This is a genomic window from Cohnella sp. GCM10027633 (genome assembly GCF_042675445.1).
Classification (GTDB): Bacteria; Bacillota; Bacilli; order Paenibacillales; family Paenibacillaceae; genus Cohnella.
The window spans coordinates 975,563-1,033,233 of the sequence record NZ_JBHTGV010000001.1 but is presented as its reverse complement, the minus strand read 5'-3'; the positions used below and the strand labels follow the sequence as shown (position 1 = coordinate 1,033,233).

The 57,671-nt window shown below is 60.0% G+C and carries 34 protein-coding genes (2 of these 34 running past the window's edge); 32 read left to right on the top strand and 2 right to left on the bottom strand.

All coding sequences use genetic code 11. From position 1 onward, the window contains the following. The 13 genes from ACFQZG_RS04515 to ACFQZG_RS04455 form a co-directional block, all read left to right on the top strand. A protein-coding gene (locus ACFQZG_RS04515) for an immunoglobulin-like domain-containing protein (protein WP_378150310.1) crosses the window boundary here: on the top strand, positions 1-460 show its 3' portion. It extends 8,045 nt beyond the left edge of the window; the window shows 460 of its 8,505 coding nt (coding positions 8,046-8,505); the start codon falls outside the window, past its left edge; its stop codon occupies positions 458-460. Positions 461-597: 137 nt separating this feature from the next. Next, a complete protein-coding gene (locus tag ACFQZG_RS04510) occupies positions 598-1,209 on the top strand; it encodes a GNAT family N-acetyltransferase (protein ID WP_378150309.1) in 612 nt (203 codons plus the stop codon). A gap of 84 nt (positions 1,210-1,293) precedes the next feature. Continuing rightward, positions 1,294-2,733 carry a spore germination protein gene (locus ACFQZG_RS04505; protein WP_378150308.1) on the top strand — a complete coding sequence of 480 codons (1,440 nt, stop codon included), beginning with the start codon at positions 1,294-1,296 and terminating at the stop codon, positions 2,731-2,733. Beyond that, positions 2,730-3,830 (top strand): GerAB/ArcD/ProY family transporter, encoded by a 1,101-nt coding sequence (locus ACFQZG_RS04500; RefSeq protein WP_378150307.1) that lies wholly within the window; start codon positions 2,730-2,732, stop codon positions 3,828-3,830. Before ACFQZG_RS04505 ends, ACFQZG_RS04500 begins: the two co-directional genes overlap by 4 nt. Further along, positions 3,827-4,924 (top strand): Ger(x)C family spore germination protein, encoded by a 1,098-nt coding sequence (locus ACFQZG_RS04495; RefSeq protein ID WP_378150305.1) that lies wholly within the window; start codon positions 3,827-3,829, stop codon positions 4,922-4,924. Before ACFQZG_RS04500 ends, ACFQZG_RS04495 begins: the two co-directional genes overlap by 4 nt. 142 nt (positions 4,925-5,066) lie before the next feature. Continuing rightward, the gene (locus ACFQZG_RS04490; protein WP_378150304.1) at positions 5,067-5,978 is read left to right on the top strand and encodes a helix-turn-helix domain-containing protein; all 912 of its coding nucleotides are present in this window, start codon (positions 5,067-5,069) and stop codon (positions 5,976-5,978) included. A gap of 103 nt (positions 5,979-6,081) precedes the next feature. Then, entirely contained in the window at positions 6,082-8,268 is a 2,187-nt protein-coding gene (locus tag ACFQZG_RS04485) for an alpha-amylase family protein (RefSeq protein ID WP_378150303.1), read from the top strand. A gap of 449 nt (positions 8,269-8,717) precedes the next feature. Beyond that, a complete protein-coding gene (locus tag ACFQZG_RS04480; RefSeq protein ID WP_378150302.1) occupies positions 8,718-10,478 on the top strand; it encodes an extracellular solute-binding protein in 1,761 nt (586 codons plus the stop codon). A gap of 73 nt (positions 10,479-10,551) precedes the next feature. Continuing rightward, positions 10,552-11,451 (top strand): ABC transporter permease, encoded by a 900-nt coding sequence (locus ACFQZG_RS04475; RefSeq protein ID WP_378150300.1) that lies wholly within the window; start codon positions 10,552-10,554, stop codon positions 11,449-11,451. Between the two features lie 12 nt (positions 11,452-11,463). Further along, on the top strand, positions 11,464-12,351 hold the full coding sequence (locus ACFQZG_RS04470) for a carbohydrate ABC transporter permease (protein WP_378150298.1): 888 nt from the start codon (positions 11,464-11,466) through the stop codon (positions 12,349-12,351). A gap of 58 nt (positions 12,352-12,409) precedes the next feature. Further along, a complete protein-coding gene (locus tag ACFQZG_RS04465; RefSeq protein WP_378150296.1) occupies positions 12,410-14,161 on the top strand; it encodes a sensor histidine kinase in 1,752 nt (583 codons plus the stop codon). Positions 14,162-14,176: 15 nt separating this feature from the next. Further along, positions 14,177-15,850, top strand: a complete 1,674-nt coding sequence (locus tag ACFQZG_RS04460) for a response regulator transcription factor (RefSeq protein ID WP_378150295.1) — start codon at positions 14,177-14,179, stop codon at positions 15,848-15,850. Positions 15,851-15,890: 40 nt separating this feature from the next. Then, on the top strand, positions 15,891-17,012 hold the full coding sequence (locus ACFQZG_RS04455; RefSeq protein WP_378150294.1) for a glycoside hydrolase family 172 protein: 1,122 nt from the start codon (positions 15,891-15,893) through the stop codon (positions 17,010-17,012). A 15-nt stretch (positions 17,013-17,027) separates the two neighbouring features. Here ACFQZG_RS04455 and ACFQZG_RS04450 read toward each other — a convergent pair whose 3' ends face one another. Further along, on the bottom strand, positions 17,028-18,377 hold the full coding sequence (locus ACFQZG_RS04450) for a family 4 glycosyl hydrolase (protein WP_378150293.1): 1,350 nt from the start codon (positions 18,375-18,377) through the stop codon (positions 17,028-17,030). Between the two features lie 136 nt (positions 18,378-18,513). Between ACFQZG_RS04450 and ACFQZG_RS04445 the strand changes: the two genes are divergently transcribed. From ACFQZG_RS04445 to ACFQZG_RS04360, 18 genes are all read left to right on the top strand, one after another. Next, the gene (locus tag ACFQZG_RS04445) at positions 18,514-19,368 is read left to right on the top strand and encodes an AraC family transcriptional regulator (protein ID WP_378150291.1); all 855 of its coding nucleotides are present in this window, start codon (positions 18,514-18,516) and stop codon (positions 19,366-19,368) included. 132 nt (positions 19,369-19,500) lie between these two features. Beyond that, complete coding sequence (locus tag ACFQZG_RS04440; RefSeq protein WP_378150290.1) at positions 19,501-23,733, top strand: fibronectin type III domain-containing protein; 4,233 nt, start codon at positions 19,501-19,503, stop codon at positions 23,731-23,733. A 276-nt stretch (positions 23,734-24,009) separates the two neighbouring features. Continuing rightward, positions 24,010-24,282, top strand: coding sequence for a hypothetical protein (locus ACFQZG_RS04435; protein WP_378150288.1), 273 nt, complete (start codon positions 24,010-24,012; stop codon positions 24,280-24,282). Positions 24,283-24,821: 539 nt separating this feature from the next. Continuing rightward, a complete protein-coding gene (locus ACFQZG_RS04430; protein WP_378150287.1) occupies positions 24,822-25,856 on the top strand; it encodes a LacI family DNA-binding transcriptional regulator in 1,035 nt (344 codons plus the stop codon). Positions 25,857-25,944: 88 nt separating this feature from the next. Next, positions 25,945-27,297 (top strand): ABC transporter substrate-binding protein, encoded by a 1,353-nt coding sequence (locus ACFQZG_RS04425; RefSeq protein WP_378150285.1) that lies wholly within the window; start codon positions 25,945-25,947, stop codon positions 27,295-27,297. An 85-nt stretch (positions 27,298-27,382) separates the two neighbouring features. After that, a complete protein-coding gene (locus ACFQZG_RS04420; protein ID WP_378150284.1) occupies positions 27,383-28,285 on the top strand; it encodes a carbohydrate ABC transporter permease in 903 nt (300 codons plus the stop codon). After that, positions 28,275-29,099, top strand: a complete 825-nt coding sequence (locus ACFQZG_RS04415; protein ID WP_378150283.1) for a carbohydrate ABC transporter permease — start codon at positions 28,275-28,277, stop codon at positions 29,097-29,099. Before ACFQZG_RS04420 ends, ACFQZG_RS04415 begins: the two co-directional genes overlap by 11 nt. 2 nt (positions 29,100-29,101) lie before the next feature. Beyond that, positions 29,102-32,569, top strand: a complete 3,468-nt coding sequence (locus ACFQZG_RS04410) for a glycoside hydrolase family 31 protein (protein ID WP_378150282.1) — start codon at positions 29,102-29,104, stop codon at positions 32,567-32,569. Between the two features lie 128 nt (positions 32,570-32,697). Further along, positions 32,698-35,970: a TIM-barrel domain-containing protein gene (locus ACFQZG_RS04405; protein ID WP_378150281.1), complete on the top strand. Its 3,273-nt coding sequence runs from the start codon at positions 32,698-32,700 to the stop codon at positions 35,968-35,970. 98 nt (positions 35,971-36,068) lie between these two features. After that, on the top strand, positions 36,069-39,911 hold the full coding sequence (locus ACFQZG_RS04400) for a TIM-barrel domain-containing protein (RefSeq protein WP_378150280.1): 3,843 nt from the start codon (positions 36,069-36,071) through the stop codon (positions 39,909-39,911). A gap of 173 nt (positions 39,912-40,084) precedes the next feature. Further along, positions 40,085-45,328 (top strand): glycosyl hydrolase, encoded by a 5,244-nt coding sequence (locus tag ACFQZG_RS04395; protein WP_378150278.1) that lies wholly within the window; start codon positions 40,085-40,087, stop codon positions 45,326-45,328. Next, positions 45,325-46,377 (top strand): S-layer homology domain-containing protein, encoded by a 1,053-nt coding sequence (locus ACFQZG_RS04390; RefSeq protein ID WP_378150276.1) that lies wholly within the window; start codon positions 45,325-45,327, stop codon positions 46,375-46,377. Before ACFQZG_RS04395 ends, ACFQZG_RS04390 begins: the two co-directional genes overlap by 4 nt. A 201-nt stretch (positions 46,378-46,578) precedes the next feature. Further along, positions 46,579-48,336 (top strand): sensor histidine kinase, encoded by a 1,758-nt coding sequence (locus ACFQZG_RS04385; protein ID WP_378150275.1) that lies wholly within the window; start codon positions 46,579-46,581, stop codon positions 48,334-48,336. Next, positions 48,329-49,843, top strand: coding sequence for a response regulator (locus tag ACFQZG_RS04380; protein ID WP_378150273.1), 1,515 nt, complete (start codon positions 48,329-48,331; stop codon positions 49,841-49,843). The genes ACFQZG_RS04385 and ACFQZG_RS04380 overlap by 8 nt, the downstream gene beginning before the upstream one ends. Positions 49,844-49,950: 107 nt before the next feature. Beyond that, on the top strand, positions 49,951-51,327 hold the full coding sequence (locus ACFQZG_RS04375) for an ABC transporter substrate-binding protein (protein WP_378150271.1): 1,377 nt from the start codon (positions 49,951-49,953) through the stop codon (positions 51,325-51,327). Positions 51,328-51,415: 88 nt separating this feature from the next. Then, positions 51,416-52,282, top strand: coding sequence for a carbohydrate ABC transporter permease (locus tag ACFQZG_RS04370; protein WP_378150269.1), 867 nt, complete (start codon positions 51,416-51,418; stop codon positions 52,280-52,282). Next, positions 52,279-53,106, top strand: coding sequence for a carbohydrate ABC transporter permease (locus ACFQZG_RS04365; RefSeq protein ID WP_378150267.1), 828 nt, complete (start codon positions 52,279-52,281; stop codon positions 53,104-53,106). Before ACFQZG_RS04370 ends, ACFQZG_RS04365 begins: the two co-directional genes overlap by 4 nt. Before the next feature lie 36 nt (positions 53,107-53,142). Next, the gene (locus tag ACFQZG_RS04360; protein WP_378150266.1) at positions 53,143-54,681 is read left to right on the top strand and encodes an alpha-L-rhamnosidase-related protein; all 1,539 of its coding nucleotides are present in this window, start codon (positions 53,143-53,145) and stop codon (positions 54,679-54,681) included. A 62-nt stretch (positions 54,682-54,743) separates the two neighbouring features. On the opposite strand, the gene ACFQZG_RS04355 is transcribed toward ACFQZG_RS04360, so the two are convergent. Next, positions 54,744-57,302: a bifunctional 2',3'-cyclic-nucleotide 2'-phosphodiesterase/3'-nucleotidase gene (locus ACFQZG_RS04355; RefSeq protein WP_378150264.1), complete on the bottom strand. Its 2,559-nt coding sequence runs from the start codon at positions 57,300-57,302 to the stop codon at positions 54,744-54,746. 190 nt (positions 57,303-57,492) lie between these two features. On the opposite strand from ACFQZG_RS04355, the gene ACFQZG_RS04350 reads away from it, so the two are divergent. Next, positions 57,493-57,671: the start of a GerAB/ArcD/ProY family transporter gene (locus ACFQZG_RS04350; protein WP_378150262.1), read on the top strand. It continues 922 nt past the right edge of the window; only the first 179 of its 1,101 coding nucleotides appear in the window; it begins with the start codon at positions 57,493-57,495; its stop codon lies off the right edge, out of view.

The following is a 57,671-nucleotide window of genomic DNA, read 5'->3' as shown; positions in this document are numbered from 1 at the left end:
GACCTTCGATCCCGGAACGCGAATCAGCAGAGCGGAATTCCTGGCTCAAATGATCAAGCTTCTGGAGTTGGATGCATCGTTCGACGGTAATTTCGCCGATCTAGAACCTGGTGCGGATTATTACAAGGAAATCGGAATCGGTCGCGCGCTAGGCATTATACTAGGAACGGGCGGCAATAAGTTCCAGCCGGAACTTCAGATTAGCAGGGAAGACGTGGCCGTTATCATCAAGCGCGCTCTTGATCGTTGGCAGAACAAGCTGCCGCAAGTATCGTCCAAGTCGATCGACGATTTCAAGGACGGCGCGAAGACGGCGCCTTATGCAAGAGAAGGCTTAACTTATTTGCTTAACGTCGGTTTGCTCCAAGGCAACGGCGGCAATACCTTGAATCCGAAGGGGAACCTGACCCGAGCGGAAGCAGCGGTTATCCTGTATCGCATTTATACGCAATCGCACTAACAGACAAGAAGCCGGGGAGCGCTCTCCCTGGCTTCTTCTTCTTTTAACACTATCAACACGCTCGCTTAATCAAGCCGCCCATGTCCTTTTCTATACTATAATAGCTGCTTCGCGCAGCGAACCAAGAGGATCGGGCGGTGAATCGATTGCTGAAAAAACGCGAATTGCATGAATGCCTTTTCCTGTACGACTTAATGATGGATCCCGCAGTCTTTCCTTACGTCCGCCACCAAATCCGCCAATATGAGGAGTACTTATTCGTAACCGAACAGATGATCGTCGAAGAAGAACGGGAAACCTGCATTTCCAGAACCATCATACACGAGTCGGGAGCTCCCATCGGAACGATCGATCTCTATGATATCGTCAATCGAACGGGATTCTTGGCGACCTGGATCGGAGCTCCTTATTTCGGACAAGGGTATAACCGACGAGCGAAGGAATCGTTCCTGACCGAACTCTTTCTCGAGCATCGAATCGAAACCGTATACTTGAAGGTCCGAATCCACAATATTCGATCGAAGAAGGCGATAGAGAAACTGCCGTATGCCGAGTTAGCCAACGATATCGTCCCGCAGCTCTATCAATCGATCAATCGGACGCATCGGATCTATGATCTGTATCGGGTGGAGCGGTTGGCTTTCCTCGAGAATGAAATGCTCGCCGGCATGGTCGGAGCCGATAATCGACTTTGCCGCCCGAAAGCCATCGAACAGATGACCATAGGGAGGGCTTTTTTCGTTCCGTAAACCGCCATCCGCCGCACATAATTCCGAGGCGCGATGGTCAACGTAAGGGAATCTGAGGAAATCGAGCGAAAAGGAGGAATCCGAATGAAAATCGACTCTTTCGCGGACGAGACCGAACAACGGCTCGAGCAGCTGTTCTCGGGGCAAAGCGATTATCGATCGAGAAGGTTGACCATCGGCGGCACGGCGTGCCGACTGATCTATATGGATACGTTAGTCGATTCGTCGCTCGTGCAGCAGTTCGTCCTGACTCCGTTGCTGGATCGCCCCTCCGAACCGGTGCGGGACGTCGTTACGGTGCTCGATTACGCCGAGACCGAAAGCTTGGAAGAAGCCGCGAAGGCGATCGTCGAGGGCTATACGGTACTTCTTCGCGACGGTGATCGATCTCTGTACTTGCTCGGCACCCAGCTGAAGAAGGAACGCGCGCTCACGATCCCGTTCAACGAGCGGGTCATCCGCGGGTCGAACGAAGCGTTCAACGAGAACCTGGACACGACCGTTAACTTGATGCGCAACTTGATCAATACTCCGGAATTCATCGTTCGCGAATATACGATCGGGCGCCGCTCGCAGACGAGGGTCGTACTTATGTACGTCAAGACGATCGCCGACGAGACGATGGCGGAGGAGCTCGGGAAGAGGATCGGCGGCATCGACATCGACTATCTCGAATCGCCGGGCTTCGTCGACGAGCTGATCCGGGAACGCAAGTTCAGTCTGTTCCCTCAGACGCTCGTCACGGAACGACCCGACCGCGCGAGAGCGTACGCCATGGAAGGGAAGTTCGTCGTCGCGGCGGACGGTTCTCCGGACATGGTCGTGCTGCCGGTATCGTTCTGGAGCTTCTTCCAGAGCCCGGAAGACTACCAAGTGAGCTGGTTCGTGGGGACGGTGTTCCGGCTGCTGCGCATCGCCTGCTTGTTCCTGACGATCGGGCTTCCCGCCTTGTACGTGTCGGTCAGCTCCTTCAATCCGCAACTGCTCCCGATCAACTTCGTCAATACGCTGCAGAGCTCGCTCAAGTACGTGGCGTTCCCGCCGTTCCTCGAGGCGTTGTCGATGATGCTTCTGCTGGAGGTGTTGCGGGAAGCGACGATCCGGCTGGCTAACCCGGTCGGGCAGACGATCGGCGTCGTCGGCGGCATCGTCATCGGGACGGTCGTCGTCCAATCCAACTTGGTCTCCAATACGATGGTCATCATCGCCGCGTTAACGGGGCTGGCTTCCTTCATCTTGCCTTCCTACGAGATGAGCAGCGCGATCCGACTGCTCAGCTATCCCGCTCTCTTCCTGTCTGCGCTGTTCGGATTATTGGGCCTGGTCGTCTTCTTCATGATGCTCTGCATTCATCTATGCCGGTTGGAGACGATGGGCGTACCTTACTTCAAGCCGCCTTTCACGCTCGACGAGACGAAGGATACGCTGTTCCGCGCGCCGGTCTGGAGCATGGCGAAGCGGACGGAAGCGACTGCGCCGAACAATCGAACGAGGCTGCGCGATCCGAGAGGATGGAAGCGATGAAAGAGGAAAAATCCATTACCGGCAGGCAGCTGTTCGCGCTCGTCTTCCTGGCGCAGCTCGGCACGGAAGTGTTGTCGCTGCCCCATGTGGAAGCCGACGTCGTCGGACATGACACGTGGATTATCGTCTTGTTGAGCGGGCTCGTCGCGCAAGCGGGCATCGTCTCCCTCTGGTGGCTCGGCAACCGCTATCCGACCCGTAACTTGTTCGCTTACGCCTCGCATATCGTCGGCAGGCCGATCGGATCGCTTATTAACCTCATGTACGGATGTTATTACGCCTTGTCCGGGTTGATGCTGGTGCTGTTGTACTCGGACATGCTGAAGCGTTGGATGTTCGTCCTGACGCCCAGGTGGCTCATCATTCTGATGCTGCTCGTCGTCTGCGGCTACGCGGCGACCTCTACGCTGAGGAAGATAGCTTACGTCTCCCAATCGCTCATGATGTTCTCCTTGATCGGCTTCTTGCTCATCGTGTTCAGCGGCATCTACGGCATCGAACCGAATCACTTGCTGCCGGTTTGGACGGTCGGTTGGCTGCCGGCGCTTCAAGGCATTTACGTCGCGTTCAGCGCCTTCGTCGGATACGATCTGTTGATGTACGCCTATCCATACGTGCGGGAGACCAGCAAGCGCAAGGTGCTGCTCGCGATGACGCTGGCGAACGCATGCACGATCGCGTTCTACGTCGCCGTATGCCTCGTCTGCACGATGATGTTCAGCGCGAACCAGCTGTATCTCATTCCGGAGCCGATCGTGTTCATCTTGAAAAACTACCGCGTCGACATTCTGCAAAGCTTCGATACTCTGTTCCTCATGTTCTACGTGTGCATCGTGCTGTCGACGATCTACGTCTACTTCTTCCTGGCGGCCAAAGCCTTCGTGCACGTTCGCGCTCGCGGGCTCGGCAAACAGCAAGCTTGGGTATGGGCGATCGTCGCCGTGACGTTCGTCGGCGGGTGCCTGCTGAAGAAGCGCGGCGATCTGCTGAAGTTCGCCGCGATTCAGGATGCCGTCTCCTTCTGTCTCGTCTTCGCGCTGCCGTTCGTCTTGCTCGCGATTTCCGGAATCCGGGGCACCGGGAGGAGCGACGCATGAAGAGAGCGATCGTCGCGGTTATTCTGTGCTTCGCGCTCGTCGGATGTTGGGATCAGCTGGAGCTTAAGAATTTGCATTTCGTCGATACGATCGGCATCGATTACGAAGGCGGCGGCAAGCAGTTGAAGGTCGGGTACGTCATCACCGCGCTCCGGGAAGCGAATCAAGGCGGCGGCAAGCCGTCAAGCGTGTACGTGGAGTCGACCGGCGATAATCTATATGAAGCCGCGGCGAGATCGAACAAGGCAATGCCGGGCATTCTGTCCGTGCTGGAGACGAGACTGTATCTGATCGGAACCCGGTTCGCCAAGGATCGTCCGATGCAATATTTGAACATGGCCAGCCAATTCATCACGAATCCGTTCTACGCGTACTTGGCGATGTACGACGGGGACGTGGCGAAGCTGCTGGCGACGAAGGGCTTCAAGGGGAAGACCGTCTCCGATTTCTTAATCGGCTTGCTCGAAGACGAGAAGGAACGCGGCAGAATACCGCCGAACAAGCTGCTTAACTATATTCTCGGAGGCAATGGGTACGTGAACGACTTCGCGCTGAACCGGTTCGAGTCCTATGAGGAAGGCGTGCGCTTGGCCGGTACGGCGTTGTTCAGGGACGGGACGTATACGGGCGTTAACCTGAACGACGAGGATACCCAGCTCGCGTACTTGCTGCGGGAAGGCGCCGGAGCGAATCAGCTGCTGGTCGGCCAGTGGAACGGCAAAGCTTACTCGGTTCTGCTGCAGCATGCGGCCCGCCGATATCGGATCCGGACGAATTCGCAAGGCATCGAAGAGATCCGCGTATCGTTGAAGCTGGACGTGAAGCTGATCGAAGACGGCGTCAAAGACCGGAAGTACGCGGCGGGCGACTACGCCGAGCTGGAGACCGCCATCGAACGCGATCTGACCTCGAAGTCCGAAGGCGTGATCAAGACGCTGCAGCGCGCGAATTGCGATTACTTGCAGCTCGGAGGCAAGGCGGCCGCCTATCATCCGGAGGCGACCAAGCGGATGAACTGGCGCGCGCTATATCCGGTCGTACGCATCAAGCCGGAAGTTCGGGCGACCATTCTGAACAGCGGCATTTTGGAGTAGCGGGCGTCATGTCAAGCAAGACGAATTCCCTTCGGTGGGTAACCGAAGGGAATTTTCATGCCGATATTCGATGATAAAAAGGGTTATTTTGCGCGAAAGCGAAGTTCATTGGGAGAAGAAGAGTAACAGAGGAGGCACTTTCATGCCCAAGCCCGATCTCGCCGCGCTTCAGCCTCACGAGACGCTCGAGCATCTCAGCGATTTTCTATTTCCTCCGTACATTACGTTGGCGCATATATTCAATGCTCCCGAAGGATGGGGCTTCGAAGGCCGGGTGCTCAAGCAGCACGCGGTCAACTTCGTCATCGACGGAGCGGGCGAGTTCATCGTCGGGAACGACGTCTATCGGCTCGGCAAAGGGGACGCGTTCTACTACGGCCCGATGGAGAGCCACGGACTTCGGACGATTCCGGGAGTCCCGTTCCTATCGATGACGGTCGTGTTCCACTTCGGAGACGCGAGTTTCCCAATGGATCGGCTGCTCGGAGATCTTCGGCATTGCGGCGGTTTCGCGGGGCATGCCGTCGAGAACTTCTTCGCCGAGCTCGTCGCCAAGTACCGGCTGCCCGGACCGGAGAACCGGTTCGTCTGCCAGAGCTTGCTGACGTCGATTCTTACGGAGATATCCCGCCGGAGCGAAGCCGACCGCAACGCCGCGGACGACGCGGCGCGCGGCAAGAACGTCGCGCGGCTCGTGCTCGCCAAGAACCATATCGAGAGCAATCTCGACCGGGAGCTCGATTCCCGCGAGCTCGAGCGCATCGCCGGCATGACGTGGAACTATCTCATCGCGCAATTCAAGCGGGCGTTCGGCATTACGCCGATGCAGTTCTTGATCTGGGCGCGCGTGACGAAGGCGAAGGAGCTGGCGCTCCAGACGCCGCTGTCGTTCGGCGAGATCGCGACGCTCGTCGGCTACGAGGACGTGCACGCGTTCGGCAAGATGTTCCGCAAGAAGACGGGCATGAGCCTCACCGAGTTTTGCGCTTCCGTCTACGAGAAGGAGCATCGCATTCTATGGCCGGGCAACGAGAATCCGGCGGAATCGCGATAATGGACACTTATTTGCAGACGCGGTCTACATACAGGTCCGGGCGGCCTTTCCTATAATGGGAGTTAACGACCGACGAACCTAGTAGAAGGGGCTGCAGGCGAAGATGAACATGCCGATCGATAGATTATTATGGATAGAGCGCGCGATAGACGGCAAGAAGCTGGCATGGAACGTAACGGAAGATCGGGCGACTCTGTCCGACGAAACGACGGGAACGACGATCTGGGAGGGCGGGCTGCTGCCCGCGTTCGAGCTATGCTTCCCCGACGGGCGGAGGGCGTTCATCAAGGCGGAAGCGACGCGGATCGATCCGTTGCCGGAAGGCATGAATCGGATCGCGCTGCGGTTCGGCGACGCCGGCGAAGGCGCGCTCGACTGCGAATGGGCGTCATGGGGGCTGCGGATCGCGAGCTTGAGCGCGGAATGGGCCGAGGACGCGTCCGTCGTCGCGTTGCATTTTGGAGCCCGTTTATTGACGGCAAGCCAGCTGGCGCGGACGCCGACGTTCGCTCCCGACTTCTGGCCGGATTGGTCCGCGGAAGGCTATTGCGTGCCTTGCGCCGGATCGAGTCCGACGAAGAGCTATTGGCGCTCTTGGGATATGGGCAACGCGCGCTTGCCGCTCGGCAGCTTCGGCGACGCGATGGGCACGCCGTACGCGGCGGCGTTCCCGAGGCCGCTATACGCGGCGGCGATGGGCGGCAAGGCGGGGTGGTTGGCGTTCGGTCCGGGAGACGTGCCGCCGGCCGCCGTCACGTTGGAGCTGCGCGCCGCGACAGCATGCTTGTCCTATTCGTTCCGCGAGGACTTATGGGGCGCGCCGGATACCCGGCGGAGATCTTGGGACGAGCCGCTCCGGCTCGCATGGGGCGATTCCGGCTACGATGCGATGGCGCGGCTCTACGGGTCGTTCGCGGCCGGCGCGTCGTCGGACGGAAGAACCGATGCGCAGCGGATCGGGCACGCCCGATCGTTCGTCTGCACGTGGGGCGACTTCAAGGAAGGCCGGTACGATCTGCATAAGATCGTCGATCGGCTGGCGGATCGCATCCCGGCCGACATGATCATCCTCGACGACGGATGGGAGACGGCGATGGGAACCGCGGAGCCGAACGAAGCCCGGTTTCCGGATTTCGAAGGCGACGTGGCGCGTTTCCGGGCCAACGGTTACGACGTCGCCTTCTGGCAGTCCGTCGGTTGGATCGCTAACCCGGAGCTAGCCGGGCTGGCGGCCGAAGATCTGCTATGCGGGCCGGACGGCATCCCGCGCAGATGGACATGGTCGGGCAATCCGCTTCGGCCGGAATCGCACGGCTACTACTTGCTCGATCCGAGCTCCGACCGGACGAGGCGCTTCTTAACCGAGCGGACCGAGCGGCTCGTTCGGCGTTGGCGGCCGGCGGCCCTCAAGCTCGACTTCGGCTACGGCATGCCCGGGCCGGACGTCGCGTCTCCGCGGAATCCGGCATACCGGGGCGAGCGGCTCGCGCTGGAGCTGCTTCGCATCATTCGGGATGCGGCGAAGAGCGTCCATCCCGAAGTGACGATCATCTATTACGGCATCCATCCGATCATGTCGCGGTATTGCGATCTGGTTAGCATCGACGATCTCGGGGATGCCGGAGACAGCGCCGATTACGAGCGCAGCGGTCATAACAGGCGCTGCCTGTGGGCCGCGCTGGCGGGAGCGACCGGCATGCCGGTCAACACTTCGACGGGATATTATTGGGACGCGCTGCCGTCGATTCTGCTCGACACGGCCGTCGTCGGAACGAACGGCTTGACGCTGGGCACGGCGGACAGCGCCGGCAAGCCGATGACGGACGCGATGATGCAGCGGTGGAACGCGCTGGAGGCGTGGCGTCGGCGGGAAACCGCGCGCTGGGAGCCGCTGTGGCTCGAAGTCGAGCTTGGCGGCATGCATGCGGAGACGGACATCGTCTCGTGGGGGCGCATCGAGCGGGGCGGCGTGCTGGCCGCGCTCGCGTTGCGCGGAGACCGGCGCGAGCCTAAGCGGTACGAGCAAGTCCCGTTCGTCTCGTTCGCCGGTCATTGGGCGCTTATCGCGCAGGACGATCTCGGCGTCGATGCGTCGCGCTCGCTCGCCTGCATTCCGTTCACGGCCGGAACGCTGCGGCTGGAGCGGGAGTTCTCGACCGTTCATGCTTACGGTCGCAGCGACGGCGCATGGACGAGGCTGTGGACGGTTGCCCGCGACGAACTTCCAGGCGGCGAGCTCGTCGTGCGGGAGGAAGACTTGTCTCGCATCGCCGGATTCGTAGTAGAGTAACCTGGTATCTCGCCGCCGCCAATGGCAAGAGCCTCAGCGTTCTTTGCGATATTTCGCATACACATAAACGTATAATCGCGAGTTCGGACAAATAGGTTCGCAATATCGCATACAATCGGAGCAACATCGCGAATAGGGAGTAATGGATTCGAAATACCGAATACAATCGGCGCAGGGTGGCACCTAGCGCAAATTGCGTTCGGTATTTCGAGTATTCGGCGAAAAATCGCGTAATCGCAAACCCCGTTCCGACCACGACGCCGCGCAACCGCGCAATATCGCGATTTTGCCATCGCTTACGTTCTCCTATCCTCGCCATGGCGACCGCGATTCCACTAGATATGAAAACGTAATCAACCGCATCAGGACGATATTTACGCTATTAGCCGCCCAATCTCATAATTAGAATTGTTCGATCATGCTAAAAGTCCATTCAGGGAGGTTAACGCATGCTTGGAAAGAGATTGGCAAGCTGGGGGCTTGCCGGAACGTTAGTATTCAGCATGGTGCTGTCCGCTTGCTCCAACGACAACAACGGGGGGAACGCATCGCCGTCCGCTTCGGAGACGACGAAGCCGTCGGAATCCGCGCCGGCGTCCTCGTCATCGGATCCCGCGCCGGCAGCGGCGGAAGGGCCGCTGGGCAAGTATGATCCGCCGATTACGATTACGACGGTGCGGCACTTCAACACCGGCACGAAGTTCGTATCCGGCACGGACTGGGATAACAACGTGTACACGAACGCGCTTCGCGACGAGCTCGGCATTCAGATGAAGAACTTGTGGATCGTCGACGATACGCAATATCCGAACAAGCTGAACGTCGCGATGGTATCCGGCGATCTGCCGGACGTGTTCGAAGTGTCGCTGCAGCAGCTCCAACTGCTCGTGGAAGCGGACGCGATCGCGGATCTGACCGAAGTATACGCGAAGTACGCTTCCGATCTGTCGAAGCAGGCCATGGCCGAAGGCGACGGCATCGCGATCGATACGGCTACCTACAACGGCAAGCTGATGGCCATTCCCGAGAGCGGCGGATCGGGCCGGGAAGACTCGCACTTCATCTGGATCCGCACGGACTGGCTGAAGAAGCTGAACCTCGAACCGCCGAAGTCGATGGACGACGTCATTAAGATCGCCACCGCGTTCGCGAACGACGATCCGGACGGCAACGGCAAGAAGGACACGTTCGGCCTCAATCTCGACGAGAACTTATTCAACGGCTGGGCAGGGCTGGACGGCTTCTTCAACGGCTACCACGCCTATCCGTTCAATCCGGGAGGCAAGAACGGCACGGGCATGAACCTCATGTTCGTGGAGAAAGGCGGACAGCTCGAATACGCCGACATCCAGCCGGAAGTGAAGACGGCGCTCGGCAAGCTGCAGGAGCTGTATAAAGCCGGCGCGATCAATCCGGAGTTCAGCATCATGGACGGCATGAAGTCCGCCGAGCTCGCGACGTCGGGCAAAGTCGGGATGACGTTCGGGGCGTTCTGGAACGCCGGCTGGCCGCTGAACGACATGAAGATCAAGGATCCGTCCGTCGAATGGGGGCTCTTCCCGCTCGTGTCGGTCGACGACAAGCCCGCCCTCAAGACGAGCAACAACATGGTGCCGAAGCGGTTCTGGGTCGCCAGCAAGAAGTCCAAGAACCCGGAAGCGGCCGTCAAGTTCCTCAACTTCTTCATGGAGAAGAACCACGGCGAGACGAAGGACGTCAAGTACAACGCGCTCGAAGAGAACGGGGAAAGCATCGGCACGTTCGGCCTGTCCCCGGTGCGCGGCGGCTTCGCCGAGACGAACCAGAACGATTACTACCTCGTGCAGGACGCGCTTAAATCCAATGACACGTCGAAGCTGACGCCGAAGGCGAAAGACTACTACGACGGCATCATGAAGTTCCGCGCCGGCGAAACGGCATCTTGGCCGAACGAGATGATGTTCGGTACCGAGAACGGCAGCTCCTACGGCATTCTCGCAACGTACAAGAAGAACAACGAGTTCATGACCAACGCGTTCCTCGGCTCGCCGACGCCGGCGATTCTCAAGAGCGGACCGGCGCTGAAGGACCTGGAGGTCAAGGAATTCACGAAGATCATCATGAACGAGTCTCCGCTCGACGCGTTCGACGCGTTCGTGGAGAACTGGAAAAACTCCGGCGGCAACGAGATTCTGGCGGAAGTCAACGAATGGTATAAGCTGCATCAATAAAAGCAAGAAGGGGTGAGGATTCCTTCACCCCTCTCTTCATTTTCTCCCCATAACCTGCATAGGAGGGACGACTATGGCGCAAAGCCGATGGGCCCGCGATTGGCCGCTGCACGCGATGGTATGGACGGGTCTGGCGTTCGTCCTCGTATTCTCTTACGGTCCGATGGTCGGCGTCGTTATCGCGTTTCAGAAGTTTCTGCCCGCGCACGGGCTGTTCGGGTCGAATTGGATCGGATTCGATAACTTCCGGCATATCGCCGAGATGCCCGATACCGGGCGCGTCATCATGAACACCGTGTACATCGCGCTCATGAAGATGGTCGCCGGCTTGGCCGCTCCGATCGTCGTCGCGCTGCTGCTCAACGAGATCGTCGTCAAATCGTTCAAGCGCTCGGTGCAGACGATCATCTACTTGCCGCACTTCTTGTCCTGGGTCATTCTGGCCGGCATTCTTCGCGACGTCTTGTCGCCCAACTTCGGCATCATCAACGACATGATCGCTTCGATCGGGTTTCCCCGCGTATTCTTCCTCGGGGACGAGCGCTGGTTCCCGTTCGTGCTGGTCATCACCGACGTATGGAAGGAATTCGGCTTCGGCACGATCGTATTCCTCGCCGCGTTGACGGGCATCAACCCGGTGCTGTACGAAGCGGCGGTCATCGACGGCGCCTCGCGCTGGAAGCAGACGCTGCACGTCACCCTTCCGGGCATCGTGCCGATCGTCATCCTGATGGGAACGCTCAGCCTCGGCAACGTGCTGAACGCGGGCTTCGATCAGGTATTCAATATGTATAACACCGCCGTCTACTCGACCGGCGACATTCTCGATACGTATATCTACCGCTTAGGCTTGTATAACTTCGAATTCGGCGTCGCGACCGCGGTCGGCCTGTTCAAGTCCGCCGTATCGTTCGTCATGATCTCGGTCTCGTACATGCTCGCTTACCGGTTCGCCAACTATCGTATTTTCTAAGGAGTGACGGGTATGGTTCAACATCGGACGGTCGGCCGAACGCTGTTCACGGCGGCCAATTACGCTTTCCTTGCCGTGCTCGCGCTGCTGTGCGTTCTGCCGGTCGTCAACGTGCTTGCCGTGTCGCTCAGCGAAAGCTATTACGTGACCGCCGGCTTGGTGAAGCTGTGGCCGAGAGGCTTCAGCTTCAAGTCGTACGAATTCGTCTCGCAGACGCCGGAATTTCTCCGCTCGCTATGGGTTGCGGTGCAGCGAGTGGCGCTCGGCGGCGCTCTCAATATGATCCTGACGATCGTCGTCGCCTATCCGCTGTCCAAGGAAACGGGGCAGCTCAAGGGACGGACGTTATACGTATGGCTGTTCGTGTTCACGATGCTGTTCTCCGGCGGCTTGATCCCGAGCTACGTCATCGTCCAGGAGCTTCATCTGCTCGATACGATCTGGTCGCTCGTGCTGCCCGGCGCGGTGCCGATCTTCAACGTCATCCTGCTGCTCAACTTCTTCCGGTCGCTGCCCAGGGAGCTGGAGGAAGCGGCCCATATCGACGGCGCATCGCACATGCAGACGCTGATCAAGCTCATCGTCCCGCTCTCCAAGCCGGCGCTGGCGACGATCGCCCTGTTCACGATCGTAGGCCACTGGAACGAATGGTTTAACGGCCTCATCTACATGAACCGTCCGGAAAATTATCCGCTCGCCAGTTACTTGCAGACGGTCATCATCCAGCGCGACATTATGTTGACGGCCGATCCTTCCATGATGGCTCAGCTCGCCGAGCTGAACAACCGGTCCGTCAAGGCGGCGCAAATCTTCCTCGGCGCGCTGCCCGTCTTCTGCGTCTATCCGTTCCTGCAACGCTACTTCATGACCGGCATCGTCATGGGCAGCGTGAAGGAGTGATCCGCCGCGACAGCGAAGTAGTAAGGCATATACTGGGCGGAAGGCCGGGTGCCGGATCATGTTCAATCGCGTCGGAGGCATATTCCCGAAGTTAGTCGCCGCGTTCCTGGCGGTCATCATCCCGCTATGCGTGCTCGGGCTCATGATGAACCGCATGGGCGAAGAGAGCGTCAAGAGCGAGTGGGAGAGCTCCATGAATTCGCGGACGATGTTCTATCTGAACACGCTCGAGCTCGAGAAAAGGCATATTCACGATTTGTTGTCGGAGTACGTGTACGATCCCGATCTGTCCCATATCAGCGTGCTGTCCGCGATCATGTCCGACTTCGAGCGGGCGGAGACGATCAAGCGCGTCATCGAGAAGCTGCGCTTGATCCGCAACTCGAGCATCTACGCGAAGAACGCCAACGCCCACGTCTTGACGCTCGGCCGGACGATTACCGACTCGAACGGCATCCTGTCTTCGATCGAAGAGACGTACGAGGCCGTCAAGCCCGAGGCGAAGACGCTCGAATCGGTCGTGCACATCTGGCGGGACCGGCTGTTCTTCCGCCAAGCGTTTCCCGGCGGGTCTCAAGATCCGAACTACGTGCTCGCCGTGGAGATCAATATCGCGGAGCTGCAGGGCACGCTGCGGACGATGGCCAACTACGGCCAATCCGGCGCAGCGCTAATCGGCGCGTCCGGCGACTGGTCGGTGGCGGACGGCGATCCGTCCGGCTCCCTGCCCGTTCCGGAAGCAGTCGCGGGGCTGAAGGCGTTCCTGGGCGATATCGAACCGGAAGCGGCGACCGACCGGCTCGGGACGATGTCGCTGAGCGGCACCGAGTACCGGACGTCTTGCCGGTATTCCGGAGGGTTCGAAGCGTACTTGTGCCTTTACGTGCCGCAGGATCAGATGATCGGCCAGATCGCCTTCTACCAAGGCTGGTTCTGGGCGTTGGCCGGCTTCTCCGTGCTCATCATCCTGTTCTACTCGTACTGGATTTACCGGCTCATTCACCGTCCGCTTCGCCGAATGATTTTCTCGTTCCGGCGCGTGGAAGACGGCCGGCTCGATCCGATCGGCGTGCCGAAGGGGAAGGACGAGTTCACGTATTTGTATTTGCAATTCAATCGCATGGTGGATCACCTGAAGACGCTCATTCACGACAATTACGAGCAGAAGCTGCACGCCAAGCAGGCGCAGATCAAGCAGTTGCAGTCTCAGATCAATCCTCATTTTCTGTATAACACTTACTTCATCCTGTACCGGCTGTCCGAATTCGGCGATCTCGAGAGCATCGGGCGATTCAGCCGCTATCTCGGCGAATACTTCGAATTCATTACGCGGCACAAGGAGGACACGATTCCGCTGGAGCTGGAAGTGCGGCATACGATGACGTACCTGGAAATCCAGAACATGCGGTTCTTCAACCGGTTCGAGATCGAGATCGAGCCGCCGTCCGAGGATTGCGCCTCCGTGTTCGTGCCGAAGCTCATTCTGCAGCCGGTCGTGGAGAACGCCTTCAAGTACGCCCTCGAGCCGCGCAAGGCGGGCGGCAGGCTCCGAATCGCATTCGAACGAATGGGAGACCGGATTACCATCGAGGTGGAAGATAACGGCGAGCAGTTGGAAGAAGAGAGCTTGGAGGAGCTTCGACGCAAGCTGAAGCAGCCGTGGGACGAAGAGGAGAGCACCGGCATGATCAACGTCCATCGCAGGTTGCGCCTGCTTTGCGGCGAGGAGAGCGGCATCGCGGTCGAACGCGGGCAATGGGGCGGCCTGAAGGTAACGCTCGTCATTCGGTTGGAAGAATTGCCTGCATAGAGGGGAGAGAGCGCGATGTACAGGCTGCTTATCGTGGACGACGAACCGATCATCGTGGAAGGGCTATTCGAGAAGTTCCAGCAGCTGCCGGGCTCCCCCTTCGAGGTGTACAAGGCGCTGGGCGGCGAGGAAGCGCTGGACGTCGCCAGGCGCGTCCGCATCGACCTGCTGCTCACCGACCTGAAGATGCCGGGGATGGACGGGCTGGAGCTGCAAGCCGCGATCGCGCGCATCTGGCCCAAGTGCAAGACGATCTTCCTGACCGGGCATAGCGACTTCGCGTCCATTCAATCGTCGCTGCGGGGCGGCGCCTTCGATTACGTGCTGAAGATGGAGAAGGACGAGGCGATCATCCGGTCCGTCTCCCGGGCGGCGGAGGCGATCGCGCAGCAAAACAGCTATGACCGGATGCTGAGCGACGCGCGGTCGAGCCGGCTGCAGGCGCTTCCGCTGCTGCGCAAGGAGTACTTGCTTGCTCTCGTGAGCGGGGAGTCGTCGTCGCCGAAGGCGCGCGCCGGACGTTTCGCGGAGCTTCAACTGCCGTTCCGGGCCGAAGAGCCGGCGTATCTCATCGTCGGCAAGATCGACGAGTGGCGGGAGGACGTTCATCCCGGCGACAAGTCGCTGTTCCTGTACGGCGTCCATAACGTCGCGGAGGAGCACTTCCGGGACGAGTTCCAGCTCGCGTTCGCGACGTACGGCCAAGACCGGTTCTTATGGCTCCTGCAGCCGAAGCTCGCGGAATCCGGCTTGCGCGACGCGGACGAAGAAGCGCGGTCGGCGCACATCCTCGGCATGATCGAGTCGGTGCAGACCGCCTGCCGGACGTACCTGAAGCTGCCTTGCTCGTTCGTCGCCGGCTGCCTTCCTTGCGAATGGGACGACTTGGCGAAGAAGTTCGGCAAGCTCGACTTTCGATTGACGCAAGGGCTCGGGATGGGGCGCGAGATGCTGCTGTCGGACGGTTTCGTTACCGAAGCGGCGTCTTCCGCCGCGCCGGGCTCTACGGAAGCGGACGTTCGCCTGCCGGAGTCGGAGATCGGCCAGCTGATGCAGGCGCTCGAGCGCAAGGACGCGATCGACTTCCATCGGCGGCTGAACGGGCTGTCCCCGTACGTCCTCGAGCAGGACGGCATCCGCACGGGCACGGCGCTGGCGCTGTTCTACGGAATCGCCTCCGCGTTCTTGCTGCTGCTCAACCGCAGGGGCATGCTCGGAGAGCTGTCCGAGAAGATCGGCATGAACAAGCTGCTCGGCGCGCAAGAACATGCTTCTTGGGCGGAGGCCGCGAAGTTCTTCGGCGAGCTCGCCGACTTGGTCATCGAACGGGTCGAGGCCGAGAGCGGCCGGGAGACCAGCGACGTCGTGGCGCGCGTCCAGCGGCACGTTCGCCAGCATCTCGGCGGAGACTTGTCGCTCGTCAAGCTGGCGGAGGTCGTGCATCTGACGCCGTTCTATCTATCGCGCCTGTATAAGCAGCAGACCGGTCACAACTTGACGGACTTCATAACGGATTTGAAGCTGGCCAAGGCGAAGGAGCTGCTCGTCGGCAGCGGTCTCAAGATCTACGAGATCGGCCTTGCGCTCGGGTTCCACTCCTCGCCGTATTTCAACCACTATTTCAAGAAAATGACCGGCATGACGCCCCAGGAATACCGCGACACATGGAGCGGTTCGAGCGTGAATTGACCGGCTGGGGGCGCATGCGCGGTCGAACGGGGGCATGACGATGAACGGACCGTTGGACGGCATCTATCGATTGAAGAGCGGCGTACGCACGAGAAGGATATCCAGCTACGACCGGCAAGGAAGCAACAAAGACTTCGTGCCCGTCGCTCCCGGGGCAACGGCCGTCATGGCCGACATTCCCGGCGCGGGCATTATCAAGCATATCTGGATCACGCTCGATTGCCCCGATCCGATGATTCGGCGCAACGCCGTGATGCGGATGTATTGGGACGGAGAGACCGCGCCCAGCGTGGAAGCGCCGCTCGGCGACTTCTTCGGCCAAGGCTGGGGCGAAGCGTACAATTATGCCTCGCTGCCGCTCGCCGCTTCGCCGTCGGAGGGGAAGGCGCTGAACTGCTACTTCCCGATGCCGTTCGGGAACGGGGCGAGACTGACGCTGGACAACGAATCCGATCAGGAAATCCGCGCATTGTTCTATTACATCGATTACGAGGAGCACGAGGAAGTATCGGCCGAGCTCGGGCGGTTCCACGCGAGTTGGCGGCGCGAGCTTACCGAATCGCATCCGGACGAAGGCGAGACGGAGTGGCAGGTCGTCGCCCCGGAAGGGAACAACCCGTCGGTCTCGAACAACTACGCGTTCGCCGACATCGAAGGCAGGGGACACTTCGTCGGCATCCATTACTTCGTCGAGAATCCCGGCCCGATGTGGTACGGGGAAGGCGACGACATGTGGCTCGTGGACGGAGAGCCGTGGCCCGGTTCGCTGCACGGAACGGGAACCGAAGACTTCTTCAACGGCGCCTGGTGCCCGAACGAGGTGTACGCGCATCCGTACTTCGGCTACGCGCGCGTGCCGAACAAGTATGCATGGGCGGGACGTACCCACTGTTACCGGTTCATGCTCGAAGACCCGGTCTACTTCGAACGTTCGCTTCACGCGAGCATCGAGCATGGCCATAACAACAACCTGACGCTCGATCTGTGCACGGTCGCTTACTGGTATCAGTCGGAGCCTCATAAGCCGTATCCGGAGCTGCCGGACCGCGCCGGCAGGCAGAACATGCCCGAGATCTGGGCGGCGGACATCCATTACTGGCGTCATCATTGGCGTCAGGCGATGGGCGGCGGCAAGAAGCTGTGGGGCAACGAGAGACAATAGAGCGGCCCCCGAGATTTATTCACCAGAGTAGAATTGCGGCAAATACGGCCGATGCGCTTCCAGCAGCTTAAGGCCCATCTCCCGAATCTCGGACCAAGTCAAATGCGCGCATAACGGATCGTTATAGAGCGCATGGAGGGCTTGGTCCTTGTTGCCGATCAGGGCGGCTTCCACGATCAAGTTCTGATTGTTGACGTGGGGAAGGACCATGTTCAGAATCGGCTCCGGCAGGTCGCCGACGGTTAAAGGCGTGAACCCGAGACGGTTAACGACGCCCAGCGTCTCGACGACGGAGCCTGGCGGCAGGTTGCGGATCTGGCCGGCGTTGGGCACGTTCACGACGTCGATGAATTCGCGGCCGCTCGCGAACGCGCCGAGAATATCGGCGGCCGATTCGCGGGAACGCCGGTCCGGGAGCGTCTCCGCGCCGTCCAGCAGGCGAGTCAGCCGTTCCCGCTCGCCTTGCTTGTAAGCGCGGCGATCCGCGATCGTCGTCCGCTTCAGCCCGTGACGTTCGAGATTGCGGACGTCGCCGGTCAAGTACGCGGGCAGGAATTCGGACGTGTGCCTGTCCGCGATGTAAGGCAAGAAGCCCGTTCGCTCGAACAGCTCCTCGCAGACGAGGTGACCGGACGCGTACACGGAATGGTTGCTGCCGCCTTCCGCCAGCAGCTCCGACAGCTTCTTGTCCTTCAACCGGTGCCGGAGCATGGCATATCCGTCTTCGCCCCGAATCCGCATGTCGAGAATCCAGAAGAAATGGTTCGTGCCGCCGAACCGGACCTTGATCTCCTCCTCGCTCTCCAGCCCGAATAGGTTCATGAGCGCGTCGTAAGTCTCGAATACGCCATGGCAGAGGCCGACCGTCTTCAGTCCGCTTACCGCGTAGAACGTCTTCGTCAGCGTCGCGAGCGGGTTCGTATAGTTCAGCACGACGGCGTTCGGCGCATACCGTTCCATGCTCCGGGCCAATTGCGCGAATACGGGAATGTTGCGCAGCGCCCGCGCCCATCCGCCCGGCCCGACGGTATCCCCGACCGTCTGATAGATCCGGTACCGTTCGGGAATGTCCAAGTCGTGGGCCATCGCGTCCAGCTCGCCCGTCGATATCGTGATCAGGAAGAAGCTCGCCCCGGCGAACGCTTCCCGCTCGTTCATGGCGTAATCGAACGTCGCGGCAAGTCCCCGGTCGCGAGCCAGCTTCTCCCCTAATCGCGCCATCCGGCCGGCCGCTTCCTCGTCTTTGTCGTAGATCGTGTAACGCGCGCCCGCAAGCGACGGCGTTAACGTCAAGTCGTTCAGCAGCTTCGGCGTCCAATTCACGCTTCCTCCGCCTACCAGCACGATTTTCGGAACGATCGTCATCTCTTGTCACCAGTCCTCTCGTCTCTCTTGAACATATCACGAGCAGGCCGGTGCTTCCTCCACTCCGCCTTGCATGAAGTTGTAATCTTGTACGCGGACGCCGACGTCAACGTAACCGAGAAGGTAGGGATATCGCATGTTCTACGATGATTTCGCACTCCAACGGGAGCTCGTCTTCCAAGCCAAGGCGGGTAGTCTGCGCGAGCACGAGCTGCATCATCACGACGCGTTGGAGTTCCATATCCTGCAGGACAACGAAGCGAGGTTCCAACTGGTCGACCGATGTTACGAGGGGAAGCCCGGCGACGTGTTCTTGTTCCGCCCGTTCGAGCCGCACTGGAATTTCGCGAGAGATCCCGACCGGCCGATCCGATGGATCAGCATTCTGTTCTCTCCGTCGGTCGTGCGAGCCGTTCCGGACGGCTATCGGCTGCTCGCGCCGTTCTACGCGGTAGAGTCGGTCTCTCCGCACATTCCGGCTTCTTCTCCCGCGGCGCAAGCGATCCACCGGCTCGCCGCCCAAGCGTTGGAGGAACAACGAACCCGGACGATCGGATGGGAAGCGAAGCAGCTCGCGCTGTTCATCGACATCTTGATCCATACACTGCGTCATAGCGTCGACCGCGGGCCGGAAGGCGATGGAGACGATACCGGTGACGCGTTGGAACAAGACGTGTTCCGATCGATCGCGTACATTCTGGCGCACTTCGCGGAGCCGATCGATGCCGAGGAGCTCGTCCGGATAACCGGTCGCAAGCGGACGTTCTTCTACAAGAAGTTCAAGGCCGTAACCGGGCTGACGCCGAACGTGCTCATTCGCCGCTTGCGCATGCAGACGGCGCTGTTCCTGCTCGGCCGCACGGACAAGCCGGTGACGGAGGTCGCGTTCGAATGCGGCTATCAGTCGGTATCTTTTTTCAACAAACACTTCAAATCCTATCGGCAGCTGTCTCCTCGGGAATACCGAAAGTCGACGCGCGGGACCGAGTGAAGCCTGATATTCGATCGACAAAGAAGATATCGGAGAGTAATCGAGCGCAAGATGTCGATATATAATCGGCAATTTGGGTTGTATTAAAATGAGTGGGCAACATCCAATATCCAAGTACGAGGAGGATTATTGATGAGAGCAAGCAAGAGATTAGGCAGACGAACGGTCCTAATGCTTACGGCTTTGCTGATGTTGACATCCACGATCGCTTTTCCGACAGGACCCGGTGCGCAAGTGGCGTCCGCCGCCGGCACCAAAATCGCGCTGACGACGGCGATGGTCGTCAACGAGGAATCGCACGGCGACGCGACGCTCATGGTCGACGAGCAGACGACGGCCGGCGATCCGCAGAACGGCTCGGGCGGCACGCCGTCGACCCAGTGGAATCCAGGCGCACCGTATTACAACAACTACCCTTCGCACGCTTACATCGATCTCGGGCAAGAGTATAACCTGACCGGCATCTCGCTCTTCGACACGAACGGGAACTCCACCGTATCCCCGCCGGATACGTCCCAAGACTTGATCGTCTCCGCGGGCTCGCCGGGCAGCTGGACGAATCTGTTCACCGATCCGCTCGGCAAGTACATGGCTTGGAGCAATCATACGGTGAGCGTAACGACCCGCTATGTCCGGGTCACCGTTCAGTTCGTCGGCGACAACTTCAGCGAGATCGTTCTCTACGGCACGCCGGCAGGCGATACGACGGCTCCGTCGGCGGTGTCGAATCTCGCGGCTCCGTCGGCGACGACGAGCTCCGTCACGCTGACGTGGACGGCGCCGGGCGACGACGGCGCGACGGGCACGGCGACGTCCTACGACGTCCGCTATAGCACGTCCGCGATCACGAGCGGCAATTGGGCTTCGGCGACGCAGGCGAGCGGCGAACCGACGCCCGGCGCGTCGGGCGCTTCGCAGTCGATGACAGTAAGCGGCTTGTCGGCGAGCACGACGTATTATTTCGCGCTTAAGGCGACGGACGAAGCGTCTAACGTATCGGCGATCTCCAACGTCGTCAGCAAGGCGACGACTTCGCCGGCGGATTCGACCGCGCCGGCGGCGGTGACGAACTTGGCGGCTCCTTCATCGACGTCGGGTTCGGTCACGTTGACGTGGACGGCGCCGGGCGACGACGGTTCGACCGGAACCGCGACGTCTTACGACGTGCGTTACAGCACGTCGACGATCACGAGCGGCAACTGGTCTTCGGCGACGCAAGCGAGCGGCGAACCGACGCCGGGCGCCGCGGGCGCTTCGCAGACGTTGACGGTGAACGGACTGTCGCCGAACACGACGTATTACTTCGCGCTGACGGCTTCGGACGAGGTGCCGAACGTATCCGCGATCTCCAACGTGGTCGGCAAGGCGACCGCTTCCGCGGGCAAAATCACGCTCACGACGGCGATGGTCGTCAACGAGCAGAACCGCGGCGACGCCACGACGATGGTCGACGAGCAGACGCTCGCCGGAGATCCGGCGAACGGCTCGGGCGGCACGCCGACGACGCAGTGGAATCCGGGCGCGCCGTATTATAACAACTATCCTTCTTACGCTTATATCGATCTCGGACAGGAGTACGCGCTCACCGGCATTTCGTACTTCGATACGAACGGCAACGCCATCGTCTCTCCTCCGGACACGTCCCAGAACCTGATCGTCTCCGCCGGCTCTCCGGGCAGCTGGACGGAGCTGTTCTCCGATCCGATGCCGAAGTACCTGGCTTGGACCAACCGTACGGTGAACGTGACGACCCGTTACGTGAGATTCACCGTTCAATGGTCGGGCGACAACTTCAGCGAGGTCGTGCTGTACGGCACGCCTACCGGCAGCGATGCGTCGGCCCCGGCTGCCGTATCGAACTTGGCCGCGCCGTCGTCGACGGGAACTTCCGTCTCGTTGACATGGACCGCGCCGGGCGACGACGGCTTGACGGGCACCGCCTCGTCGTACGATATCCGCTACAGCACGTCTGCGATTACCGACGGCAACTGGGCTTCCGCGACGCAGGCGAGCGGGGAGCCGACGCCGGGCGCCGCCGGCGCATCCCAGTCGATGACTGTTAGCGGACTGACCGGCAGCACGACGTATTACTTCGCCCTGAAGACGTCCGACGAGTCTTCGAACGTATCGGCGCTCTCCAACGTCGTCAGCAAGGCGACGACGACGCCGGATACGACCGCTCCGGCGGCCGTATCGAACTTGGCCGCGCCATCCTCGACTTCGGGCTCCGTCACCCTGACGTGGACGGCGCCGGGCGACGACGGTTCGACCGGAACCGCGACGTCCTACGACGTACGCTATAGCACGTCGACGATTACGAGCGGCAACTGGGCTTCCGCGACGCAAGCGAGCGGAGAGCCGACGCCGGGCGCGGCGGGCGCTTCGCAGACGATGACGGTAAGCGGGCTTGCCGCGAGCACGACGTATTATTTCGCGATCAAGGCGACGGACGAAGCGTCGAACGTCGCGGCGATCTCCAACGTCGTAAGCAAGGCGACCGTCGCGGGAGGCGGCAAGATTACGTTGTCTCCATCGATGATCACGAACGAAGCCGCGGTCGGCGACGCGACGACGCTCGTCGACGAGCAGACGCTGGCCGGCAATCCGAAGGGCGGCGCCGGCGGCGTGCCGGTCACGGAGTGGGATACGACGTGGAGCGGACCTTATTATCCGGCGACGTTCATTCTCGACTTGGGCGCGGATTACGCGCTCAGCGACATTTACTTCTTCGATACCGACTGGGGCGGCAGCAACGTCGTCGTGTCGAGCGGTTCGCCGTTCAGCTGGACGCCGCTCGTTACCGAGAATCTCGCAACCTATCAGAACTGGATCGGCCGCACGGTGAACGTGACGACGAGGTACTTGCAATTCAAAGTCGCGAATTGCTGCCTGAACGTGAGCGAGATCGTGCTGTACGGCACGGCGCTCGGCACGCCGGCTACGCCTCCGACTCCGTCGCCGCTCACGTTGCCGACGATGGATCAGTTCATGGGAATGAACGCCTTGTTCAACGATTCGGCCTCGACGATAGAGCCGACCAAGTTCATTCGCGAATACCATATCTGGGGATGGGAAGAGAGCGTGCAGAACCAGCTGAAGTTCAATCCGAGCAACGGCGAGACGGCCGGCGTCTACTGGAACTTCGACGATTATTACGACGATATGAAGACGGGCGGATACACGGTCATTCCCGCGATCAACCAAGTGCCGAGCTGGCTGACGTCCGGCGCGAGCGAGAAGCCGGTCTCGTCGGGCGACGATCCGCTGCTGCCCGCATCGTATATCGAGCACGCGCAATACATGTACCAATTCGCGGCACGCTACGGCAGCACGGCGGTCGCGGACAACAAGCTGAGGCTGGCCTCGGGTCAACCGAGAGTATCCGGGCTGAACCTGCTGAACTATCTCGAAGGCGGCAACGAGCCGGATAAGACTTGGGCGGGCAGGGCGTCGTACTCCAATCCGTACGAGCTGGCCGCGCAGCTCAGCGCCGACTTCGACGGGCATCAAGGCGCGATGGGCAACACGGCCGGCGTGAAGACCGCCGATCCGAACATGAAGCTCGTCATGCCGGGTCTGCTGTCGCTGAACCTGGAATACTTGAAGTCGATCAAAGTATGGGCGGACTATTACAGAAGCGGCAGCTTGCCGTTCGACGTCATCAACATGCACCATTACAGCAGCGACTGGTCGCCGACGACTTCCCAGACGACGGGCGTCAGCCCCGAGGCGAACGGCTTGAAGGATAAGCTGAAGAAGATCGTCGACTACCGCAATCAATACATGCCGGGCAAGGAATTCTGGCTGACCGAGTTCGGATACGATACGCATACCGACTCGATCCAGGGAGTTAGTCCGATCAGCGGGGTATCCGCGAATGACGTGCAAGCCGACTGGCTCGTGCGCGCCTACATGGCGATCGCGGCGGCGGGCGTGGATAAGGCGTTCATGTTCTTCAGCCACGACACCGTTCCGGGCGGCAGCGGGATGTTCCAGACGAGCGGCATCGAGACGAACGGAACGAAGAAGCCTTCGTACTATGCCATCTACACGCTCCGCAACCGGCTGACCGGCATGCGCTACTTGTCGGAGGCGGCATCGGGCAACGCGAACGTCAACATCTACAAGTTCAAGAGCGCCACGGGCTCGGGCGGCGCGTACGTCATCTGGGCGCCGACGGCGAACAACACGACCGTGAACGGCTATCAACTGACGCTGGCCGGCACGCCGACGAGCGCGACGCTCGTGACGATGGCGAACGGCGACACCGACGGCGTATCGTCCGCGCTGACGATCAGCGGCGGCAAAGTCACGGTTAACGTCAGCGAGCGTCCGATCTACGTGCTCGTCGACAACATGCAGTAACTCGGTTTCGGTTTTGGTTGCGATAGGCGCGGCACTCTCCCGTCGGGAGGGTGCCGCTTTTCTGTACAGTTATTTCTGTGACGTTCTTTGCACGCCGGAATAAGAACCGCCGTGTCCGCTTCCGTCGGTATTTTGCCGATTACTGACGAATTAAGGGCTGGTGTGTCCGTTCGCGAATGCGCAGACTTGAATGATTTCTCCCAACCTATCGCGGAAATGCGTTACTATAGGGAAAGCGCTAGACTCGTAAAGCTCGCGCGCCATGGGGGAGTTTTGTTGAAAACGTCGTTCGTCGTTCTGCAAATCGTGTATGCGTTAGGCTTGATTCCTTGGCTGTTCGTATGGGGTCTGTCGTTCATGAGCTTCGATCAGGGGTTCGGCTTCGCGAACGTCGCGTTCGTCGGCACGATCGGCATGTATCCGGTCGCGGCGATCGTCTGCTCGATCTTCGCGTGGAAGCTTCGCAAGCGCAAGGCGCGCGCCGCGGCGATCGTGAATTTGATTCCGATGGCATGGATACTCGGGGTTGGCGGCTTAATCGTTTACTAGAGTTAGCGAAGCCGCCCGTGAGGCGGCTTTCGCGTCGAATCGTCGTCCGATGGCCGAAGAGCTTGCGAACAAGCCCTCGAAAAAAGATTTTGTTTACGCTTACAAAACGTATTGACAGATCCAGCCCAACCATTTTATAGTAAAGTTAATTAAACGCTTAACCAACCGCAGCAACCATCGTCGCTCTCTCCGCCGCAGCTACCCATCCACCCTGTACCGCACCGATCGCCGCATTATTTTCACCCCATCATCGCACTAACACACCGCGTTTCACTCCACCATCATCGCACCGACACACCGCGTTCGCTTAATCCATCATCGCACCCGACACCGCGTATCACTCAACCATCATCGCACCAACACACCGCACCGCAACCACGCCAATCATCGCATCCTTTTCGCACCCGCTGAACTGCACTCACGCCTAGCATCACGCCAACTTACGCACGCAACGCACGTACCGCAGCATGATTGACTCCGGTATTGTTTCATCATGGCATCCGACTTCCAACCGACAGCAGACGCGCAGGAGAGTGGTTATGAAAAAAGTTACGATAAAGGACGTAGCCCAAAGCGCAGGAGTATCGATCGCAGCCGTCTCCTACGTGCTGAACGGCAAAGACCACAAGGTATCCCAGGATACGGTCGCGAAAATTCACGAGTCGATCAAAGATCTGAACTTCATCCCGAACATCTCGGCGCGAGGTTTGGTCAAGAACACGTCGGAGCTCATCGGCGTCATCATCCCCCAGACGGAAGACCATACGCAGCTCGTGTTCGAGAATCCGTTCTACAGCGAGATGATCAGCGCCATCGAAGGCGCGGTCCGCCAATACGGCTACCACATCATCCTCGCGGGCGTCGACAAAGGCAAGACGTATCTGGACATCTCGATCTCCCGCAACCTGGACGGTGCGATCATCATGGGCGTCTATCCGGAGCGGTTGTACGAAGAATGCAAGAAAGCGGACATTCCGATCGTGCTGATCGACAGCTATATCCACGACAGCGGCTTCGCCAACGTCGGCATCGACGACGAATACGGCGGCTATCTGGCAACCCGGTATTTGATCGAAAAAGGGCACCGCAACATCGCGCTCGTCACGGGCACGATCCGCAGGGACGGCGTCGTCGAGAAGCGGTTCCTCGGCTACAAGCGGGCGCTTCAGGAAGCCGGCCTGTTCTATAATCCGGATTACGTCTTCGAGAATTCGGTCAGCTACGTGCACGGGCACAACGCGGGCGCGGTCATCGCGAACGATCATCCCGAGATCACGGCCGTCTTCGGAACCGCGGATTTGGTGGCGTTCGGCGTCATCCGCGGCGTGAAGGAAGCGGGCAAGGACGTACCCGAGCATATTTCGGTGGTGGGCTTCGACGACATCTCGATGGCGTCCATGTTCTTCCCGCCCCTTACGACGATTAACCAGCAGATCTCCCGAAAAGGCGAAACGGCCGCGCTGATGCTCATCGATCAAATCCGGTCAAGGCAAGGCGTAGAGTCGAATTACGTGGAGACCGTTATTCCGATGGAGGTGGTGGAGCGGGCGACCGTTCGCAACTTAAACGATTAACGCCCAAGGGAAAGCCCGGTTAGTCCATGAACGAACGCATTCCCGTAAGTTGAAGCAACTCAAATCGTCAGAGGGGGATTTCGAAACGATGCGAAACTCGAAATTCATGAATGCGCTTTCATTAATCCTGGTCGCCGCGGTCATTATCGCGCTGACCGCATGCAGCGGCAATAACAACAACGACAAGGCCAGTCCGAGCGCTTCGGATAAGCCGTCAAGCTCCGCGTCCGCCAAGCCGTCGGAGTCGGATGAGCCGAAGAACGACGAGCCGGTCACCATCAAGTACACGCAATTCTCCGGCTCCGGCGACAACGAGAAGTATCTCATACAGATGAAAGACGCCTTCGAAGCCAAATACGACAATATCACGGTCGAGATAGAGACGATTCCGTTCGGGGAGTATTTCACCCAAATGCAGACGAGAGTGGCCGCCGGAACGGCGCCCGACGCCTACGAGTTGAATTTCGAGAACTTCGTGTCCTACGCGAAGAAGGGCGTCCTGCTCGATCTCGCCCCGTTCTTCGATCAGACCGGCTTCGATAAATCGTCGCTGAACGCCCAGGCGCTGAACGCGTTCCAGTCGGACGGCGTGCAGTACGGCATGCCGGCCAGCTTCTCCAACGTGCTGCTGTTCTACAACAAGGAATTGTTCGATAAGGCGGGCGTCGGCTATCCGACGAACGACTGGACGTGGAAGGAAATGGACGACGCGGCAGCGAAAATCCGGGCCCTTAGCGATGACACGTTCGGCGTCTTCCAGCCGGTGCAATTCTGGGAGTTCTATAAGACCGTCCAGCAGAACGGCGGCAGCCTGTTCAACGCGGACATGACGAAATTCACCTTCAACTCGCCGGAGAACGTGGCGACGCTGCAGCACTTGGCGGACCGCCTGACGAAGACGAACGTCATGCCGACGCAAGCGCAGCTGTCCGGCGTAGGAGACTGGGATCTGTTCAAGGCCGGACGTCTCGGCATGATCGTCACCGGCGTGTGGGCGTTCCCGGACTTCGTGAAGAACGTGCCGTTCGAGTGGGACGTCGCGATCGAGCCGGGCAACGTCAAGAAGGCGACCCACTTCTTCTCCAACGGCCTCGTCATCAATAAGGAATCCAAGAAGGCGGAAGCGGCGTTCCAATGGATCCAGTTCATGTCCGCGAGCAAGGAAGCGGCGGAGATCCGCGTCGCGGCCAACTGGGAACTGCCGGCCGTCACCGACACGGCGGTACTGGAAGCGTTCCTAAAGACGACGCCTCCGAACAATCGCCAAGCGGTGTTCGATTCGCTCGAATATCTCGTCACTCCGCCGGTTATCGAGCAATTCACGGAGATGACGGACATCGTCGGCATTCATCTGACCGCCGCGTCGGAAGGGGCGAAGACGCCGCAGCAGGCGCTCGATGACGCCCAGAAGGAACTCGAAGAGAAGATCACGTTGAAATAACGCACATTACGATCGCATAAGCAGCCAGCCTGACTGATTGTCCAATCGCCAGGCGGCTGCTTATTCGGTTCTAGCGAGGTGGCCCATGCATTCATCGGTAAGAAAATGGCTGATCATCCTGCTCTTCCTGCTCCCGTCGCTGATCGGGCTCGTCACGTTCAGCGCGATTCCCATCGTCTATTCGTTCGTGATCAGCTTGACGGACTGGAACGGGCTTAACGCTTGGAACCTCGCGGCGGGAACGCCGAATTTCGTCGGCTTCGACAACTTCGCGAGCATTCTGAACGGCGAAGAATTCTGGCGGGTGTTCAAGAACACGGCCTACTTCATCGTCTTGTACATTCCGCTCATCCTCGTCTTCTCGATACTCGCCGCCGTCCTATTGAACAACGCCTACCGGGGAATCGGCGCGTACCGCGTCCTGTTCTTCATTCCGGTGCTCACCTCCTGGGTGGCGGGCGCCCTCATCTGGAAATGGCTGCTCAGCGACGATTACGGGCCCGTGAACGAGATCCTGTCCTTCGTCGGCATCGATGGACCGGCTTGGCTGCAGGACCGCAATTGGGCGATGCCCGGCATCGTCTTCGCCAGCATCTGGAAGGACATGGGCTTCTTCGCCCTGATCATGCTTGGGGGCTTGCAAGGCATCAATCCCGAATATTACGAAGCGGCGCAAATCGACGGCGCGAGCCTCTACAAGCGGTTCTTGCGCATTACGCTACCGTTGTTGTCGCCGATTCTGTTCTTCGTCATCGTCATCTGCATCATCAATTCGTTCCAGCTGTTCCCGCAGGTCATGATCATGACGCAGGACGCGGGGCCGTACGGGTCGACGCAGGCGATGGTGGAACGGATCTACAAGTACGCGTTCAAGTATTACAAGATGGGCTACGCTTCCTCGTTCTCCTGGATTCTGTTCGTCATCATCTTCGTCTTCACCGCGATTCAGATGCGGCTGCAGCGGAAGTGGGTGCATTATGATTCCTAACCGGCTCGTGAAACCGCTGCTGTTCTACGCGACGTCGTCCGTGCTCGCGATCTTCTGCCTCATCCCGTTCTTCTGGATGGTGAGCACGTCGCTCAAGACGAAGGGCGCCCTGATCAGCATCCCGATTCAATGGATTCCGAAGGAAGCGAGCATCGAGTCCTATCGGAAAATATTCACGTTCTTCGACTTCGGCCGCATTATCTTCAACAGCGCGTTCGTCTCCGTCGCGATTACGCTCATTACGCTGATCAGCGCGCTCATGGCCGCGTTCGTGTTCGCCAAGATCGAATTCCGCGGGCGCGAGACGCTGTTCGCCGTCTTCCTCGCGACGATGATGGTGCCGGGGCAAGTGACGATCATTCCGATCTTCCTCGTGCTGAAGGAGCTGCATCTGCTCGGATCGTTTACGGGCCTCATGATCCCTTCGATCTTCAACGCTTTCGCCATCTTCATGCTGCGGCAGTTCATCAAGACGATCCATAACGACTATCTCGACGCGGCGTACATGGACGGCTCGTCGATACCGGGGGTATTCTTGCGCATCGTCGTACCGCTCAGCGTTCCGATCATCGCGACGCTCGGCATCATTACGATCATGGGCGCATGGAACGATTACTTCTGGCCGCTCGTCGTGCTGAACGACAAGGACAAGATGACGCTGCCGCTCGCGCTCAGCTCGCTGAACGGGCAATACGGCAGCGAATACAACACGCTGATGGCCGGCAGCCTCATCTCGATGGCGCCGATCATCGCGCTCTACTTCTTCGCGCAAGGGCTGTTCAAATCCGGCTTGCAGCTGGGAGGGATCAAGTAACGATGAACGTGAACAAGACGACGAGATTATCGGTCCGTCCGGCGAGAGACGGCGCGCTTCGCGCCTACGCGGCGCTGAAGCGGGGACAGGCGGCGATCGCCGCCTCCTACGTGACGGATGCCGCCGCTCGGCTGAGCAACGGGGACAACCGCGCGTTGGACATGGCCTTCTGGCTGTGGATTGCGGGAGAATACGTCAATTACGGAGGCGAACCGGCGCTTGTCGCGGCGTTGTCCGAGCGAATCGAATCCGGAATCGCCTTGATCGACGGGAGCTGGAGAGAACCGGACGCCCACTGGCTGTGGGAGGAGGAAGAAGGTGTCTTCCTAAGCCATCTCGCCCTCTATTACGGAGCGCTTCGCTCTATCGGTAACATCGTCCGTTCGGATACGGCGCAGCGGGCATGCAAGGAGATCCGGGAGAAGACGTTCGCCGCGTTCATGAGCGGCAAGCATTTCGTCAGTCGCGAAGGTTCCGCGGATGTATGGGGAGATATCGTGGCGGCTTCGGCTCCTTTCGGGCTCTTGAGCGTCGGGGATCTGGCGATGCTGGACGCGCTGACGAAGCTGGACGAGGAGCGGCTGTCTCCGGAAGCGGCGGCGTTGCTGGCGTCGTATTACGCCGAGAGCGGCCACGCCGCCAAGGCTAGGCAATGGCTGGCCCGCGCCGGGCAAATCGTCGGAAGCGAAGACGACGGGAACCCGGAAGCGTCGTTCCTGCTGCTCGCGCGAGAGACGCTCGCCAGTCGCGGCATCGAAGGCGCGGGAGCATCGCCGGAAGACGACCCGATCGCGCAAGGAATTCGGTTCTCGCACGATCCGATCGGCGCCGATTCCCCTTACCGGGACGAGCCGAACGGCAGATCGCCAAGGACCGTCGTCTCCGGCGACATCGTCGCCGTGCGCGTCTTCGCGGAGCCGTTCGATCCCGACGCACTCGTCATGCTGCAATACGAATGCGACGACGCGGCCGCGCTCGTCCCGATGCGCGCTTCGCTGGCGGAAGACGGGCAGTCATGCCGGCAAGCGGAGATCGGTCCGTTCGCCGCGCGAGGTACCGTCCGGTACCGCTTCACGGCTGGCGGCGTTCCGAGCTCGATCTCGGACTGGTACGCCTTCGACGTGCACGACTGGACGGAGCTTCGTCCCGTCGCGGACGCCGTACGAGCGGAGGACAACGAGGCATACATTCGCTACGGGGCAACGACTCCAGGTACGGCCGAGACGCGATTGACCGTTACCCGATTCGCCGACGGATCGGCGAGCTATTCCTTAGCCTTGTCCGCGGGGGCGGAAGACGCCGAACGTGCGCGGGCGGCAAGATTGCCGGACGATCTCCCGCGCTTGCGGGCGCTGACCGCGAAGGACGGCACGATTCGCAAGCTGCGGCTCGACTTTCCTCTCGCGCCGGACGAACGTCTGTACGGCATGGGAGAGCGATTCTCGCGCCTGCAATTCCGCGGCTGCGAGGTCGACCATTACGTGTTCAACCAATACAAGGATCAAGGGAACCGGACGTACATGCCGGTGCCGTTCTTGATCAGCTCGGCGGGCTACGGACTGTACTTGCAAAGCTCGTACTATTCGATCTTCCGCTGCGGCTCGGCGGATCCCGATCGGCTTCAGATCGAAGCGGACGTCCGTCTCGAACGGCAACCGCTCGATTGGCGGCTCTTCTCCGGCAAGCCCGCGGACGTGCTCCGCCAATATACGGACGTCGCGGGCAAGCCGAAGCTGCCGCCGAAGTGGGCGTTCGGACCGTGGATGTCGAGCAACAACTGGGACAGCGAGCGGGAAGTGGACGAACAGCTGTCGAGCACGGTTCGGCACCGCATTCCGTCCACCGTCATGGTGCTCGAGCAATGGAGCGACGAGTCTACGTTTTATATTTTCAACGACGCGAACTACGAGACGAAAGCCGGCGAGGACCGCTTCGTCTACGACGACTTCTCGTTCCCTTCGTGGGGAAGATGGCCGGACCCGCGGGCGATGGTTCGCCGCATACACGATCTAGGCATCAAGGTGCTGCTCTGGCAAGCTCCGGTCATGAAGTTCATGGACGGCATCGCGCACGCGCAGCGGGACGAGGACGAGCGGTACATGGTCACGAGCGGGTTCGGTCCGTTGAACGCTGACGGCACGCCGTACCGGATCCCGCAGTTCGAATGGTTCAGGGGCAGCATGGTGCCGGATTTCACGAACGAGCGGGCGGCGGCATGGTGGATGTCGAAGCGGCAATACTTGCTCGACGAGCTGGGCATCGACGGATTCAAGACGGACGGCGGCGAATGCATCTACGGCGGCGCGAACGCGTCGTTCCACGATGGTCGTACCGGAGAAGAGATGCGCAACGAATATCCGAACGTCTACATCCGGGCGTTCCACGAATTCGCGGACGCGCGCGTTCCCGGCGGAGCGGTCACGTTCAGCCGAGCAGGCTACGCGGGCTCTCAGGCGCTGCCGCTCCATTGGGCGGGAGACGAGAAGTCGACGTTCGAAGCGTTCCGGGCCAGCATCGTCGCGGGGCTGTCGTGCGGGATGTCGGGCATTCCGTTCTGGGGCTGGGATCTCGGCGGCTTCTCCGGGGAGATTCCGACGGCGGAGCTGTTCGTCCGGTCGGCGCAGATGGCGGCGTTCAGCCCGGTCATGCAGTACCACGCGGAGAGCAAAGGCCAGTTCAATCTGGACAGGACGCCATGGAACATCGCGGAACGGACGGGTTCGCCCGAGGCGTTGACGTTATACAAGCGATTCGCGGACATCCGCATGAATCTGCTTCCCTATATTTACGAGCAAGCGGGAATCAGCGCCGGCACCGGCATCCCGCTCATGCGGGCGATGGCCCTCGCCTATCCGGACGATCCGCGATGCGCGGAGCTTGCGACGCAATACCTGTTCGGCGACGCGCTGTTGGCGGCTCCCGTCACGGAAGAAGGGGCGACGGAGACGGAAGTCTACTTCCCGGCGGGCAGCTGGCTGCCGTTATTCGGAGACGGGCGTCCCGTAACGGGAGGAAAATCGGCGCTCGTCCCTTCCGAGCTGGCGACGATTCCGGTATTCTTGCGTGAGAACGGCGTCGTGCCGATGAATCTCGGGGCGGGCTTCGCGCTCGGCGACGACGTAGGCAACCGGGTCGACGGATACGAACGGCTCGCGATGCTGGTCTACGTAACGACCGAGCTCGTCTATCGGTTCGAGGACGACCTGGGCAATGCCGCGGCTATCGCGGTCCGGAAGGATGGCGGCAGCGTGCACGCGAGGGTGGAAGTGGCGGGCGATTATTCCGTAACGCTTCGTCTAGGCGCGCTTGGCGAAGCGACTTCGGTTCTTATGAACGGCGCGCCGCTGATCCGGGCGTCGGAGCTTAACGGGCTTAACGCCGGACAGTGGGTTCAGCGAAGCGGCGAAGTGCTGGTGACTTTGCCCGCGGGGCAAGCATCGACGATTCTCGTTGCTCTAGCGCAAGAGTAAGCGTTACGCGTGGCCAATACGGTTGTCGGGAAAGGGGTGGTGCCCGTTTAGAATCCCATAGGGACGGTCGGCGGCGAGGTCGGTCCAAGATGGCCGTATCAACCAATCTGAATCGGGGAGTGACAATGATGAAAGCGAAACCGAATATCGGAATCAAACGGCTAGCGTATCCTTTAATGGCATTGCTGTTGTTTTGGTGTTTCGTTCCGAGCGCGTCCGCGATCGACGGGGTCTGGCACAGTCCGTACGGGCTGGAGGACCGGTACGTCGCGAACGCCGTAGAGCGGTATCCCCAGGATCCGGTAGCGGGCGAGAACGTGTATATCAAGCTGAATACGTGGCCCGTCGAACCTGGACAAGCCGTCTGGGTCACTTGGACCAAGAACGGGGTCGCGCAGACGGTCGTGAACGGCTCGTGGCAATACAACAGCGGCAACGATACGTTCTGGCAAATCGCGCTAGGCAGCTTCTCCAAGGGCGACGTCATTAACTACACGGTGCGCGCCGACCAATACGGCACGAACCAGAAGACGATCGGACCGTTCCAATTCACGGTCACGGGCTGGGAGTCGGTCGCCAGCATCGGCGGCCATACGGATTCCGGCAGCCACGTCGTGTTCAACGCATCGCCGAATACGGGCTCGTTCTCGCCGAAGCTCAACATCTCGTTCGACGCGGACGACGTGTTCCGGGTGCAGCTGTCGCCGAACGGCACGGGGACGTTCGCGACGGGACTGAGCAACTACACCCTTACCAACAACATGACCCACTATCTCGTCAGCACCTCCGAGCTGGTGCTGCGCATCGACAAGAATCCGTTCAAGCTTACCGTGTACGAAGAAGACGGCACGACGCTGATCACGAACCAATACGACAGCACGGTCAACCGCAACATGGCTTGGCTGACCGACGGCAGCTCGCTGATCACCAAGGTCGAGGACCATTATTACTCGCCCGCCACGGAGAAGTTCTACGGCTTCGGCGAGCGGTACAACAACTGGGACAAGCGCGGCGACGACATCGAGACGTATATTTACAACCAGTACTTGAACCAGAACGAGAAGACGTACCTGGCCATTCCTTACTTCATCAGTTCGCGCGGCTACGGCATTCTGGCGAACAGCACGTACTACTCCAAGTTCCGGATGGCGACCGAGCGGTCGGACATGATCGGATTCACCGTAGACACCGGGGGAGCGTCGACGTCGATGCTCGACTACCATTTCTTCTCCGGGGACGATCTGAAGGACGTCATCTCGAACTACGCGCAGGCGACGGAGCTGCCGACCTTGCTGCCGAAGTGGGCGTTCGGCATCTGGCTCTCCGCCAACGAATGGGACCGGGAGTCCGAGATCAACACGGTGCTGAGCAATCTGAGCACGCATAGCATCCCGGCTTCGGCGATCGTGCTCGAGCAATGGAGCGACGAGGAGACGTTCTATATTTGGAATGACGCGACGTACACGCCGAAGAACGGGGCGAACGCGTTCTCGTCCAGCGACTTCACGTACGGCACGAAGTGGCCCGATCCGGAAGGCATGGTGGACGATATCCACAACGCCGGACTCAAGGTGCTGCTGTGGCAGACGCCGGCGATCAAGCATACCGGCTCGCCGTACACGCAGAAGGATAACGACCAAGCGTACATGCTAGCGCAAGACTACGCGGTCGAAGACGGCTTCGGGGGCGAGTACCGGACGCCGGACGGCTGGTTCGGCAGCAGCCCGATTCTCGACTTCACGAACTCGAACGCCGTGGATTGGTGGATGTCGAAGCGGGAGTACTTGTTCGACGATATCGACATCGACGGCTTCAAGACGGACGGCGGCGAGCTCGTTTGGGGCAAGAACACGACGTTCTCCAACGGCAAGAAGGGCGACGAGATGCGGAATCTGTACCCGAACTTGTATATCGGGGCTTACTACGATTACGCCAAGTCGAAGAAGGCGGACGCCGCGTCGTTCAGCCGCGCCGGCACGACCGGCGTGCAGAAGTATCCGGCGTTCTGGGCGGGCGACCAGGAGTCGACGTTCGGCACGATCCAGCAATCGCTCATGGCCGGACAGGCGGCGAACATCTCCGGCGTGCCTTATTGGAGCTGGGATCTCGCCGGATTCACGGGAACGTTCCCGTCGGCCGAGCTGTACAAGAGGTCGGTAGAGATGTCCGTGTTCTCGCCGGTCATGCAGATTCACTCGGAGAAGTCGAATCCGCCGGTCAACGAGGAGAGAACGCCTTGGAACGTTCAGACCCGCAGCGGGGACGGCACCGTCATCGACCACTTCGAGCGCTACGCGAACATCCGGATGAACTTGCTTCCTTATATCTACAGCGAGGCGACGAAGACGAGCGCCACGGGCGTGCCGCTCATGCGGGCGATGTTCTTGGAGTACCCGAGCGACTCCAACACGTACGACTTGCCGTACCAGTATATGTTCGGAGACAACCTGCTCGTCGCGCCGATCGTGGATCAAGGCGTCACGACGAAGAGCGTCTACTTGCCGGCGGGCGAATGGATCGACTTCTTCTACGGCGCGTTGCGTCCGGGCAACCAGACGATCTCCTACTACGCGGACGTCAACAGCATTCCGGTATTCGTGAAGTCAGGCAGTATCATCCCGATGAACCTGAACGCGAGCTACGAGCTGGGCGGCACGATCGGCAACTCGCTGACGAGCTATACGGGTCTCAGCTTCCGCGTCTACCCGGACGGCAACACGTCCTACGCGTGGAATGACGACATCGGCGGTTCGGTCAAGACGATCTCTTCGGCGGAGAACTTCCCTTCCGATCAAGTGACGGTCACGGTTCCCGCGACCGGCACGCACGCGATGCTGCAAGTGTTCGCGACGAAGCCGTCCTCCGTGACGATCGGCGGATCGTCCGTCACGCAATATTCGAGCCTCAGCTCTCTGACGAGCAACTCGCAAGGCTGGTACTTCGATCCGGTGCAGAAGCTCGTCCACGTGAAGGTCGCTTCCGGCGGTTCGTCCCGCACGGTCGTCCTGAACGGCGTGCATAAGGCCGCATACGAGGCCGAATTCGCGACGCAGACGAACGTCTCGACGAACAATAACCATACCGGCTACACCGGCACGGGCTTCGTCGACGGCTTCGCGACGACGGGAGACGCGGTCGAGTTCGACGTATACGCGCCTTCCGCGGGCACGTACGACGTCGACATCAAGTACAGCTCCGGCGCGGGCAACGCGACACGGGCGCTGTACGTCGGCGGCACGTTCAACCAGACGATGACGCTGAACGCCACGGCGAACTGGGACACGTGGGGAACGAAGACGGTGTCGCTATCGCTCGCGGCGGGCATGAACAAGATCAAGGTGCAATACGACAGCGGGAATACGCTCGGCATCAACGTGGACAGTCTCACTCTGGTCGAATGACGAATCGCTGAACGGCAGATCGGTACGGGGATGAAGGAGGGCAGCCTCCTTCATCCTTTCTACTCTTTCAACCTATTCCGAAAGGTGGACAAATGAATATGGAACGAAGGAACAATCGAACGTTCAAGGCGTTGTCCGCGATCGCGATCATCGGCATGCTCTTCTCCTCGCTGGCGGTCGTGCCGCCGTCCCCGGCGGCCGCTTACGCCTCCGCTCTCGGCAACGTGACCGGCGTCTCCGTCTCGGGCGACGCGCTTACGCTCACGATCGATAACGGCGCTGAACCGAACGACGACATACTCGAAATACTGGTGGCCGACGCTAACATTCTCAAGGTGAATTATCGGCCGAACGGCGTAGCGTCGAGCGCGAGCACGCCGATCATCGATCCGAACAAGACGTGGAGCGCCGTCGGCGCGACGATCAATACGGCCGGCAACCCGATCGTGATCACGACGGCGAAGATGAAGATCGAGATCGCCAAGACGCCGACGCGCCTGACGGTGAAGAAGCCGGACAACACGACGCTGCTATGGGAACCTTCGGGCGGCGGCGTCTTCTACGACGGCGTCCGGTTCGAGCATTCGACCTCGCATAACATCTACGGCATTCGTGGCTACAACGCGTTCGAGGACCAAGGAGACTTGCTTCGCAACGACAGCTCCCACGCCGCTCATGCCGGGGAACAGGGCGACGCGGGCGGACCGTTCCTCTGGTCGACGGCCGGATACGGGGTTCTCGTCGACAGCGACGGCGGGTATCCGTACACGAACGACACGAGCGGCAAGCTCGAATTCTATTACGGCGGCACGCCGACCGAAGGTCGGCGCTATTCGAAGACGAACGTCGAGTATTACCTCATGCTCGGCAATCCTTACGAGATCATGGACGCTTATGGCGAGATCAGCGGCAAGACGCCGATGCTGCCCGATTGGTCGCTCGGCTTCAGCAACTTCGAGTGGGGCATCGACCAGACCGAGCTGGAGAACACGGTGGAGACGTACCGCGCGAAGAACATCCCGATCGACGGGTTCGCGCTCGACTACGATTGGAAGAAGTACGGGGAAGACAACTACGGAGAATTCGCGTGGGACACCTCGAACTTCCCCGACGCGGCGTCGACGACGCTTAAGACGGACATGGCGAACGAGGGCATCAAGCTGATCGGCATCACGAAGCCGCGCGTCGTCACGCTCGACTTCGGCAGCAACCGGACCGACCAGTATTACGACGCGCAAGCCGGGGGCTACTGGTATCCGGGGCACTCCGAGTACTCCGATTACTTCATCCCCGTCACCGTCCGCAGCGTCGACCCTTACCAATCGGCGGTAAGGACTTGGCTGTGGCAAAATTCGGAGGATGCCTTCGACAAGGGCATCGCCGGCTGGTGGAACGACGAGACCGACAAAGTATCGTCGGGCCCGGCGCAATACTGGTTCGGCAACTTCACGACGACGCACTGGTCTCAGGCGATGTACGAAGGCCAGCGCGCCTACACCTCGGACGCCCAGCGCGTTTGGCAAGCGGCGCGGACGTATTATCCGGGCGCCCAACGGTACGCGACGACGCTGTGGTCGGGCGACATCGGCGTCCAGTTCCAGAAGGGCGAGCACGTGAACTGGGCGGCCGGCATGAAGGAGCAGCGCGCCGTCATGCTGTCGTCGATCAACCTCGGGCAAGCCAAGTGGGGCATGGACGCCGGCGGGTTCAACCAGAGCGTGAACCCGAATCCGGAGCTGTACGCCCGCTGGCTGCAGTTCAGCGCCATGACGCCGGTGTTCCGGGCGCACGGCAATTACAATCAGCAGCGCCAGCCTTGGTATTACGGCAAGACCGCCGAGGAAGCGACGAAGAGCGCGATTCATCTGCGCTATTCGTTGATGCCTTATCTGTACGCTTACGAACGCTCCGCGTACGAGACCGGCGTCGGACTCGTACGGCCGCTGCTGTTCGACTACCCGGCGGACGCGAACGTCGAGAACCTCACCGATTCGTGGATGTTCGGGGACTGGCTGCTGACGTCTCCGGTCGTCGACAAGCAACAGACGTCCAAGGACATCTACTTGCCGGCGGGCACCTGGTACGACTACTTCCGCGGGACGGCGTATTCGGGCGGGCAGACGATCAGCTATCCGGTGAACGCGGAGAGTTGGTCGGACATTCCGATCTTCGTTAAGAAGGGCGCGATCATCCCGAACCAGAAGGTTCAGGATTATGTCGGGCAATCGGCCGTGGACACCGTATTCGTCGACGTGTTCCCGGATACGTCCGCGACGTCGTTCACTTACTATGAAGACGACGGCGCGAGCTACGATTACGAAGGGGCGGATACGTTCAAGCAGACGTTGACCGCGCAGGACAACGGCGGCAGCGGCTACGCCTTCTCGGTCGGCGCGAAGAGCGGCTCGTATTCGCAGGAAGCCGACTATTACTTGGTCAAGCTGCACGGCAAAGCCGGCACGGCGGCGACGCTCGGCGGCAGCGCGATGTCGTCGTACGCCGACCTGAACGCGCTGAAGGCCGCGGGCGGAGAAGGCTGGACGACGGGCAAGGACGTCCACGGCGTCGTCACGTACGTGAAGCTCGCCGCGGGCAGCGGTTCGGCGAAGAACGTCGTCGTCACCGGCACGGCTTCCGTCGGCGCGACCTCTTACAAGTACGAAGCGGAAGAAGCATCGCTGTCCGGCGAGACGACCGCGACCATGGCCGGAGTCAACACGAACCATTCCGGCTATTCGGGCAGCGGGTTCGCGGACGGCTTCGACGACGCCGGCGCCGCGGCCACGTTCTATGCGGACGTCGCCACGGGCGGAGACTACGCGGTATCGCTCCGCTACGCGAACGCTACCGGCTCGGCGAAGACGATCAGCGCGTACGTCAACGGCAACCGGGTGAAGCAGCTGTCGCTCGGCAACTTGGCGAACTGGAACACGTGGGCGACGCAGACGGACACGATTCCGCTGTCCGCCGGCCGCAACGCCATCACGTACAAGTACGATTCGGATACCGGCGATACGGGCAACGTGAACCTGGACTATATCGAGGTCCCGTTCGCTTCCGCGCAAGCGAAGTACGAAGCGGAGAGCGCCGACCTCGGCGGCTCGGCGTCCACGAACATCGACCATTGGTTCTATTCGGGCACCGGCTTCGTCGACGGCTTCGGCACGCTGGGAGCGGAAGCTTCGTTCCAGGTAACGGTGCCGTCCTCCGGCAGCTATAACGTCGCGCTGCGGTACGCCAACGGCTCGGGCTCGAACAAGACGATCAGCACGTACGTCGGCGGCTCCAAGATCGGGCAGAATACGCTGTCGAGTCCGGGGGCGAACTGGAATCTGTGGACCGACTACACGCAGTCGCTGTCGCTGAGCGCGGGAACGAACACGATCAAGTTCAAGTACGATTCGGGCGACAGCGGCGGCGTCAATCTCGATCGCATCCTCGTCTCGTCGTCTTCGATCGTGCAGGCCGCTTCGGAGACGAACCTGCTCGACGATCCGGGCTTCGACCGGCCGACGAGCCAGAACAACAACTGGTCGGAGTGGCATCCGGGCGGGCAGAGTCTCGCCTACGGCATCGACGGCGGCATTACGATGAACCCGCCGGAGACGGCGAGGACGGGCTCGCAACGGGCGTACTTCTACGCTTCGGGCGCGTACCAGCAGAGCATCCACCAGCAGGTGAGCGTGCCGACCAACAACGCGAACTACAAGTTCGAGGCGTGGGTCCGCATGAAGAACACAACGCCGACGACGGCGCGGGCGGAAATCTCGAACCACGGCGGCTCCGCGCAATACTACAATATCTCGAACGACGGGGTGTGGAAGTATATCAGCATCTCGAACATCTACGTGACCTCGGGCGTCGTCGACGTCGGCTTCTACGTCAATTCCCCTGGGGGGACGACGCTGCAGATCGACAACGTCAGGCTGACGAAGCAGTAAGTTTAGCGTGAACAAACCCGGGCGGCGCTTATCCGAGCGCGCTCGGGTTTTTCGTGCTGCGGCGGACCGGAATCCAAAAAATGAGGACGCCGAACCCAATCGATGTTGCGTTAGGTTTCCGGATGTATTCGTTTACAATTTGGATACATCTAACCTAACGAAGGAGAATGGCGATGGAACGAGGGAATAGAATCGGCAGCAAGTCTATCGCAATACTGTTAGTCGGTCTCATGCTATTGCAATGGTTGTTCATGTATCCGCTTCCACAAGCGGAAGCCGCTAGCGCGACGGGGTTGCTCGATACCTCCGGTTGGCGGATCACGACGACGTTGGACGACGGAGGTTCGGACTACGACGAGATCACGGCGGCGATGTTCGACGACGATCCGGCGACGGTCTGGACGAGCAACGAGCTTCAGACGTCATGGGGGCTCGTGCTTCAGATCGATATGCAGACTGCGACGGAGTTCGATACGATCTACATCGATTCGGGAGACTCCCCGAATTACGGCAGGCAATATCTCGTCCAGACGGACGCCGACTGGAATGCCCAACTGGCGCAGACGAACGGGCAATCCGGCATGACGAAGCTCGCGTTGCCGAAGACGACGGCAAGGCTAGTGAACGTCTGGCAGACGGGCGCTTCCGCGACGCCGTGGACCGTGGCGGACATTCGGGTATACAACGGGGAAGCTGCGGATCCAGGCGACCCTGACCTCGGCGGAGACCACCCGTTCGGCCCGAACGTCTACGTCATGGATCCATCGATGAGCGCCGCTGATATTAACGGAATAGCCGATTCGATCTTCGCCGTTCAGGAGCGGAACGAATTCGGCGACGAGCGTCACGCGATCCTGTTCAAGCCGGGCGAGTACGACGGCGTTAACGTCAAGGTCGGCTTCTACACGCAAGTGTCCGGTCTGGGAAGGAATCCCGACGACGTGAACATTAACGGCGCGGTGAACGCGAACGCCGACTGGAATAACGGGAACGCGCTCGTGAACTTCTGGCGCGCCGTGGAGAACATGGCGATTACGCCGCCGAGCGACACTTCCGCGCAGTGGGCCGTCGCCCAAGCGGCTCCGATGAGGCGGATGCACATTAAGGGCCAGTTGGAACTGTTCGACTTCGACCCTTGGTGGAACGCGGGGCTCGCCAGCGGAGGCTTGCTGGCGGATTCCAAGGTGGACGGAACGATCATCCCGGCTTCGCAGCAGCAATGGTTCTCGCGCAATAACGACTACGGCGGATGGTCGAACGGCGTATGGAACATGGTGTTCGTCGGAGACCGGAATGCGCCGTCGGGCGTATTCCCGGCCGATCCTTACACGGTCGTCGGGCAAGCGCCGGTCATTCGGGAGAAACCGTACCTGTATATCGATGACGAAGGGGAGTACCAAGTATTCGTACCTTCGCTCCGACGCGACGCGCAAGGGGTCAGCTGGCAGTCCGGACCGACACCGGGGCGGTCGATTCCGATCGATCGATTCTATATCGCGGATCCGCGACAATCGACCGCGGCGAGCGTTAACGCCGCGCTGAGCGAAGGCAAGAACGTCTTGTTCACGCCGGGCATCTACCATCTGGAAGATACGATTCGCGTGAATAACCCGGATACGGTCGTCATGGGTATCGGGCTCGCGACGTTGATTCCGGCCGCGGGGCAAGAGGCGATGACTGTGGCGGACGTCGACGGCGTCATCATCGCGAGCTTGCTGTTCGACGCCGCGCCCGAAGGCTCGCCGTCTCTGCTCGAGGTTGGTCCGGACGGTAGCTCGCAGGATCACGCGACGAATCCGATCTCGCTTCACGACCTGTTCTTCCGTGTCGGCGGCTCGCACGCGGGGAAGACGGATATCAATCTGACGATCAATAGCGACGACGTCATCGGCGACCACTTCTGGATCTGGCGGGCCGACCATGGCGCGAGCGCCGGCGGCTGGAGCACGAACGACTCGATGAACGGACTCGTCGTGAACGGCGAAGACGTGACCGTCTACGGCCTGTTCAACGAGCACCATAACGCCTATCAGACGCTATGGAACGGCAACGGCGGCCGACTCTACTTCTACCAATCCGAAATTCCGTACGAGGTGCCGGATCAGGCTTCCTGGATGAGTCATGGCGGGACGGTCAACGGATATTCTTCCTACAAGGTTGCGGATACGGTGACGAATCACGAGGCATGGGGTCTCGGCATTTACTCGTATTTCCGCGACGCGGACGTAAAGCTGCACAGCGCCATCGAAGTACCCGATGTACCCGGCGTGCGAATCCATCATGCGACTTCCGTCGTTCTTGCCGGCCATGGCGAGATTACGCACGTCGTGAACGAAGTCGGCGCCAGCGCGACGACGACCAGCGTAAGGCAGACGCTCGCGGAATATCCGCTCCCGGACGGAGAGCCGGAAGTCGAGACGCCGCTCGACCGTACGGATTGGGTAGCATCCGCATATAAAACGAGCACGGCGGACGCAGCACCCTCTTATGCGATCGACGGCAACGCCGGAACGAGATGGGCGAACCAGGAAGCGCAAATTCCGAACGCGAACCAATGGTTCCAAGTGGATATGGGCTCGGCGCAAGCCTTCGATCAGATCCAGATCGAATCGGGCGGCGATTATGCGCGCGGCTACATTCTTCAGATTTCGAACAATGGCGCCGATTGGATCGATCTGCAGTCCGGCACGGGCAGCGCGACGCTGACCGCTGCGTTCGACGAGCAGGTCGCACGCTATATTCGGATCGTGCAGACCGGTACGGCGAATTCGAACTGGTGGGCGATCGGCGAGTTCAACGTATTGTCGAAGCGGGCGAGCACGGCCGTAACCGGCGTGACGGTAACGCCGACGACGTTGACACTGAAGGAACGGCATACCGTCGCGTTGTCAGCGGTCGTCGCTCCGGCGAACGCGACGAACAAGACCGTCGGTTGGACGTCGAGCGATCCGACGATCGCCGCGGTCGACGGTTCGGGAAACGTCACGGCGCTGCGGGAAGGCAGCGTTACGATCACCGCGACGACCGCCGACGGCGGCAAGCAGGCGCAAGCCGCGGTTACGGTCATCCCCGGCGATCCGCTGCCGCAGCCGCCGAGCGAGAAGAAGGGCGTCGCCTCGATCAAGTACTTGTCGACCGCGCCTCAGAAGCTGACCGACCTCGGCATCGATTGGACGTACAATTGGTCGGTCGACTATACGGGGACGCTGACCGGAGCCGACTTCGTTCCGATGGTCTGGGGACCCGGCGCCGTCACGAACGAGACGATCGCCGCCTTGAAGCAAGGACGGGCAGCGGGACGGTTCGACAGCTTGCTCGGGTATAACGAACCGGAGCTGGCGGTGCAGTCCAATACGAGCGTGGCCGATACGATCGAGCTATGGCCGAGGCTCATGGAGACGGGATTGCGGCTCGGAAGCCCGGCCGTCGCTTATACGTACGACGACTCGTATGCGCCGGGCAAGACGTGGCTGGACGAATTCATGACCGAGATGGACGAGAAGAGCTATCCGGTCGACTTCATCGCGATCCACTTCTATCCGGATTTCACGGATCCGGACGCCGTGACGAAGCTGCGGGCGACGTTAACGTCGCTTCACGACAAGTACGGCAAGCCGATCTGGATTACGGAGATCGGGGCCATCCCGTTCGGCTCGACCTATCGTTCGCCGACGGAAGCGCTGGCGACCGGGTTCCTGAAGCGGCTGTCCGCGATGCTGGAGCAGCTCGAATTCGTCGAACGGTATGCCTGGTTCGCGGACAATTGCGATCATGACCAAGCATGCGCCTACACGACGCTGTACGACAGCGCGGACCGGCTCACGGCATTGGGAGAAGGCTTCCGGAATCCCGCGAGCATCCCCGATCCCGAGCCGGAAGACGGCAAGCTCGACCGCGCGGGCTGGAGCGCGACCGCTTCTTCGACGGCGTTCGGTGCGGATCCTTCGTTCGCCTTCGACGGGGATCTCGGCAGACAATGGTCGACGGAAGCGGGACAGACCGGCGGTGAGTGGTACCTGCTCGACCTAGGCGCGACGTATAACGTTAGCGCACTCGAGTTCGATTCCGGCGCGAACGCCACATTCGACTATCCGAGAGGTTATCGGATCGAGCTGTCCGCGGACGGACAGCAATGGACGACGGTCGCGACCGGATCCGGGACCGCGCAGCGCGCGAAGCCGGAATGGGATTCGGGCGCGGCGCGGTACGTCAAGATTACGCAGACCGGCTACGACGGCTTCTGGAGATGGACGTTGAATGAGCTGAACGTGTTCGGTTCGAGCATACAGCAGGGGAGCACTGCTTCCGCGTCGTTGTCCGGTCCCGCTAATGCGTACCCGGGCGCGCCGTTCGAGCTGACCATCGGGGTCAAGGATCAGGCGACGCCGTTCACGACGTTCCAAGCCGTACTCGGCTACGATCCGTCCGCCGTGCGCTTTGACGTTGTGACAAACCCGGATCAGACGGTCTCGCTCGCGGAAGGAGCTGTGCGTTCGCTGCAGCCGAACTTCCATGTGCTGGGTACGGCGGTGAAGGAAGATCTCGGACAGCTCATGATCATCATGGCAAGCGATCAAGCCGATGCCGCAATCGACGGTACGGTGGGGCTGCTCGCCATCGACGCGACTGTCATCGAGGGTTCGACCGCTGCCGTCGTGCCGTTCACGCTGACCGACGTAACCGTCTCCTATGAAGGCCAATCGGTGGACTTGCCGAGCGCGACGCTTCAGCTTTCGGTTACGCACGTAGACAGAACCGAGTTGACGGCGGCGATCGTACAGGCGAAGAGCTTGCATGATGCAGCGGCGGAAGGCAGCGCGGTCGGTCAATATCCGATCGGTTCCAAAGCGTTGCTGCAGGCGAAGATCGCGGCGGCCGAAGCCGTTCGGGACCTTGCCCAGGCGTCGGAGCAGCAATTGGCGCACGCGCTAAGCGAGCTACAAGCGGCAATGACGGCATTCGCGAACGCGGTTATCACTCAGACGCCGATCCAGACCGACAAGGCGGCGCTATCTTCCGCCATCGCTACGGCCCAGAGCAAGTTGTCCGCAGCCCGAGAAGGCTCCAAAGTCGGTCAATATCCGATCGATGCGATCGCCGGATTGAGGCAGGCTGCTCAAGCGGCGGAGAGCGTTCGTGGCAGCAGTTACGCCACGCAAGCGCAGGTCGACCAATCGGTGTCGGCGCTCAGCCAAGCGATGCAGACGTTCTCGAGCCGAATCGTGACGCTCGTGCCGGGCCAATCGCAAGTGACGCTGGCCGATCTTTCGTTGCTGTCGAAGTACTACGGCCTTCGCTCGATGGACGCCGATTGGAGCAAAGTTCAAGCGGCGGATCTGTTCGATAGTGGAGAGATCGACATTCGCGCTCTAGCGGCGATTGCTAGAATGATCATAAACGAGTGGTTGAACGGATGAGCGCGCTGCGATTGTTCGTGACGTGCTGCATCCTATGGCTGGCCGTCCTCCCGACGGTCGGCCCGCAATTCGCGTCGGCGGCGACATCGGTGCAGCCCCGGTTCGCGCTTGCGACGACCGTAAACACCGCCATCGCCGTCGGCGATACCGTCGAGGTCGCCGTGCAAGGCTTCGGATTGGTCGACGCGTACGCCTTCGAAGCGCTCATCGCCTTCGACGCGGGCAAGCTTGCCCTGCTGGAGGCGAAGTCGGATCTGCAGGGCTTCGCCATCAGTAAGCCCGTCGGGGACGATCATCTGAAGTTCGCGCATACGAAGGTGGGAAACGCGGCAGGCACCAACGGGGACGTCACGTTGTTCAAGCTCCGATTCCGGGCGATTAAGGCAGGCGAAGCGGGCATCGTGGTGAAGAGCGCGAAGGTCGTTCACTCCGACCTCTCGGAGGCGGCGGTTGGCGTCGGCGAAGGGATCGGAATCGACGTCGGAGCAAGCGCGGATTTCAAGGACATGGCCGGACACTGGGCGGAAGCGGCCGTCCGGCGGGCCGCGGCGGCGGGAATCGTCGCCGGCTACGAGGACGGCGCATTCAAGCCGGAGAAGCCCGTCACCCGAACCGAATTCGTCGTCATTCTGTCCCGCGCCATGAAGCTGCAGGCGACGAAACGGATAGACCTTCAGCTATCGGACATAGAACGGCTGCCGGACTGGGCTCGCGTTCCCATCCAGGCGGCAGTCGATGCCGGGGTGGTCGCAGGTTACGAGGACGGCACCTTCAAGGGCGACAAGCTCATTACCCGCACCGAAGCGACCGTCCTGCTGTCGAGAGCGTTCGGGTTGAAAGGCGCGGAACAAGCCGATGCGCCGTCCCGATTCGACGATTCTCATGACATCCCTGCGTATGCCCGGGCATTCGTAGAGGCCGCGGCAGCGCAAGGGTTAGTCCAAGGGCAGGGAAGAGCCGGCTTCAAGCCTCTCTCGAATGCCACGAGAGCGGAATCGGTCGTGCTGTTGCTCCGGTTCATGGACGCGTTCGGTCCGACTCCAGCTTGATCCTATCAACCGCGACAGCGCCTTTACGTCTATAATCGAATCTCTAGAAGCGGCCGCTTCCTCTATGAAGAGGGAGGCGGTCGCTTTTTTCTGGCGCGCACCCAATAAAAACATACCCGAATCCGAAAAGAACGAACTATACGGGTGTCGAACGATGCTTTAAAATGAGAATTTAACCATGGTAGGGAGGTCTATCGGCACATGATGAAGTGGAGAGGAATATGGCGCGTACGCAAGCTTCGGAGCCGCTTCCTGCTGGCGATGATTCTCCTGTCCCTGCCGCCTCTATGCGTGCTGGGAACGATCTCATACAATATCGCGAAAGAAGCGCTGAAGGACAACAACAGGCAAGCGAACCTGGATCACCTGGAGACGTCCAGCGAAGTCGCCGATCTGCTGCTCAGGAACATCATCAACCTGAACCGTTTCATCGTCATGAACCCCGACATTCGCGAAGATCTTCGGAATAGCGAGATTAACGATACCTACGAGCAAGCGAACAAGAACGTGCGCACGATCAGCCGGCTGCAGAAGGTCATTAACGACACGTCGCTGGACATGCGGTTCATCGATTCGATCTGCGTCATGGACGTTCATTTCCAGAATTACTGCAGGGGCCGGTCGGACGACGCGGGCATTTACGAAGGGCCTTGGAAGGCGACGTCGATCGAGCGGGCGGCATGGTATCGGCAAGCGGCGAAGTCTCAGGGCAAGGTCGAATTTTTCAACTATAACGTATTGGACGACAACGACAATTCGTTCTCGACCGTCAAGCTGTTCCGCGACGCCGACAGCTATCGCGGCGATCCGATCGGCCTCGTCATCATCAACCTATCGAAGACGATGTTCAATAGCGTGTTTAAGAGCAGCCAGGAGAGCGGAACGTTCCTCGCGATCGATTCCTCGGGCGAGAAGGTGGACGTCGTCTTCCCGAACGACATCGCGGATAAAGGCGAGCTCGAAGCCGGCAATCTCCGGCAAGCGCTCGAAGCGCTGCACGGTCAAGGCTATTTGACGAGCGAATTCCGCAACCAGACGACTGGTTGGACGTTCTTGCATATTATCCAATCCAAGCAACTGCTCGGAGAATCCAACCGCATCGGCATGGCGACGACGCTCATCGCTTCCTTGATCGCGCTCGTCGCGCTCGTCTTGTCGTTCCTCATCTCGGGCAGCATTACGAGACCGCTGCTGCGGCTGAAGAGAACGATGACGAGCTGGGCGAAGGGCAACCGGGAGATCAAGGAATCGTTCAAGGACGACGAGATCGGCGCGATCGGCAATACGTTCATCCATATGGCCCGCGAGAACCAGGAACTGGATGCGCGACTGTACCACTCGGAGCTCAAGGAGCGGGAAGCGGAGCTTCGCACGCTGCAAGCGCAGATCAAGCCCCATTTTCTATACAACACGCTCGATTCCATCTACTGGATGGTCCGCTTGAAGAAGACCGACGAGGCGGCCGCCATGACGCTGGCGTTGTCCGAGAGCTTCAAGCTGAGTCTGAACAAAGGCAAAGAGGTCATTCCGATCTTCAAGGAACTGCAGCACGTCGAACACTATATGACGATCCAGAATATCCGGTACAAGGGCCGGTTTACGTACGAGACCGCGATCGATCCGGACATCCAGGGTTTCGAGATTCTGAAGCTGATCTTGCAGCCGTTAGTAGAGAACGCGATCTATCACGGCCTCGAGCCTAAGGTTGGACCCGGCACGATCCGTCTGGAAGGGCGCAAGGAAGGCGACTATCTCGTATTCGTGCTCGAGGACGACGGCGTCGGAATGGACGACATCGCCATGACGGAGCAAGGGTACGGCATTCGCAACGTGAGGGACAGGCTCCAACTCTATTACGGAGATTCCAGTTCGTTCGCGATAACGAGCCAGGTCAATCAAGGGACACGCATCGAGATTAGAATTCTACCTTTCCCTCAGGAGGCGAATGCGCGTGCTTAAGGCGGTATTGTTCGACGACGAGTATATCGTGGTGGAAGCGCTCAGCGCGTTGGTAGACTGGGAGGGGCTGGGCATCGAGCTTGCCGGAACGGCGAGCGACGGCTTTGCCGCTCTGGAGCTGTTCCGCAGCGTCAAGCCTCATATTATTCTGACGGACATCCGAATGCCGGGCATGGACGGCTTGCAGCTGCTGGATATCGTCATGGAGGAGGCGCCGGACACGTCTTGCATCGTATTCAGCGGATTCAACGAATTCGAATACGTTAAGCGATCCATACAGCTCGGAGTCTCCGATTATATCGAGAAGCCGATCACGGAGAAGAGCATCGAGCAAGCGCTGCGCAAGGTGCTGGGAGAGATCCGCAAGCAAGAGCACGCGAAGCTGCTGGAGCGGCAATGGAAGGATAGCCAGAAGGAGCTGCTGGAAAAGGCGACTTTGGATTTGCTGCGTTACGGGGAGAAGGCGCGCGCCAAGTGGGAAGCGTGCATGGCGGCCGAGATGCCGGACGTATACGGCATAACGGTCGTCGTCTCCATGGAGGAATTTCGCTTGCCGGAGCATGGCGGACATCTCGTGATCGCGGTGCGGAACGGCGACGAGCACGCGCAGGCGATCGTTCATCGGGACAAGCCGGAGCAGCCCTTGCGGGACGAGATCAGAAGCGCTGCGGAACTTGCCGAGATCGAAGTCGGCATCGGCAATACGCACGTCTCCCCGGGTTTCGCGATCGAGAGCTACCGGCAAGCGCAGCGGGCTTTGAAGGCGGCGCTCTATTTGCGGATGAAGAGTGCGATCCAATTCGATGAATTAGGGACGCTGTTCTCGGTGCCGCGAGGGTTGAACGAACGCGAAGAAGCGATTCTCTTAAGTCTGAGAGCAGGCAGCGCGAGCGGGCTCCTGCATCAAGTGGAGCGCTTCGTCGCATGGATTTACGAGGAGAAGCTCGACCCCGACCTGGCGGAACAAGAGATGCTTAAGCTCGTCTACCTGGCATTGGATATCGCGTCCGAATCGGCGTCGGACGATCGTCGCGACGATTCGTTGCGACATAATCGCATGCTTCACGTGGACATTCGGGAGGCCGCGGCGCACGGCCGGTTGCACGAGTGGTTCAGAGGCCAATTCGCGACCATCGCCGAATGGATGAACCGCGACAGGAAGCACCGGACGCACGCTTCGATCGAGAACGCGATCGTCTATATCGAGCGGCAATTGTCTCGGGACGTGTCGTTGCAGGAAGTCGCCGCGCACGTCGGCCTTAATCCGACTTATTTCAGCGTCTTGTTCAAGGAAGAGACCGGACAGACGTATATCAAATATTTGACGCGTTGCCGGATGGAGAAAGCCAAAGTATTGCTGCGCAAAGGAATGAAGATTACCGAGGTCAGCGAAAGCGTCGGTTACTTGGCCCATAGGCACTTCGCCGACGTGTTCCGCAAATATACCGGCGTTACGCCGGGGCAATACAAGGAACGGCAATCCGAAAAAACCGACGCACGATCATAAGAATGACTCGCTTACGCGCGCCGCCCCCGAGCCCGTACAATGAAGACACAGGGAACCCGGGCCCTACTCGAAACCAACGACAACGAACGATCAGGGGGAACACCACCATGTCGAAAGCAACGAAATTCGGCGCGCTGCTGGCCGGAACGGCTCTGACGGCGGGCTTGCTGGCAGGCTGCGGCAACAATTCCGACAACGATGCGAACGCGGCGTCATCATCGGCGGCAACGCCGGCCGCGAGCGCTCCCGCAAGCAGCCAAGCTGCGCCGGAAGCTTCGCACGAGAACGTAACGATCTCGCTCTTAACCGATAACACGCAAGACTTCATCAACGTCGCCAAGTCGTTGGCCGAAGCGTTCGAAGCGAAATATCCATGGATCACCGTAGAGCACGAGACGCGTCCGCAGGGCGGCGAAGGCGACAACTTCGTCAAGACGCGGCTGGCGACGGGCGATATGAACGACGTATTCATCTACAATTCCGGCTCGCTCATGCAAGCGCTTAATCCGGAAGAGAACATGCTCGACCTGACGAACGAGCCGTTCATGGCCGACGTCCTCGATTCGTTCAAGTCGACGGTATCGTACAACGGCAAAGTGTACGGCGTGCCGGCGGGCGCTTCCCTGGCCGGCGGCTGGTTCTATAATAAGAAAATCTACGCAGAGCTGGGCTTGTCCGTGCCGAAGACGTGGGCGGAACTGATGGACAACAACAAGAAGGTGCAGGCGGCGGGCAAGACGGCGATCATCGGCACGTACAAAGACACGTGGACGTCCCAATTGATCGTGCTGGCCGACTACTATAACGTGCAAGCGGGCAGCCCGACGTTCGCGGCGGACTACACCGGCAACAAGGCGAAATACGCGACGACGCCGGCCGCGCTCAGAAGCTTCGAGAAGCTTCAGGAAGCGGGCAAGGCTTACATGAACAAGGATTACTTGGCGAACAACCTGGACGCGGGCCTGAAGATGCTCGCGGAAGGCCAAGGCGCGCACTATCCGATGCTGACGTTCGTCATTCCGACGTTGCTGCAGAACAATCCGGATCAGATCGGCGACATCGGCTTCTTCGCGCAGCCGGGCGACGACGCCAACGACAACGGATTGACGGTATGGATGCCGGGCGGCGGCTACGTCTACAAGAACAGCAAGCATATCGAGGAAGCGAAGCTGCTGCTCGAATTCATCGTCTCTCCGGAAGGCATCGCGGCGTGGACCGCGGCTTCCAAGCCGTCCGGACCTTACGTCGTCAAGGGCGCGACTCTTCCGGACGACGTGCCGCAAGTCGTCAAGGACATGCTTCCGTACTTCGACGCGGGCAAGACGGCTCCGGCCCTCGAGTTCCTGTCGCCGATTAAGGGGCCTAGCCTGGAGCAGATCACGGTCGAAGTCGGCTCCGGCCAACGGGAAGCGCAATCCGCCGCCGAGCTGTACGACAAGGACGTCGAGAAGCAAGCGCTGCAATTGGGCATCGCGGGCTGGTAAACATCGCTTGGTAGGTTGAACAAATCGGTCCTGCGAGTCGATCTTGCAGGACCGATTTATTCATCTGGCCAGAACGGAGGGAACACGAATGAACAACATATTCAAGCGGGTGTACACGTACAAGTTCCTGTTGCCCGCGGCGATCGTCTACACCGTTATTTTCATCGCGCCGACCTTGATGTCGTTCTTCTTCAGCATGACGAGATGGACGCTGATGGATTGGGAATTCATCGGATTCAAGAACTTCACGATGTTCCTTCAAGAGTCGTCGCTAAGCATCGGTTTCCGGAATACGTTCATCTACGCCGTCGTGACGTGCCTGCTCAAGGTCGTGCTCGGCTTGCTGCTCGGCGTGTTCCTCACGTCGAAGATCAAGAGCAAGAGCTATCTGCGGTCGGTCGTCTTCTTCCCGACGCTCGTCAGCACGATCGCGGTCGGGATCGCGTTCAGCATGATGATGCATCCGACGACGGGCTTGTTCAACAACGCGCTGTCCTGGCTCGGCATCGAAGGCCCGGATTGGCTCGGGGACACCCGATTGGCCATGTACTCCGTCGCGTTCGTCGACGTGTGGAAGGGCGTGGGCTTCGCCACCGTCATCTATATCGCGGGCATTATGTCCATCCCCGAGGAGTATTACGAGGCGCTGCAGATCGACGGCGGGAACGCGTTCGACAAGTTCCGGTCGATTATCGTCCCGTTAAGCCGCCCGGCGACGAACGCGGTCATCGTGCTCGCCTTCATCGGAGGTCTACGGTCGTTCGACCTGATCTGGTCGATGACGAGGGGCGGTCCCGGTTTCGCGACCGACGTCATCGCCTCCATTATCTATAAGCAATATCAAGGCGGATTCTACGGACTCGCGACGGCCGGCAACGTTATCTTGTTCCTGTTCGTCACGGCGCTGGTATTCCCGTTGTCCCGTTACTTGAACCGCAAAGAGGTGGACTTATGAGAAGGGCGAACAACCTGGCGATCGAATCGTTCGCCATTCTATGCAGCCTCGTTCTCTTCGGGGTGCCTCTGTACTTCGTTCTCGTCAACGCGATGAAAAGCCCTCAAGAAGCTTCCTTGATGAACATGAAATGGCCGACGTCCGTGCAATTGTGGGCGAATATCAAGGAAGTCGTACAGGTACGGGACTACATGCTGCTCCGGGCGTTCTGGAACAGCTCGGTATTGACCGTGCTGTCGATCGCGGGCTTGATTCTCGTCTGCTCGATGGCGGCTTTCGTCATGCAACGCCGCAACGACAAGCTGACGCCGTGGCTAAGCTTCTTCGTCCTGTCGGGCCTGATCATCCCTCCGGCGATTGTGCCTACGATCTGGGTGCTGCAAGAGATCAGCCTGTTCAAGACGATGACCGGCATCGTGCTGGTGGAGATCGCGCTCAGCCTGCCGTTCTGCATCTTGCTGTACCGCGGCTTCATGGGCGCCATTCCGAGAGAGATCGACGAGGCGGCGGTCGTCGACGGCTACGGCGGGTTCCGGTTGTTCTTCACGATTATCTTCCCGTTATTGAAACCGGTCACCGCGACCGTCATCGTCACTTCGTCCGTCTCGATCTTCAACGACTTCACGAATCCGCTCTACTTCTTCCCGGGCGCGGACAACGCGACGGTGCAACTGACGCTGTACAACTTCATGAGCCAGTTCGTCTCGCAGTGGAACCTGCTGTTCACCGATATTCTGCTGATCACGATTCCGCCGCTCTTGCTGTTCCTGTTCTTCAACAAGAAGATCGTCGCCGGCATGACGGCCGGTTCGGTCAAAGGTTAATTCGAAATTCGCAGCAAGGCGAAGGAGAGGGATTGGATGGAAAATACGTTCGTTTGCATCGCGGAGAGCTTGAAGCCGGCGCTCATCGAGGGGACGGTTAGGCCTGTCGGCTTGGTCCGCCCGATAGCCGATCCCAAGGCGTTCCAAGGCTGGCGCATCGAGCGGGTCGCGCCGATCGGGGACTTGCAAGAGATGGCGTTCGGACAGGGAGACGCGATCGTGCTCGACTTCGGCGATCACCTCGTCGGACGGCTGACGCTGTCGCTTCGTTCGGTGCTGGCGAGGGCGGATTCTCCGGTCCGTCTCAAGCTGACGTTCGGGGAGATGCCCTGCGAGATCGCCGAGAGCTTCGACGACTACAAGGGGTGGCTCAATCGTTCCTGGCTGCAGGACGAAACGATGAACTTCGACGTCGTGCCGGGGACGTACGCGCTGCCGAGAAGATATACTTTCCGATATTTGAAGATCGACGTGATCTCGCCCGAGCGCAAGTTCAAGATCGCCTTCGACGATCTCTTCGTCACGACCGTGACTTCCGGCGACCTGTCACGGGTGCCGGCGTTGCCGGACGCCGTGCCGGACGACCTGCGGGAGATGGACCGGATCGCCGTCAAGACGCTGCAGGACTGCATGCAGACCGTGTTCGAGGACGGGCCGAAGCGGGATCGCAGGCTGTGGATCGGCGACCTGCGCTTGCAGGCGCAGGCGAATTACGCGACGTTCGGCAACCTGGAACTCGTGAGGAGATGCTTGTACCTGTTCGCCGGATTGCGCTTGGACGGCGGACAGGTCGGCGCTTGCGTCTATGAAGTGCCGGAGCCGGCCGCGGATGATATCTACTTGTACGATTACGCGTTGTTCTTCGTCTCCACGCTGCACGACTACCACGAGGCATCCCGCGACCGGGAGACGCTGGGGCAGCTGTGGCCGATCGCGTACGAGCAAATTCATCTGGCGCTGGCGAGGCTCGACGAACGGGGCATCGTCAAGGACGACGATTCGTGGTACTGCTTCACGGACTGGCACGAACGCTTGAACAAGCAAGCCTCGGCGCAAGCGGTGCTCGTCTTCGCCATGAAGCACGGGCTCGCGCTGGCGGAGGAGCTGGGGCAGGGCGACGAAGCGGCGTTCATCCGCGAGCGGATCGACCGCGCGTCGGATGCGGCGATCCGGCACCTGTGGGACGCTGAGCAAGGCTTCTTCGTCAGCGGTGCGGATAGGCAAGTATCGTGGGCGTCGCAAGCGTGGATGGTGCTCGCGGGCGTGTTCGGCGCGGAAGACAACGCGGCGATGCTCGATCGGCTGTTCGCGTCAGATCCCGCCGTTCGGCCGATGACGCCGTATATGTACCATCACCTGATCGAGGCGCTGCTCGTATCGGGACGGAAGGAGAAAGCGCTCGAGCAGATGCGCGCCTATTGGGGCGAGATGGCGCGCGACGGCGCCGATACGTTCTGGGAGACGTATCAGCCGTCGGACAAGCGCCATTCGCCGTACGGCAGCAACCTGGTGAACAGCTACTGCCACGCGTGGAGCTGCACGCCGACGTATTTCATTCGCCGATACTTTAATTGAAGCAGCGTATTGGATACCAAGAAGACCGAGCGATTAATCTCGCTCGGTCTTCTTTCTATCGGTTATTTCGTTGCGCTATCGAGAAGCAGTTCTACGACCTTCGCGGCTTCCGCGCGATTGGAAGTCGCTTGCGGAGCGAACTTGTTCTGCCCGCGTCCGGTCATAATGCCTTTGTCGGCGATCATATCGACGCTGGCTTTCGCCCACGTTCCGATCGCGTCGTTATCGGCGAATGTCGCCGGCTTCGAAGCAGCCGCGTCCTTGACGATAATCTTCAACGCGTTATGGGCCATGACGGCCATCTGCTCGCGGGAGATGTTCTTCGTCGGCGCAAAGCGGTCTGCGCTAATGCCTTGGATCAAGCCGTTCTCGTAAGCGGCGGCTACGGCTCCGGCGTACCAGCTGCCGCTAGCCACGTCCTTGAATGGCATGGCCGTTTCTTCGGACGTCAGCTTCAATGCCTTGACGAGCATCGTCGCGAATTCGGCGCGAGTCACTTGGCCTTGCGGATCGAACTTCGTATCCGTCTTGCCTTGCACGATTTGCTTCGCGGCCAGGCTTTGAACATAAGGGAACGCCCAGTGCGTAGAAGGAACGTCCGCGAACGTCTTGTTCAGATCGATCTCGTAGATGCCGAAGCCTTTGTCGTCCGTTTTGTTCAAGTAGCCGATGTTGCCCGTCGCTTTCGCGTAGTCTTCCGCTTTCGGGGAGGACGCGAACGTGACGTTGACGTCGCCGTAGATCGGCGCGATCGACCAGTTGTTATCGATGGACGGGTTGATCTCCTTGTTCTCGGAGATGTAATCCATCAGAATCTGGCGGTTCTCCTCCGTGGAGTCGATCAGATATTCGCTGCCTTTGACGCCGGGGAAGTTACCGCCGCCGCTCGCGCGGTAGTTGTTCGTCACGACGATGAACTCTTGGTTCGGGTCGACGGCTTTGCCTTGATATTTCAAGTTCACGATCCGGCTGGCGGAAGCGTCGTTGACCGTTCCGTCCGTCTTGTACTTCGCGGGCTTTGTGACGTCGACTTGGTACGTGACGCCGTCGATGACGTCGAAGTTATAGACGGGGAACGAAGGATTCAGCAGCGCTTGCTCTTCTTTGCTCGCCGGGTCGATCCGATTGAATTTGCCCGCGGACATTTCCAACCATTCTTTGACGACCGAGCCTTTGACGAGAATCGCCTTCATCGTGTTGTCGTACAAGTACAGGTCGCCCGCGCTCTTGATCGCGAGAGGGCCTTTCTTGATTTCGGTGAACTCTTCGACGCCGTTGCGGCCGGCTTTGAACGGCGCTCCGACGGACAGGATCGGCGTATCTTTATATTTCGGCAAGTTGGCTTTCACGTATTTTTCGACGTACCATTTTTGCGCGTTCGTTACGATTTGTACGGAAGGGTCGTCCTGCACCAGGGCAAAATAGCTGTGAATCGGCGCGGTCGTCGTTCCGATCGGATTGTTCGCGTAAGCGATCGTCGCTTCGTGATCGGCTTTGACGGCGTCGACGATCGCTTGATCTTCGTCGGCCAGCGATTTCTTGGCGACTTTGTCGTAGATCGCTTTGGTCGAAGACTGGGAAGCGGCGACTTTCCATACGCCGTTCTGCTTCTCCAGCGTCAAGTCGATGATGCCCAGGTTGCTGCCGCCGTATCCGGCTTGTACCGCGGGAACCCCGTTGATCTTGCCTTTGGCGTTGTCCACGCCGGGAAGAACATTGCCGGACGCGTCCTTGAAGAGCGCGTCGAGCGACTTCTCGTCGTCGGCAGGGAACACCTTGTGCGTGTGGGAGAACGTGATCGCGTCGATGCCCGGCACCTTGCTGAGCGGCAGAACCGCGTCTTCCGCGTTCGTATGAGCGGCAGCCGAGCCGTTGAAGCCGGTATGGGCCATCGCGATGACGATGTCCGCGCCTTCGGATCTCATCTTAGGCACGAACTTCTCGGCGGTCTCGACGATGTCTTTGGTCACGACTTTGCCTTCGAGGCTCGCTTTGTCCCAATCCATGATTTGCGGCGGCGCGAAACCGATGACGCCGATCGTCAGCGTCTGGTCCTGACCGGCCTCGTCCTTGAACGTTTTCTTGATTAATCTATAGGGTTCGTATCGATTGACGTCGTTATTCGGATCGGAATCGTGATCGTCGACGTATACGTTCGCGTTAATATAAGGGAAGTTGGCGCCCTTCATCGCTTGGTTCAGGAAGTCCAAGCCGTAGTTGAACTCGTGGTTGCCGAGCGTCGCCGCGTCGTATCCCATCAGATTCATCGCTTTGTATACGGGATGAATATCGTTCGCCGCAAGAGGAGCGACTTTCGCTACGTACGTGCCGAGCGGCGTTCCTTGAATCAAGTCGCCGTTGTCGACGAGGAACGTGTTCGGCGTCTTCGCGCGTACTTCTTTGACCAAGCTTGCCGTTCTGGACAGGCCGACCGTCGGAGCCGCGCCGTCTTTGTAGTAATCGTAGGACATCAGGTTCGTATGGATGTCCGTCGTTTCCAGAATGCTAAGCTTCAGGGTCGAATCGCCCGCGGCGTATGCCGTGTTCAGGTTGGCGATAGGCGCGGCGATCAGACCGAGACTCAAAGTAGCCGTTACGAGTTTGCTAGCCGGTTTATTCATGTCAGTCTCCTCTTGGTGTGGGATTGTGGAGCGCGGTTCGGACTTGCCTTCATCATTGTAGTAGACATGAAGGGCGATAGATAGACGATAAATAATGGTTTCGAAGCCGGTATCCGGATCGAATCGGTTCTGGATATTTTACCCTCGGTTGGAAAAGCTGTAACCATCCGATCGGAGGTGCAGGACCACGATGTCCCAAAGACGGCTGTCGTCGCTTCAATTGTTTTTTCTGTTCGTGCTGACGCTTACGATCGCCAATCATACCCTTACGATACCGCTCGTATTGGGCGCGGCCAAGCGAGACGCCTGGATGAGCGTGCTGCTGTCCGTCGTTCCTGGCGTTCTTCTGTTGCTCGCGGTCAAGCATAT

Coding starts and splice junctions, on each gene's coding strand:
- ACFQZG_RS04460 (WP_378150295.1), top strand. CDS start 14,177: ATGTACAGGCTGCTTATCGTGGACGACGAACCGATCATCGTGGAAGGG.
- ACFQZG_RS04505 (WP_378150308.1), top strand. CDS start 1,294: ATGAAAATCGACTCTTTCGCGGACGAGACCGAACAACGGCTCGAGCAG.
- ACFQZG_RS04355 (WP_378150264.1), bottom strand. CDS start 57,302: ATGAATAAACCGGCTAGCAAACTCGTAACGGCTACTTTGAGTCTCGGT.
- ACFQZG_RS04490 (WP_378150304.1), top strand. CDS start 5,067: ATGCCCAAGCCCGATCTCGCCGCGCTTCAGCCTCACGAGACGCTCGAG.
- ACFQZG_RS04385 (WP_378150275.1), top strand. CDS start 46,579: ATGATGAAGTGGAGAGGAATATGGCGCGTACGCAAGCTTCGGAGCCGC.
- ACFQZG_RS04500 (WP_378150307.1), top strand. CDS start 2,730: ATGAAAGAGGAAAAATCCATTACCGGCAGGCAGCTGTTCGCGCTCGTC.
- ACFQZG_RS04455 (WP_378150294.1), top strand. CDS start 15,891: ATGAACGGACCGTTGGACGGCATCTATCGATTGAAGAGCGGCGTACGC.
- ACFQZG_RS04470 (WP_378150298.1), top strand. CDS start 11,464: ATGGTTCAACATCGGACGGTCGGCCGAACGCTGTTCACGGCGGCCAAT.
- ACFQZG_RS04375 (WP_378150271.1), top strand. CDS start 49,951: ATGTCGAAAGCAACGAAATTCGGCGCGCTGCTGGCCGGAACGGCTCTG.
- ACFQZG_RS04480 (WP_378150302.1), top strand. CDS start 8,718: ATGCTTGGAAAGAGATTGGCAAGCTGGGGGCTTGCCGGAACGTTAGTA.
- ACFQZG_RS04475 (WP_378150300.1), top strand. CDS start 10,552: ATGGCGCAAAGCCGATGGGCCCGCGATTGGCCGCTGCACGCGATGGTA.
- ACFQZG_RS04410 (WP_378150282.1), top strand. CDS start 29,102: ATGAACGTGAACAAGACGACGAGATTATCGGTCCGTCCGGCGAGAGAC.
- ACFQZG_RS04450 (WP_378150293.1), bottom strand. CDS start 18,377: ATGACGATCGTTCCGAAAATCGTGCTGGTAGGCGGAGGAAGCGTGAAT.
- ACFQZG_RS04370 (WP_378150269.1), top strand. CDS start 51,416: ATGAACAACATATTCAAGCGGGTGTACACGTACAAGTTCCTGTTGCCC.
- ACFQZG_RS04365 (WP_378150267.1), top strand. CDS start 52,279: ATGAGAAGGGCGAACAACCTGGCGATCGAATCGTTCGCCATTCTATGC.
- ACFQZG_RS04445 (WP_378150291.1), top strand. CDS start 18,514: ATGTTCTACGATGATTTCGCACTCCAACGGGAGCTCGTCTTCCAAGCC.
- ACFQZG_RS04395 (WP_378150278.1), top strand. CDS start 40,085: ATGGAACGAGGGAATAGAATCGGCAGCAAGTCTATCGCAATACTGTTA.
- ACFQZG_RS04420 (WP_378150284.1), top strand. CDS start 27,383: ATGCATTCATCGGTAAGAAAATGGCTGATCATCCTGCTCTTCCTGCTC.
- ACFQZG_RS04430 (WP_378150287.1), top strand. CDS start 24,822: ATGAAAAAAGTTACGATAAAGGACGTAGCCCAAAGCGCAGGAGTATCG.
- ACFQZG_RS04405 (WP_378150281.1), top strand. CDS start 32,698: ATGAAAGCGAAACCGAATATCGGAATCAAACGGCTAGCGTATCCTTTA.
- ACFQZG_RS04360 (WP_378150266.1), top strand. CDS start 53,143: ATGGAAAATACGTTCGTTTGCATCGCGGAGAGCTTGAAGCCGGCGCTC.
- ACFQZG_RS04495 (WP_378150305.1), top strand. CDS start 3,827: ATGAAGAGAGCGATCGTCGCGGTTATTCTGTGCTTCGCGCTCGTCGGA.
- ACFQZG_RS04415 (WP_378150283.1), top strand. CDS start 28,275: ATGATTCCTAACCGGCTCGTGAAACCGCTGCTGTTCTACGCGACGTCG.
- ACFQZG_RS04440 (WP_378150290.1), top strand. CDS start 19,501: ATGAGAGCAAGCAAGAGATTAGGCAGACGAACGGTCCTAATGCTTACG.
- ACFQZG_RS04465 (WP_378150296.1), top strand. CDS start 12,410: ATGTTCAATCGCGTCGGAGGCATATTCCCGAAGTTAGTCGCCGCGTTC.
- ACFQZG_RS04400 (WP_378150280.1), top strand. CDS start 36,069: ATGGAACGAAGGAACAATCGAACGTTCAAGGCGTTGTCCGCGATCGCG.
- ACFQZG_RS04390 (WP_378150276.1), top strand. CDS start 45,325: ATGAGCGCGCTGCGATTGTTCGTGACGTGCTGCATCCTATGGCTGGCC.
- ACFQZG_RS04485 (WP_378150303.1), top strand. CDS start 6,082: ATGAACATGCCGATCGATAGATTATTATGGATAGAGCGCGCGATAGAC.
- ACFQZG_RS04425 (WP_378150285.1), top strand. CDS start 25,945: ATGCGAAACTCGAAATTCATGAATGCGCTTTCATTAATCCTGGTCGCC.